Source organism: Hymenobacter amundsenii, assembly GCF_002204745.1.
Lineage (GTDB): Bacteria > Bacteroidota > Bacteroidia > Cytophagales > Hymenobacteraceae > Hymenobacter > Hymenobacter amundsenii.
This window is the reverse complement of record NZ_NIRR01000005.1, coordinates 55,836-113,506: the sequence shown is the minus strand read 5'-3', so window position 1 is coordinate 113,506 and position 57,671 is coordinate 55,836. Positions and strand designations below refer to the sequence as shown.

The following is a 57,671-nucleotide window of genomic DNA, read 5'->3' as shown; positions in this document are numbered from 1 at the left end:
GGCTGTCTCAACCCGCCCGACTACCCCGAAACGCCGTCTATTGAGTTCAAAGGTATTACCAAACAGCGAATGACGGGGCCCAACGGCACCGCCGATTTCGATCGGGTGGTTATATCCGTCAACTACAAAGACGGCGACGGCGACCTGGGCCTGCGCGATACGGAACTTCAGCCGCCCTACAACACCAACAAGCCCGACGGCAGCCTCAACCCCGACGGCTACAACTACCTCTGCCGCCTGCAGGTCAAGGACAACAACAACGAGTTCAAGGATGTGGTGTTTCCACCCAACGAGCCGGGCTATGATGGCCGCTACCCCTTTCTGACTCCCAGCAGCCAGGGCGACCAGGCCGCCCCGCTCAAGGGCACCATTGACTATGAGCAGGACCTGTTCAAAAACTCCATCTTGCGTACCGGCACGACGCTGCGCTTTCGCGTCCGCATCAAGGACCGCGCGCTGAATGTGAGCAACGAGGTATTCACTACGCCCGTCACACTCGAATAGGCTTGCAGTCAACACAACGCAAATCGCGCTCTTCCTTGGGGATGAGCGGCCGGTTTGTGTTAGCTGTAGCGGACAGTTCCTACTACTATACTTTGTGGCTTAATAAATGGCGGGGAAGCGCTTGGGGTCGACTTCCTGCATGATTTCGTAAACGGCGTCGAATACGTCCTCCACGTTAGGCTTGCTGAAGTAGTCGCCGTCGGAGCCGTAGGGCGGGCGGTGGGCCTGGGCGGCGAGGCAGCGGGGCTGCGAGTCGAGGAAGCGGTAGGCCTGCTGCTCATCAATTACCTGCTGGAGCATGTAGGCGGTGCCTCCGCCAGGCACGTCCTCATCAGCAAACAGCACCCGGTTGGTGCGGCGCAGGCTGTCGGCAATCACGTGGTCGAGGTCGAAGGGCAGCAACGTCTGCACGTCAATCACCTCCACATTGATACCCACCTCGGCCAGCTGGGCAGCGGCATCGAGCACGATGCGGCACATCGAGCCGTAGGTAACAATAGTGAGGTCGGAGCCGCGGAGCAGCGTTTCGGGCTGGCCCAACGGCAGCGTAAACTCGCCGGGGTTGCTCGGCATTTTCTCCTTGAGGCGGTAGCCGTTGAGGCACTCAATCACAATAGCTGGCTCATCACTGCGCAGCAGCGTGTTGTAGAAGCCGGCGGCCTGGGTCATGTTGCGGGGCACACAGAGGTGGATGCCGCGGATGGCGCCTAGAATCATCTGGATGGGCGAGCCCGAATGCCAGATGCCTTCGAGGCGGTGGCCACGAGTACGCACGATGAGCGGGGCCTTCTGGCCGCCCTTGGTGCGGTACTGCAGGCAGGCCACGTCGTCGGTGAGCGGTTCGAGGCCGTAGATCAGGTAGTCGAGGTACTGGATTTCGGTGATGGGCTTGAGGCCCCGCATGGCGGCGCCCACGCCCTGCCCAATAATGGTGCATTCGCGGATGCCGGTATCGGTTACGCGCAGTTCCCCGAACTTGTCCTGGAGGCCGGCAAAAGCCTGATTTACATCGCCGATGCGGCCCACGTCTTCGCCGATGGCAAAGATGCGGGGGTCGCGCTCGAAGTTAGCGGTGAAGCAGGCTTGGAGCACCTCGCGGCCATCCACAGAGGCCGCGTCGGCGGCGTAGTCTACCGCGACTTCCGTGATGTTACCCACAGCTTCCTCGCTCTGGCTGAACAGGTAGGAGTTGTAGCGGTCAGCGTTTTCGGCTAGGGCCTGCTCTAGCCAGTTTTGCAGCTCGCGGCGGGCACCGCTGCGCAGGCTACGCACCTGGCGCAGGGCCCGTCGCACGGTACGCACCAAGTCGGCGCGAATGGGCGTAGGGTTGTGCTCCAGGGGCTCCACCAGCTCGTGGAGGTTGTTTTCGGTGCCGGTTTCGGCCACCAGCTTATTGAGCAGAACTACCAGCTCGTCGCGCTCCTGCTTGATGGGGTTGAAGAAGTCGTTCCAAGCGGCCGTGCGGGCCTGCTTCACGGTTTCCTGGGCCTCTTTCACAATGGCGTCTAACTCCTCGTCGGTGGCGTGGCCCTCAGCCAGCAGCCACTCGCGCATCTTGCGCAGGCAGTCGTGCTCCTGCTCCCAGCTCAGGCGGTCGGTGCTCTTGTAGCGCTCGTGCGAACCCGAGGTGCTGTGGCCCTGGGGCTGGGTTACTTCCTGCACGTGAATGAGCACGGGCACGTGTTCGGTGCGGCAGATTTCGGCGGCGCGCTGGTAGGTGTCGACCAAAGTGGCATAATCCCAGCCTTTCACCCGGTAAATCTCGAAGCCTTCCTGGCCCTCGCCTTCTCGCTGGAAACCCTTGAGAATTTCGCTGATGTTCTGCTTGGTCGTCTGGTATTCGGCGGGCACCGAAATGCCGTAATGGTCGTCCCAGACGCTGATGAGCATCGGAATCTGGAGGACACCGGCGGCGTTGATGGCCTCAAAGAACATGCCCTCGGAGGTGCTGGCGTTACCGATGGTGCCAAAGGCCACCTCGTTGCCGTTCACCGAAAACTGCGAAAACTGGTGTAGGTCGGGGTTCTGGCGGAACAGCTTGGAGGCGTAGGCCAAGCCCACGAGGCGGGGCATCTGGCCGCCGGTGGGCGAGATATCGGCCGAGGAGTTCTTACTCTCGGCCAAGTTCTTAAACTGCCCGTCCTCGTCGAGGTGGCGGGTGCCGAAGTGCCCGTTCATGGCCCGGCCGGCGGTGGCAGGCTCGGCCTCTACGTCGGGGTGGGCGTAGAGCTGAGCGAAATATTGCTGGAGGGTCAGCTCGCCGATGGCCAGCATGAACGTTTGGTCACGGTAGTAGCCGGCCCGCCAGTCGCCGGCCTTGAAGGCGCGGGCCATGGCCAGCTGGGGCAGTTCCTTGCCGTCGCCGAAGATGCCAAACTTGGCCTTGCCCATAAACACCTCCTTGCGGCCGGCCAGCGAGGCGTGGCGGCTTTCCCAGCCCAAGCGGTAGTCGTGGAGTAAGTCGGCTTTGGAAAGCGAAGCAACGCGGGTGGGCATAGCGGCAGCGGGGTCGGCAGTAAGCATACGAATTGGCGGCGGGTGGGTAAAAACCGGGCAGGACAAACGGGTGGGAGCCTGCTTCCCGGAAAGCAGGCCCCCAAAAGTACGGATTTGCCGCCGATGCGGCGGCGCGCTGTATTTGTTGGTTATCTTTGGAGACCAGAAGGCCGGGGAACTGGTCAGCCAAAAGCACAACATGCTCCCGACTACTAACTCCTAGCTCTTACCGAAATGAAACAGCTTTTCTTCCTGCTCCTCACGTTGCTCGGGGCCACGGCCGCCCAGGCCCAGGGCGTGCTCACGTTCGACAAGGAACTGCACGATTTCGCCAGCGTGCCCGAAGGCACCCTGGCTACTCACGAATTCCGCTTCAAGAACACCGGCAACCAGCCCATCATCATCGCCAACGTGCAAGCCAGCTGCGGCTGCACCACTCCCGACTGGACCAAAACGCCAGTGTTGCCCGGCAAGAGCGGCATCGTGAAGGCCGTGTACAGCAGCGCTGGCCGGCCCGGCATCTTTAACAAGACTGTAACCGTGATGAGCAATGCCGCCACCTCCAGCACGGTACTTACCATCAAGGGCAATGTGCTCAATAAAGAACAACTGCGCTCCACGCTTACGCCGGCTCAGTTGGCCCAATCGCCCCGCCTCAAGCTCGACCGCACCAGCCACGATTTTGGCAAGATGGAAGCCGGCCAGAGCCTGACGGCCCGCTTTAAAGTGACTAATACCGGCAAGCAAGAACTGGTGCTTGGCGCTGTTACGTCGCCGTGCTACTGCGTGGGCTACAAAAACGTCCCCTCCCCTATCAAGCCCGGCGAAAGTGCCATGGTAGAGCTGGTGTACAGCCAGCGCAAGCTTGGCGCCCAGCACGAGGAAGTCACCATTACCAGCAACGACCTAAGCGGCGACGCGAAGCTCACGCTCGATGCCACGGTTGTCAAGGACCTTAACGCGGGCAGTATGGTGAAGGAAAGCACGGTATCGGTGCCGTTTAAGTAAGGAGATGCAAGCCTAGAAAAAGACCGTCATGCTGCGCGCAGCATGACGGTCTTTTTTTCTCCCCTTACACCAATTTTCCCCCGTATCTTTGCGGCGCTTTTAACGGCACAACCACCCATCCACCCCACCCCTTTTTTGCTGCGTAACATGCTGATTGGCGTTCCGAAAGAAATTAAAAACAACGAAAACCGGGTGGGCCTGACGCCCGCCGGCGTATCCGAATTCGTGAAGTACAAGCACCAGGTGTACGTGCAGGCCACGGCCGGCAACGGCAGTGGCTTCAGCGACGAAGAGTACGAGCAGGCCGGCGCCACCATTCTCGCCACCATCGAGGAGGTGTATGAGAAGGCCGAGATGATTGTGAAAGTGAAGGAGCCGATTGCTTCGGAGTACCCGCTCATCAAGGAAAACCAGCTGCTGTTTACCTACTTCCACTTTGCTTCGGGCGAGGAGCTGACCCACGCCATGATCGAGCGCAAGGCTGTGTGCCTGGCCTACGAAACGGTAGAGTCGCCCAACCGCGCGCTGCCCTTGCTCATTCCGATGAGCGAAGTGGCCGGCCGCATGGCCCCGCAGGAAGGTGCCAAGTACCTCGAAAAGCCCCTGAAGGGCCGCGGCATTCTGCTCGGTGGCGTACCCGGCGTGAAGCCCGCCGAAGTACTGGTGCTCGGCGCTGGTATCGTGGGCACCCAAGCGGCTAAAATTGCCGCTGGCCTCGGCGCCCAGGTGACCGTGATGGACATCAACCTGAACCGTCTGCGCGAGCTCGACGACTTCATGCCCAAGAACGTGACCACCCAGTACTCCAACGAGTACAATATCCGTCAGGCCATCAAAACGGCCGACCTCATCATTGGCGCGGTGCTGATTCCGGGTGCCAAAGCCCCGCACCTCATCACCCGCGACATGCTCAAGACCATGAAGGCCGGCACCGTGCTCGTCGACGTGGCCGTGGACCAGGGCGGCTGCATCGAAACTTGTAAGCCTACCACCCACGAAGACCCGACCTTCATCATCGACGACATCGTGCACTACTGCGTGGCCAACATGCCGGGTGCCGTGCCTTACACGTCTACGTTGGCCCTCACCAACGCCACGCTGCCCTACGCCCTGAAGCTGGCCAGCCTGGGCTGGCGGACGGCCTGCCTGCTCAACGAAGACCTGCGCCTGGGCCTGAACGTGGTGAACGGCAAGGTAGTGTACAAGGGTGTGGCCGATGCCTGGGGCCTCGACCTGACCGACGTGAACCAAGTGCTCAACGAGAACGTGCTCTTCGAGGAAAGCAACTTCCTGAGCGTTTAACTTCCTTCACAATTCCCTCACAAAGCCTTTCCTGCCTCATGCGGGGAAGGCTTTGTTGTAATTTTACGCTCCTATTTCCTAAGGTTGAATCCCTGGGTTGTGCAGCGTTTCCGTTCACTGCCCTCACTGGTTATTGGCTGGTTAGCCCAGGATTTCGGCCCTGGGCAACAGGAGCAGGTTTTGTAATTGACAGCGTATGAAAGGAATTATCTATACCGGCGGCGAGCTGACTGACTTGGTGACACTGGCCCGGCTGCCGGTTTATTTGCAGACGTTTCTGCGGGCTCAGAACGGAATGGTGGCCTACTTCGGCGGGCTGCACCTGCGGGGCTGCGTAGCGGCGCCAGGCTGGCACTCGCTGGCAGCAGTGTGGCAGGGCGAGCGGGCCCTGTGGCGCACCTACGCGGAGCTAAAAAAGTCCGACATCCCGTTTGGCCAAGACTGCGTGGGCAACCAGTTTCTGCTGCGCGGCGACGCCGTGTTGTTCCTCGACACCGAAACCGGCGAGCTGGCCGACCTCGACGTGGATTTCAAGCACTTCCTGTTCGGGGCCGAGAAGTTCCCGCTGGATGCGTTGGGCATGGAGCCGCTGCGCACGTTTCAGCAGGCCGGCGGGGTGCTGCAACCGGGGCAGCTGCTGAGCCTGTATCCGCCGCTGTGCATTGCCACCAACCGCGCCGCCGCGCCCGCCGCCAAGGCCGTGCCCGTGGCCCGGCGGCTGGACTGGCTGGCCGATTTCTACCGCCAGATCAAGGATTTACCCGACGCCAGGCCGTGAAGCTGGCACCGCTTTAGCGCGAAGCGCCCGTTTTGGCCGGATGTAGCGCGAAGCTTCTGTTTCGTATATCGTTGATCCTCATTTTTTGGCAGTCAGCACGACACGCGAAGCGGAAGCTTCGCGCTACTACATCTTGGCAACAACTACCGACGATGTAGTGAGGCGGATTGCCGCTCCCGACCCGGCCAGTTTCTCACCTTTGCTTACCCGGACTGAGGTAGCACTTCGTTGCTCTTCTATTCGTCCCATTGCCTATGCCATCTGAGTTTCTGCGGTTACTGGTTCGTCGGTTTGCCCTGTTGCTGGGGGTTTACCTGCTGCTGCGGGTGGGCTTTTACACGCTGAATCAGCACGTATTCCGAGAGGCGGCGGCGGGGCAAGTGGCGCTGGCCTTCTGGCACGGCTTCCGGTTCGATGTATCGGCGCTGCTGCTACTGAATGTGCCGTGGCTGCTGCTGAGTCTGGTGCCTAGCCGGGGCCGCGGCTGGCAGCGGCTGGTGCGAGGCGTGTACCTGCTGCTCAATGGGTTCGGGCTGGTGCTCAACCTCATCGATTGGGAATACTTCCGCTTTATAGGGCGGCGCACGAGCAACGAGCTGAGCACCATTGGGGCCGACGTGCAGCGGCAGGCGGGGCAACTGCTGCTCAGCTATTGGTGGCTGCTGCTGCCCTTCGGCGCGCTGTTGGCCGCGCTATGGTATTTCTACCCGCTGCCAACTCCAACTAACAAGGCGCAAGCGGTGGGCCACAAGCAGCAAGCCAATAATGAAGCATTGCTAACCACCAAGGGAAAGCTATTAGCTAACCGCTATAAGCCAATAGCTACTGTCGCTGGGCAACTGGTGGTCGTGGCCGCCCTGACGGTCCTTGGCATCCGGGGCGGGCTGCAACTGAAACCTTTGCGCACGGGGGCAGCCTTCGTGCAGCAACCGGCGGTGCTGGGGCATCTGGCGCTCAATAGTACCTTCACCTTTCTCAAAAGCCTGGGCTACGAAGCCCCCGAGCGCAAAAACTATTTTAGCTCGACCCAGCAGTTGCGGGCAGCGCTAGCGGCGCGGCCGTTGCCCACAAGAACAGCGGCGCCGCTACCGGGCCGCAATGTGGTAGTGCTCATTCTGGAGAGTTTCGGCTCGGAGTACAACGGCGTCGAGAACCCCGGCCGGCGCGGCTTCACGCCATTTTTCGATTCGCTGGCCACCCACGGCGGGCTGCTGCTGCCCGACCATTACGCCAACGGCCGCCGCTCCATCGAGGCCCTGCCGGCCGTGTTGGCGGGCCTACCCAGCCTGATGGATGGCTCCTTTATTACCTCCGACTTCCAGACCGACGAGCTGCACGGGCTAGGCGGCATTCTGGCCCGCCATGGCTACCAGACCAGCCTGTTCCACGGGGCCCAGAACGGCACGATGGGCTTCAACACCTTCGGCGGCATGGCCGGGATGCAGCAGTACTTCGGGCTCGATGAATATCCCGGCGCGGCCAGTAGCCCCGATTTCGACGGGCACTGGGGTATTTTCGATGAACCCTACCTGCAGTACTTCAGCCAGCAGCTAGGGCGGCAGCGGACGCCGTTTTTCAGCACGTTGTTCACGCTCAGCTCTCACGAGCCATTTGGGCTGCCGGCCCGCTACCAGGGCAAAATGCCCACGGGCACGCTGGATATTCAGCCCACCATTGCTTACGCTGATTTGGCGCTGCGGCAGTTTTTTACCACGGCTCGGCGTCAGCCCTGGTACGACAACACGCTCTTCATTCTGCTGGCCGACCACACCTCGCAATCGGATGCGGCGGACTACCAGAACGTGCTGGGTGAGTACAAAACGCCCCTGCTCCTCTTCGCCCCCGGCCAGCAGCTGCCGGCCGTTGCGCGGCCCCGCATCACTCAGCAAACCGACGTGCCAGCCACTGTGCTCGACCTGCTGGGCCTACCGGCCGAAAACCAGCTGCTGCCTTTCGGCTATTCGGTGTTTGATGCCGGCACCAGCGGCCGGGCCCTGTTTCTGAGCGGCGGCAGCTATTGGCTGGTTCACACCGATTTCGTGACCGAGCTGACGGCCGACAACCAGGTGCGCCTCTACCCCTACCGCACCCACCAGCTACCCGCCTCCCCGCTCGCCCGCCCCAACCCCGCCAAGCTGCGCCAGTACGGCAACGAATTGAAGGCCTGCGTGCAGTTCTACCTCAATGGCCTGGCAGAAAACCGTCTTTATTTTACCCGCTCGCAGCGGCAGCCCTAGCTAACTAAGGCCGGCTTGGTGCAGCGGGGCCGGAAGACGGCCCGGTGGTAGGCTGCAGCTGCGCCTGAATGGCCCGGATTTCCCCACTGTCGATGGGCTTATGAATCAGGCCGGTGACCAAGTCGTAGTGGCGGGACTTTTCCAGGTCGGCCAGGGCCAGCGAGGAAGTCAGGATGTAGATGGAACAGTGCCCCAGCAGCCGCTCCCGGTAGGGTTGCAGAGCTTCCAGAAACTGCCATCCATCCATGAGGGGCATGTTCAGGTCCAGGAAAATCACCTGCGGCGTGGTATCGGCCTTCTCGCCCAGCAGCTTGTCCAGGGCCTCGCGCGCCGACTCGAAGCTGCTGATAGAATTCGAAAATCCCTCCGCCCGCAGCAGCTGCTCGGTCAGGTAGATGCCGAGCTTATCGTCATCAATCAGGTAGGTTTTCATGCCCATAGGAGCTAAAGTATACAAGGAATTGGGTTCCTACCCCTTCCTGACTTTCCACACTGACCCGCCCACCCATTGACTCGACATGAGCCTTGACCAAAAACAAGCCGATTCCCCGGCCGTCTTGGTCGGGATGGAAGCGCCGGTAAAGCTGGAATACGTTATCGCCGGCGGTAGCCAGATCGAAGCCCCGGCCGTTGTCGCGCACTGTTATAGTGGTGAACTGAGCGGCATCGGTCGTCGCCTCGATATCTACGCGCAGTGGGCGGTCGTCGGCGCGGTACTTGATAGCATTGGAGAGCAGGTTGTGGAAGATGCTGTGGAAATAGGCCCGCCGGCCCGGCAGCCGTAGCTCATCGGCAATTGCCACGTGTACCTGCCCCCCGCAGGATTCCAGCAGTTGCTTAACGCCTTGCAGGGCTTCGGCGCAGACGGTGGCCAGCGGCACCAATTCGGGGCGGTAACCCTCCTGCTGGTCGCGCACCGACAGGATGGTATTGACGTCGGTGAGCACACCATCGAGCTGCCGCAAGCTGGTGTGCAGGTTCTGCAAGGAATTATTGAATATGTCGGAACCCGGTGCAGCCCGCTCCAGCAGCTGCGCGAAGCCCAGGGCATTGGCCAGCGGGGCCCGTAGATTGTGCGAAACGATGTAAGTGAACTGCTGCAGGTCAGCATTCTGGCGCGAGAGCCGCTCGCCTAGCAGGCGCTGACGCTCCTGAGCCGCCCGGCGCTCCGAAATGTCCTGCATGGCCCCAATCATGCGCAACGGCCGGTCTTGCTCATCACGCACGATGTAGCCCCGGTCGTACACCCAGGCCCAACTACCATCGGCGCGTTGGAAACGGTATTCCTCCTGCCAGTGCCATTGGGTGGTTTCGTAGGCCAAGTAGCGCAGGCCACCCACCACGCGCTGCGCGTCGGCGGGCAGCACGTGCTCGGCCCACTGGCTGAACAGCTCCGGGTTTTGTCTGAGCCGGTGGCCGAAGAGCGTTTCGTAGCCCTCGCCCCAGTACAGCATGTCGGTGGCCATGTCCCAGTCGTAGAGCGCGTCAGTGGTGGCCTTGATGGCATACTGAAACCGCTCGTTGCTCACGCGCAGGTCCTCCTCAATCCGCTTCTGCCGAGTCAGGTCGTGCACGATGCCCACCAGCTGGCAGCACTCCCCGGCCTCGTTGAACACCGGCGTGATAGTGATTTCCCCGATCAGGCGGCCGGTGGGGTAGTCGGTCGTTTCCTGCCAGACTACCGGCTGGCGGGTGCGCACCGCCTCGGCGTACTTGCTGCGCACCAGCGTTAGGGAGGGCTCCGGAATAATGTCCTGCACGAAGCTGCCAACTCCCCTTCCCAAAGGCAGGCCCGTGATTTTGTGAAAAGCCAGGTTGGTAAAAACAAAGCGGTACTGCTCCCCAGGCTCCACCTGCAACACAAATGTCACGTCGGAAATGGTGTCGAAGATGACTGACATCTGTTGTTCCCGCGCCAGCACCGCCCGGGTGGGCAGGTCCCGCTCGCTGAGATGGGAAGCCACACCATAAACGCCGGTAATCTGGCTATCGGCCAGCAATGGAAACAAGGTTATCCGGCACTCCGCAACTTTGCCCGGCAGCAGTACCGGCCCTTCGTAGCGTACTACTTCGCCGGCCATGGCCAAGGATACCAACTGCTGCCACCGGCCTAGGTCAGGGGCCGGAAGATATTCGGACAGGTTGCGGCCCAGTAGGCTAGCAGCTTCCCGACTCAGCAAACGCGCAAATAAAGGACTCGCCTGCCGGATTTTCCCATGGGGGCTCAACGCGAAAAAGGCCGCCGTATCATTAAGAAAAAGCTTGCTGGAAGCCGAATCGTCCGAAAGGTTCATAACAATAGTAATACAAGCGGCCGTTTCTATACCTGGCAGCGGTAGACGACGTGCTTCTCTCCAGATAAGCCCAACTCTTGTTTTCCGGTACTACGTGAAACGCTGACGGGCGGTGGAACGCAACGCTCAATTTTGCCCGACCAAGCCTATAGCGGTCCGGACGATGCTAGGAGGTCCGGGCCCGTGGCTAAGCTAATCAGTGCATCCAGTCTGATCACAGGGCATGGTTTGAGCTTATTCTTATTTAAAATAATTAAAGATAAGCTTGCTCAATTGGGAATCGGCCTCTACATTTGTGTCATAATTGAAACGATTCTAAACAAGACACTCCCTTTTTCTATGCGCGTTGCTGCTCGTTTTCTCACCCTGGCCGCCCTGGCCCTCACTTCCGCTACTTTCACCGCCTGCTCCGACGATAAAGAGGTGGTCGCACCTAAGTACGATGTGCCCACCACCTACAACTTCGCCAACGTGAGCTACAGCGGCCAGCAGGCCCGGATGGCCATGCTTGGGGAAATGGATGCCTACATCAAAACTGCCAACACCGGCGCGGTGCTGGATGCCCAGAAGCTCCAGAACATGTACGCCAACACCAATAACCCCTTCGCAGCCAGCGCCCTGAATACCGCCGGCAAGCAACTGCGCGACAAGACGCTGAGCACCGTGCGGGCCGATTACGATGGTTACCTGAGCGCCGTGGCCACGGCCAGCCTGAGCGCCAACCTACCCGCCACCAACGGCACAGCCGGCCGCCTTACCTCGGCCGATGGCACCAAAAAGTACCTGGTAAACGCCAAGGGCGTGGAGCTGGGCCAGGTGATTCAGAAGGGTTTGATGGGGGCTGTCTTCTACTACCAGGCCGTGGATACTTACCTGAAGGATGAGAAGATTGGCAGCGCCGTCGACAACAAGACCGTGACGCCCGGCGAGGGCACGGCCATGGAGCACCATTGGGACGAGGCGTTCGGCTATTTCGGCGCCCCCACCAATTTCCCAACCAACCTCACTGGCCTCACCTACTGGGCCAACTACAGCAACCAGGTTGATCCGGCCCTGAAGTCGAACAAAACAATGATGGATGCCTTCCTGAAGGGCCGGGCCGCCATCTCCAACAATGACATGGCCGGCAAAACGGCCGCCGCCACCGCCCTGCGCACCGAGTGGGAGCGGGTAGTCGCCGCCTCGGCCATCCACGAGCTGAACGCCGCTAAAGGCGTAGTAGCCGACCAGGCCCTCAAGAGCCACTACCTCTCCGAGGCCCGGGGCTTCGTAATGGGCCTGCGCTACAAAGGCGACCGGAAAATCAGCGACGCGGTGCAGGCCCAGGTGTTGGCCAAAATCGGCGACAACCTCTACCTCACCACCGGCACCGATATCACCGACGCCATCAACCTGCTGAGCACGGCCTACGGCTTTGATAGCATCAAGGGCACGATTTAAGTGAACCTGGGGCCCGGTGCTTCTGTTATTCGCAGCCGGCAGCACTTTTCCCTCTGCGGAACGGTGCTGCCCGTTGCTTTTCCATTTTGCTTTATGCTGATGCCTGACCTGAAAACGCTCCGCCTAACGGCCGCCACCCTAAGCCTCGCCCTGCTAACCACGGCCTGCAGCTCCAGCGGCAGCTCCGACGACAACGCCCCCGCCGACTCCTTCGACCGGGCCGCCATGCTCACTAACTACAGCGACCAGCTGATAGTACCTGGTTTGCGGGAGTTGAGCACTGAGGCGGCCCAACTGAGCGCGGCCGTTACGGCCTTCACCGCCAGCCCATCGGCAGCCACGCTGCAAACGGCCCGCACGGAGTTGCGCGAGGCTAATCTGGCCTGGCAGGCGGTGAGCAGCTACGAGTTCGGCCCCGCCGAGCAACAGATGCTGCGCTCCAACCTCAACGTGTACCCGACGTCCACAACCCAGATTGAAAGTAATATCACAGCCGGCACCACTGATCTGAATGCTGCGGCTAACCTGGCGGCCAAAGGCTTTCCGACCTTGGATTATCTGCTGCACGAGGGCGCGACGCCCGAAGCGGTGGCAGCCAAATTTGCGGCTTCGGCCAAACGCGGTACCTATGCCAAGGCCGTGGCCGCCGAAATAAAGCAGCGCACCGAAGCGGCCTACAACGGCTGGCTGGCCGGCGGCTATACTAGCACTTTCCGGCAGGCCACCGGCACGGCCGTGGGCAGCGCGGTGGCCAATCTGGTTAACCAGCTCAACGCCGACATCGACATGACCAAGCGTTACAAGGTGGGCATCCCGGGAGGCCGGTTCACGGCGGGCACCCCCCAGCCCCTGAAGGCGGAGTCGCCCTACGGCAACCTCTCGCTGGAGCTGCTCAAGCGTAATGTGCAGGCCGAAAAGAACCTGTTTCTGGGGCAGGTCGGCACCACCAACGGCCTTGGTCTCGATGACTACCTAACCCACGTGAATGCCCAGTACAACGGCAAGCCACTGGCCGGCGCCATCGAGCAACAGTTCGACGCCGTACTGACGGCAATCAACGCCGTGCCCAGCCCGCTCACCCAGGCCGTAGCCACCCAGCCGGCCACGGTGAGCAAGGTCTACGACGAGTTCCAGAAGCTCATCATCCTCACCAAAACCGACATGCCCTCGGCCTTGGGCGTTTCGATTACCTACACCGACAACGACGGCGACTAACCGTACCCCACCCCCCGTCCCCCTCCCCTCCGGGAGAGGGGGACGGGGGGGTGGGGTGCTCATTAGAACGAAGTCCGCATTTACCCCAATGCCCACCTTTACCTCCCCCACTTCCTGGTTGATGCGGCCGGTTTCGGCGGCCCCGCTGGTGGTGTTTCGGGTGCTGTTTGGGGGCATGATGCTGGCCAGTATTGCGCGGTTTGCGGCCAAGGGCTGGATTACCGAGCTGTACGTAGCGCCCAAGGTGTTCTTTCCCTACTACGGGTTCGAGTGGGTGCAGCCGGCCGGCGCGGTGGGCATGCATGTGGTGTTCGGGCTGATGGCGCTCGGGGCCCTGGGCATCCTGCTGGGGGCCTGGTACCGTTGGTCGGCGGTGCTGTTTTTTTTGACGTTTACCTACGTCGAGCTGCTGGACAAGAGCAATTACCTCAACCACTACTACTTCGTGTCGGTGGTGGCTTTTTTACTGATCTGGGTGCCGGCTAATGCTCAGTTTTCGCTCGATGCGCGCTGGCAGCCGGGGCGCTGGCGGGCTACGGTACCACAGTGGGCCGGGCTGCTGCTGCGCACCCAGCTGGGCATGGTGTACTTTTTCGCCGGCGTGGCCAAGCTCAACCCCGACTGGCTTTTTGAGGCCATGCCCCTGCGCCTGTGGCTGCCTGCCCACACCGATTTGCCACTCATCGGCTGGCTGTTCGACCAGCTCTGGGTGGCTTACGCGTTCAGCTGGTTCGGAGCTTTCTACGACCTCACGATTCCGTTTTTCCTGAGCGCCCGACGCACCCGCAGCTGGGCCTACGCCACGGTGGTGGTGTTTCATGTGCTCACGGCGGTGCTCTTTCAGATTGGCATGTTCCCCTACATCATGCTGGTGAGCACGCTGCTGTTTTTCCCGGCGTCATTCCATGAGCAAGTGCTGGCCGCCGCTCGCCGCCTGCTGGGCCGGCCGGCAGTGCAACGGGTCGTTACGGCGGCCCGGGTTCCGGTGGCCGCCTCGCCCTGGCTGGTGGGCGCGCTGGGGGTATGGTTGCTGGTGCAGGTGCTGGTGCCGTGGCGGTTCGTGCTGTATCCGGGTTCGCTATTCTGGACCGAGCAGGGCTACCGCTTCTCGTGGCGGGTGATGCTGATGGAGAAAAGCGGCACGGCCTTTTTCTACGTGCTCGACCCGCGCACGGGCCACGAAACCGAAATCCGCAACCGCGACTACCTCACCGTAACGCAGGAAAAGCAGGTAGCCACCCAGCCCGATATGCTCCTGCAATTCGCCCACTTGCTGCGCGACGACTACCGCCGCCGCGGCATCCCCAACCCCCAGGTGCGGGCCGAAGCCTACGTCACGCTCAACGGCCGCAGCTCCCGCCTGCTCATCAACCCCAAACTCGACCTGACCCAACAGCAGGAAGGGTTCGGGGCCAAGTCCTGGATTTTGCCAATTGGGGAATGAGGAAGCGGAAGCATCTCTACCGCTCACTCATCTACCCAACTTAACTCGTCTGGCTCCCCCTCTCCTTTTCGGAGAGGGGGCCGGAGGGTGAGGCGCTTCGCCTGAACGAAGCGGTAGAGATGCTTCGACTCCGGCTGCGCCTTTGCTCAGCATGACACCCTATTTCAACCCAACTCACCTCACACCCTCAATGCCCCGCTTACTCACCCTGCTCCTGCTACTCTTGCTCACCTTCCCTGGGTTCAGCCAGAACCTGACGCTGAGCGGGCGGGTAACCAATGCCCGCACGGGGCAGCCGGTGGCCCGGGCGGAGGTGCTGGTGGCCGGTTCGGGCCAGCTTACCCGCACCGATGCCGAGGGGCGCTACCGGCTTCAGGGGCTGACGGCGGGCACGTACGCCCTCACGGCCTTCGCCGAGCAGTTCACTTCCCTCACCAAACCCATGGAAGTAGCGGCCGATGCCACGCTGGATTTTGCCTTGGCGCCTTTGGCTGATGTGAAGCTGAGCGAGGTGAACGTGGAGGGCCAGCGCGAACAGGGCTTCGGGATTCGGCGGCTGAATTCGGTGGAAGGCACGGCTATTTATGAGGCCAAGAAAACGGAGGTAATCGAGCTCAAGAACGTGACGGCCAACCTGGCCACCAACAACGCCCGCCAGGTGTTTGCCAAGGTGGCCGGCCTCAACATCTGGGAAAGCGACGGGGCGGGCATCCAGCTCGGAATTGGCGGGCGCGGGCTGAGCCCCAACCGCACGGCCAACTTCAATACCCGCCAGAACGGCTACGACATTTCGGCCGACGCACTGGGCTACCCCGAAAGCTATTACACGCCCCCCACCGAGGCCCTGGACCGCATTGAGGTGGTGCGCGGGGCGGCCTCGCTGCAATACGGCACCCAGTTCGGCGGCATGCTCAACTTCGTGCTGCGCCGGGGCCCTACGGATAAGAAGGTGCAGTTCACGACCCGGCAGACGGGCGGCTCGTTCGGATTTTTCAACTCCTTCAACAGCGTGGGCGGCCAGCTCGGGCGCACCAACTATTACGCCTACTACCAGTACAAGCGCGGCGACGGGTGGCGGCCCAACTCGGGCTTCGATGTGCACACGGCCTATGCCAGCGTGCAGCACGCGGCCACCGAAAAGCTCACAATCGGCCTCGACTACACCCGCATGTACTACCTGGCCCAGCAGCCCGGCGGCCTCACCGACGCCGAGTTTGCCCAGGACGCCCGTCAGAGCAAACGCACCCGCAACTGGTTTCGGGTGAATTGGAACCTGCTGGCCGCCACCGCCGACTACCGCTTCTCCGACGCTACCCGCCTCAACTGGCGCACCTTCGGGCTGCTGGCCGACCGCACCGCCTTGGGCAACCTGAGTCGCATTGATCGGGCCGACGACCTGAGCACGGCCCGCCTGCTTATCCGCGACGAGTTCCGCAACGTGGGCTCCGAGCTACGCCTGCTCCACCGCTACGCCCTGGCCGGCTCGTTTTCGACGCTGCTGGTGGGCGGGCGCTATTACCACGGCTTCACCGACCAGCGCCAGGGCCCCGGCTCCCGCGCCGCCGACGCCGATTTTACGTTTTATACGTATCCGCCCGAGGAGAACATATCCATCGTCCAGGCCGGCTACAAGTACCCGAGCCGCAACGCTGCCGTATTCGTGGAGAACATCTTCAACCTCACGCCCCGCCTCAGCCTCACGCCCGGCCTGCGCTATGAGTGGATTCAAACCCGCGCCCGCGGCACGTTTATCAAGAAAGAGTACGACCAGGCCAACAATTTCCTTTCGGAAGAGAATTTCGCCGAGCAGCGCCAGACTACCCGCGGCCTGTTGCTAGGCGGCATCGGGGCCAGTTTCAAGCCTACCGAGCAGGTGGAGGTGTACGCCAACTTCTCGCAGAACTACCGGGCCATCAACTTCAACGATATGCGCGTCGTGAACCCTGGCATTCGCGTCGACCAGAACCTACGCGACGAGCGGGGCTACAGCGCCGATTTGGGGTTGCGCGGCGGCCGGCCGGGGGTGTTCACCTACGATGCCAGCCTGTTTTACCTGGCTTACAACAACCGCATCGGCCTGAGCCCTGAAAAGGACACGTTGCGCTCCCAAAACTACCTGCTGCGCACCAACATCGGCCGCTCGCGCAACCTGGGCCTCGAAACGTTCGTGGAAGCCGACATTCTGCGGCTGCTCCAGGGCGAAAACGCCCGCACCGGCCTGAGCGTGTTCTCCAACCTCACACTGGTTGATGCCCGCTACAACATCGATAAAGAAGTGTTCCGGGACAAAAAGGTGGAGTTGGCCCCCGCGCTCATCGCCAAAGCGGGTCTCACCCTGCGCCGCGGCCCGCTCAAGCTGGCCTACCAGTACGCCTACACCAGCCGCCAGTTCACCGATGCCACCAACACCCTGCGCGAATCCACAGCCGTGTTCGGCGAAATTCCGGCCTACTGGATTATGGACCTCTCGGGCAGCTACGAGTACAAGTTCCTCAAGCTCGAAGCCGGCCTCAACAACCTCACCGACAACCGCTACTTCACCCGCCGCGCCACCGCCTACCCCGGCCCCGGCATCATCCCCGCTGATGCACGCGGGTTCTATGTAACGTTGCAGGCGCAGTTTTAGCACCCCTCCCCAACCCCTCCCCAAAAGGGAGGGGCTTTAAATCCTAGTTTTTCAGAAAGTCAAACGCCAGAACTAAAGCCCCTCCCTTTTGGGGAGGGGTTGGGGAGGGGTCCCGTACATCGGCACCTCCCCCAACAGCTCGTTCGTGCGCTTCTCGGCGTCTACGCGCCAGCAGTAGTGTTGCAGGCCGTTGCTGAGCAGCAGCAGCGGCGCCCCGATGGTGAGGTTGTAGGTGGCAATCTGGTGGGCGACGGCGGCCGTGATGGGCACCGTGGGGCGTTTGCACTCCACCAGTAGCAGGGGCTGGCCGGTGGCGTCGAGGGCCAGCAAGTCGGTGCGTTTCTGGCGTTTGTTGTACTGGTGGCTGCGCTCCAGGCTCAGCAGGCCTTTGGGGTAGCCGCGGTGGTTGATGAGGTAGTGCACCACGTGCTGGCGCACCCATTCCTCGGGCGTGAGCACCACGTGGCGGCGGCGCAGCACATCCCAGATTAGCAAATTTTCGCCGCTTTGTGTAACTTTGGCTTCGAAAGGCGGCAGGTTCAACTCTTGCATCACCTCCAAAGGTACGGCCCTGGGGCCTCAAGTCCCGCTTTTCATTCCGTGCCGTCGTTCCCCCGTTCCGGGCCTCGACGGCTTTTTTGTACCTCCCCTTCCCGGCTGACCGAGCCGGCCGCCGCCCTGCCCGGGTAGCTGCCGGTAGCGGTGTAACCGTATCTTTCGCAACCTTAACCCCTCCCATATGAAAACCAAAGCTGACATTGTAAAGAACTGGCTCCCGCGCTATACCGGGGTCGAATTAGAGGAGTTCGGACAGTATATTCTGCTCACCAACTTCGCGAATTATGTAACCATGTTTGCTGAGCAGTTCGGCACCGAAGTGCGCGGTCTCGATAAGCCCATGCAGACGGCGACGGCCGGCGGCATCACCATCATCAACTTTGGCATGGGCTCCCCGATGGCGGCCACCGTCATGGACCTGCTTTCGGCCATTGAGCCCAAGGCGGCCCTGTTCCTGGGCAAGTGCGGCGGCCTGAAAACCAATACCAAGCTCGGCGACCTGATCCTGCCCATCGCCGCCATCCGGGGCGAGGGTACGTCGGACGACTACCTGCCGGCCGAAATTCCGGCCCTGCCCTCCTTCCGTTTGCAGCGCGCCGTGAGTAGCATCATTAAGAAGTTCGAGCTGGACTACTGGACCGGCACGGTGTACACCACCAACCGCCGCGTGTGGGAGCACGACGAAGCATTTAAAGAGTATCTGCGCCAGATCCGGGCCATGGCCGTGGACATGGAAACGGCCACCATCTTCACCGTGGGCTTCGTCAACGGCATCCCTCACGGCGCCCTGCTGCTGGTGAGCGACAACCCAATGACGCCCGAGGGCGTGAAAACATCGGAAAGCGACAAGAAGGTAACGGCCGACTACGTGAAAAACCACCTGAAAATCGGTATCGAGTCGCTGCTGGAACTCAAGAACTCCGGCGAGTCGGTGAAGCACATGCGCTTCGACTAGCCCGGCCTTTTAGAGCCAGAAACTAGCTCCCCTCCTCGGATGAGGAGGGGTTGGGGGTGGTTGATGATGGAAGAACGGTTTTTAGAATTAGTTTCTACTAATCGTTCGAGCGTCGTCAACCACCCCCAACCCCTCCTTTCCAAGGAGGGGAGCTAGTTTTTTAGCTTCCGCGCCACTTCGCGCAACAAATCCGGCTTTTCCCCGACCTTCCCGTTTCCAAACCTACTCCCGCTTCTATGCTCCCACGTTTCCGCTCTTTACTGGCTCTGCCCCTGCTCGCGGCCGGCTTCAGCGCCTGCCAGTCGAACTCCACCGGCAACCGCCAGCCCGCCGACCTGCTCGTGTACAACGCCACCGTTTACACCGTCGATTCGGCCTTTAGCCAGGCCCAGGCGTTTGCCGTGCAGGATGGCAAGTTCGTGGGCGTGGGCACGGCCGAAGAGTTGCGCGGCAAGTTCGCGGCGAAGCAGGAAGTGGATGCCCAGGGTCAGTTCATTTACCCCGGTTTCTACGACGCACACTGCCACTTCTACCGCTATGGCCTGGGCCTGCGCGACGCCGATCTGGTGGGCACCAACTCCTGGGGCGAGGTGGTGCAGCAGCTGCAAAAGCAACGGCAGCAGTACCCACAGGCGGCCTGGCTCACGGGCCGGGGCTGGGACCAGAACGACTGGACCCGCAAGGAATTCCCGACCAAGGACACCCTCGACGCGCTGTTCCCCAACACGCCGGTCTTCATCATCCGGGTCGATGGGCACGCCGCCCTCGTCAACCAAAAGGCCCTGGACCTGGCCGGCGTAACGGCCCGCACGCCCATCAGCGGGGGCACTATTACCCGCGACGCCCAGGGCAAGCTGACGGGTTTGCTGGTCGATAACGCCGTGGATCTGGTGTCGGGCAAGATTCCGGAGCCCACCGCCGCCGAAGCTGAAACCCTGCTACTCCAGGCCCAGCAGCAGTGCCTGGCCGTGGGCCTTACCAGCATGGCCGATGCCGGTCTGGAAAAGGCCCAGGTCGACCGCCTCGACCAACTCCAGACCGCCGGCAAGCTCAAGGTGCGCCTCTACGCCATGCTGGCCCCCACCAAAGAGAACAAGGATTTCTACCTCCAGAACGGCCCGATTTTCAAAGATAGGCTCACCGTCAACTCGTTCAAGGTGTACGCCGACGGTGCCCTGGGTTCCCGGGGTGCCTGTTTGGTGGAGCCCTACCACGACAAGCCCAAGGAAACCGGCTTCCTGCTCTCCACTGAAAAGGAATTCCGGGCCCTGGCGAAGCTGCTGGCGGCCAACAAGTTCCAGATGAACACCCACGCCATCGGCGACTCGGCCAACCGACTCATCCTCAACATCTACGGCGAGGCGCTCAAGGGCCAGTTGGACCGGCGCTGGCGCATCGAGCACGCCCAGGTCATCACGCCGGCCGATATGGGCAAGTTCGGGCAGTTTGGTATCGTGCCCTCTGTGCAGCCCACCCACGCCACCTCCGACATGTACTGGGCCGGTGAGCGGTTGGGCCCCGAGCGCCTGAAAACGGCTTACGCTTACGCCGAGCTGCTGAAGCAGTACGGCCAGTTGGCCCTGGGCTCCGACTTTCCGGTCGAGGACATCAACCCGCTGTTCGGCTTCCACTCGGCCGTGGCCCGGCAGGACGCGAAGAACTATCCGGCTGGCGGCTTCCAGATGGAAAACGCCCTTACCCGCGAGCAGGCCCTGCGCGGCATGACCACCTGGGCCGCCCACGCCGCCTTCGAGGAAAAGCAGAAAGGCAGCATCAAGCCCGGTATGGCTGCCGACTTCGTGGTGCTGAAAACCGATTTGCTTAAAGCGCCCAACGAGCAGCTCCGCACCGCCAAAGTGCAACAAACCTGGATTGCAGGGGAGCGGGTGTTTACAGTAAAGTAAAATCGAAAGCCCGTCATCCTGACGGAGAAAGGATCTTATCACGTGAGAATACTCGCTTCAACGTGATAAGATCCTTCCTCCGTCAGGATGACGGGCTTTCGATTTTACCTCCCTCTACCCCCAGATTTTATCGTCTGCCGAGGGGCCGTACATGGCGGGAATCGGGATGTCGAGCAGGCGCAGGTAGACGCTGAGCTGGCCCCGGTGGTGGATGCTGTGGTTGAGGCCCATGATGCGGATGGCGGTGGCTTTGGGCATTTCCAGCAGCGTCTGCTCGCCGCGGTGGAGGCGGAAGCTGTCCGTAAGCTTCTCGTCGTCGGATTCCTGGAGGGCGGCGCGCAGGCTGGCGCTGTACTCATCGAAACGGGCCAGTAGCTCCGCGTTGCTCGTGGGCGAAGGGCCGGGCTTGGGGCCGTTAGGGTCGAGGAAGTCGCGGTTGGGGTGTTGCACGAAGAGCTGCTTAAATGCCAGCAGGTTCACGATGTGCGACGCCAGCTGGCCCAGCTTCATGCTCTTGGGGTGGGGCTGATACTCGGCTTGCTCGTAGGGCACGAGGGCCAGCAGCTTGCGGGTGGTGGCCAGCTCGTGGTCGAGTTCGGCAAGGATGTTCTGTTGAAGGGAGGACGTGTGCATTTGGCTGGGTTGAAAGTTAAGGCTGTTTTTAATTCTCCTCAAAGAGGCGTAGCAGCCGCAACCGAAGCGGGCGGGGGACCGGGGAAGGATTCGGCCATCGAAACCGGCTCGTCGCGGAGCTTCTTACCGCGCAACGTGAGCAGGAAAATCAGGCCCAGCACGAAGAACACGATGAGCGACAGAATGCTGTTGCGCATGGAGCCCGTGACTTGGGCAATGACGCCGAACACGGCTGTGCCAATCACGATGCTAAGCTTTTCCGTCACGTCGAAGAAGCTGAAGAAGGCGGCCGTGTTGGGCGTGTTCTCGGGCATAATTTTGGAGTACGTGCTGCGCGAGAGGCTCTGGATGGCGCCCATCGTGAGGCCGATAACGGCGGCCAGGGCGTAGAAGCTCCAGCCGGCCTGCACGAAGTAGCCCGCCACGCAGATGCACATCCAGATAAACACCGACCAGCTCAGGGCCCGGGTGTTGCCGATGCGCTCCGAGAGCTTGGCGAACAGGTAAGCCCCCAGAATACCCACCACTTGGAGCAGCAGAATCGTGACGATGAGGGCGGTGCTTTCGAGGTGGAGCTCTTTGTCGCCGAAAATGGTGGCCACGTACATCACCGTTTGCACGCCCATGTTGTAGGTGAAGTAGGCCAGCAGAAAGCGTTTGAGATTGGGCAGGTGCTTGAGCTGAGCAAATACTTTACCCAGCTCCCGGAAGCCGTCGAGCAGCCAGCCCGAGTCGGAAACGGCGGCGTTGGCGGCCCGGCCGGGGTCGGCGGGCAGGGTAAAGAAGGGAATCTGGGCGAAGCCGGCCCACCAGATGCCGGTGAGCAGGAAGGAAATCCGGGTGGCAAAGCCCTTGGTCAGGCCCAGCTCCTCGTTGAACGTAATCAGCACCAGGCAGATAATGAGCAGCACCACCGAGCCGATATAACCCATCGAGAACCCCCGGGCCGAGAGCGAATCAAACTTCTCCTCACTCGAAATCAGCGGCAGGTAGCTATTGTAGAACACAATGGAACCCGAGAAGCCAACGGTGGCCGCAATGAACACGAAAGTGCTGAGCGTGAGCGTATCGGGCGTGAAGAAGAACAGCGCGGCGCAGGAGAAAGCCCCGATGTAGCAGAAGATCTGCATGAACAGCTTCTTGCGCCCCGAGTAGTCGGCCAGTGAAGTCAGAAACGGACTGACCAGGGCAATGAGCAGGAAGGCCGCCGAAATAGAATAGGTCAACAGCGAAGAGCCGGGCACCTCGAAGCCGAGGAAGCTCACCACGTCGGTTTGCGGACTTAGCTCGGCCGTGACGCTGCCCCAATAGATGGGAAAGATGGAGCTGGTAATAACGAGGGGATAAACCGAGTTGGCCCAATCGTAGAACGTCCAGCCGCGGGTGATGCGCTTATCGTCTTTGGGGATATTGTCGAAACCGGTTTCAGCTGGGGAAATGGCGGCGGTAGCGTCGCTCATACAGGCAGGGGATTTAGCAGTGTTGCGAGCAAGATAACGGGATTTCACGGTTGCGGTTGTGGCGGCCCATTCGCCCAACGACGAGACGCATCTTTGCGGCTCATCGTCCGCCCCGTTCGGGCGGTACTGCTCATCTGATTCCGTTCAACGACGAGCCGCAAAGATGCGTCTCTACATCCAAACCGGGCGTAACTCGTTGTAAAGCGCCTGCACTTGCAGCCGCTCATAGTCGGTGCTGAGGTGGAGATGGGCGCAGGCGAGTAGCAGCTCGGCCTGCTGGTGCAACACTGGCAAGCGCGTGGGGTCGCGCACTTGGCTGGCGGCCAGGGCCAAGGCCCGCAGCAGCCGGCGCAGCACGGCCGGGTTGTTGGCCCCGCTAACCCGCACCAAATCGAAGGCCAGTTGTACGTAGTCGGCAAACGAATAAACCTGCACCAGTACCCGCAGGTGGTGGCCGTCGGAGCGAAGCACACCGGGGAAGTCGCGCCGGGCCAGCTGGCCCAATAGCTCACCCAAGTAGTCGATGGCCATGTTGGCGGTAGTAGTGTCGTTTACGGCCGGCGAGAGGGCCTTAAGGGCAATATCGACCAACTGTTGCACGCCGAAGGCCACGTCTTGGGTAGGGTTGCGGTGGCGGCCCAAGCCCATAAACTGCAGCAGGTCGGTGGGCCAGTCGGCTTCGATCGGGTCGGCGCGCTCCATGCCGGCGCGCACGCTCAGCAGCGGCTGACCGGTGCCCACAAAGTCGCCGATGTGGCACTCTAGGCGCAGCACGGTGCGGTGGCGGGTGGCCCAGGCCAGCAAGCCGGCCGCGTCGAGGTACTGCAGGTAGCCGGCCGCAGGAGCTGGCACGGCAACCCAACCGGTGGCCGTAGTGGCAAAAGCCTCGGCGGCGTCCAGGCATTCGGGCTCCAGTTCCTGCCCGAAATCAAACGGGAACAGCCGCCCGATTTCTTCCTCAGTTTCGGCCATTATCTGGTGCACCAGCGTGCCAGTCTGCAATGATTCGGCGACGTGGTGAATGAAAAAAATGAGTGTACCTACCCCACCCAGCGCCAGCAGCAAACCCACCAGTACAGCCGTAGTGGGCACAAAATACCCGGTACCCGCCCCCCGAATAGTACCCTGCACCACTAGGCAGTACGTGAATACGCTCACGAAGTAACCCATCACGATTTGGTTGAGCTGGTCGCGCATGAAGTTGCGCAGCGCCCGCGGCGAGTACTGGTTGCTAACCTGGACAATGGCGGCCAGCAGCAGCGAGAACGTGAGGGCCGCTACTGTCAGCATCGAGCCGGCAATGGCCGTGAGCATACCGCCGGCCCCGGTCGCATCGAGGCCGAAGAGCAGCGGCAGCTCCCGCGCTCCGGTGGCGCTGCTGGTCTGGTCGAACTGTACCAGCGCGTAGGCACTGCCCAGCGCGGCTATCACCATCAGTAACGGCACAAACCAGAGCGATTCGCGCAAATGCTGCCAGAGTTGGCGCAAGCGGTTAAGCATGGGTAGGCATGGAGTTAGGAGGCAGAAAAGTAACGGTTTTTCCGCTTGTTGTTGCCAAGCCCGCCGGTCAGGATGAGCTTGCCCCAAACGCCAATTAATTACTTGCTCGGGCTCGCCCCGCCACCAGGGCCGCGTACTGGGCCTCCGTATCCACATCCACCACGCCGGCCGCAAACGGCACCGTAGCGACCAGCTCTGGGTGGTGCTTGAGCAGCGCGGCAGCCCCGGCAGAATCGGGTAGCTGGCGGAGCAACGGCAGCACTTGCACCCCGAACAGAACGGGCACGCCCGACACCCCGGCGTAGGCACTGGCCACGATGGGCTGGCCGGTGGCGGCGTGTGTTGTGGCCAGTTGCCCCAGCAGCGCGGGCGTTACGTGGGGCTGGTCGCAGAGGAGCACGATAACGGCGGCCGGCGCGGCAGCGGATTCCAATGCCGCCAGCCCGGTTTTGAGCGACGCGCCCATGCCCCGCTCCCACCCGGCACACCGCACCACCCGCACCGGCAGGCCCGTCAGCTCCGGCAGCAATTCCTCGTGCCGCGCCCCGGTTACTACTATTACCGCGGCCCCAGCTGCCGCCGTCACGGCCGTTTCGGCAGCCCGGCGCAGTAGGGTTTGGCCCTGGAAAACCAGCAGTTGCTTGGGGCGGCCGAGGCGGGACGAGGAGCCGGCGGCCAGAAGGATAACAGCGGGCATAAGGCAGACAACGGGTGGTAACAGGTCCTGATAACTACCTCCCGGCCGGAGTTTTCCTGCCGGGGCCAGCAGCTGCTAAATTGAGAATTTCCTAGCTGGGATACCGTGCGGTATCCCAGCTAGGAAATTCAGCGCCCAGCCGGGCATTGGCAATACGGCGGGAGTACCTATTGTATCACCACCTTCTGCACCGACTTACCGGCCGTCGTCGTCACCTGCACCAGGTATGTTCCGGCGCTCAGCCGCAGGTCGGCAGCTACGCTAACGCGGGCCTGGGTGGTAGTAGTCCGCCATACTTCGCGGCCACTCAGGTCCAGCAGCTGCACGGTGGCTGGCGCCAGGGAGCCGAGATCAGCCAGTTCAATGGTGAGCGGACTTCCTTCGGGGCGGGGGTTCGGATAAACCCGGAACTGCCCGGCCAACGCGCTACCGGTAGCCGTTATGGTTGCCGGGCGGTTGCTGCCGACTTGGGTGATGCGGACCCAGTTGAGGTTCCAGCCGCCGGATTGGGCATAGATGCCGAAGTTGTACGTCCCGGCGTTGATAGTCACGGTCTTACTCACCGTCGTCCAATTCTGCCAGCCGCCGGTACCGCCCACAGTGGTGCTGCCCAGTTGGATGCTACCACCATTCAGATCGGCTGAGATAGTGCCGCCGCCCGCGCCGCTAGCCATGCGGTACTCAATATTGTAGGTGCCCGAGGTAGGGAAGTTGATGTTGTTCCAGACCAAGTAGTCGCCAGCGTCCACGTAGCCCATGTCCTGGCCGCCTTCCGAGCAGTTTTCCACCACCATGCCGTTGTTTACGTTAGCCGCCTCTGCCTCAAGCTGCCGGCTGAAGGCCGGAGTGACACCTTGCTGGTACACGCGCACGTAGTCGACGGACATAGTGGCCGGAAACCGGCTGTTGTCAATGGTCTGGCCAGGCCAGTCGCCACCCACGGCCAGGTTCAGGAGCAGGAAAAATGGCCGCTGGAATTCCTCGGTACCGCCAGCGTTGTTGGCGATGGTGATTTCGTGGTATTTGATACCGTCTACGAACCAACGGATATAGCTGGGCTCCCACTCGATGGTGTACACGTGGTAGTTCTGGGGCGAGGTAGCGGTATTGCCGCTGTATTGAGCGTGGCCGTTATTGTCCCAATGCACGGTGCCGTATACCTTGTTTTCGGCGTTGATGTGCTCCATAACGTCGATTTCGCCGCAGGCCGGCCAGCCCACCTGCCCGATGTTGCCGCCCAGCATCCAGAAGGCCGGCCACAACCCTTGCCCCTGCGGCATCTTGATGCGGGCCTCCACCTTGCCGTACTTGAATTCCCGTACGCCCTGGGTTTTCATGCGGGCCGAGGTGTAGGCGAAACCGCCCACGTTTTCGCGGCGGGCCGTAATCTGCAACTCGCCGTTTACGGCCCGGGCATTGGCGGCCTGGTAATACTGCCGCTCGTTGTTACCCCAGCCGTTGTTGTTACCGGTTTCAAAGCGCCAATCGGGTCCGATGCCGTTGTTGAATTCGTCGGCCCACACCAGTTGATAAGATTGGGCCCGGACCAGTGGCAGGCTCAGTAAGCTCAGCAGCAAAGTGCTCAGCAAACAGGTAAGAAATGTTTTCATAGGATGGGTAGGAAAGTGGTGGAAAATAGAACGAGGCCGGCTGGAACAGATGGCTGTTTCAGTGTCGACTAATAGTCAAACTATCTTCTTTTTATCCACAAAAGCAACCCAGCCATTCCGCTCGCAATCTGCGCGTTACCGTATTCTATACGCTTACCACACACTCCTAACGGAGTCGTTCTACCAACTCGTTCACTTTTCCTTGGCGGTCTTTTCCTACCGTAACCCGGATAAAAAACAACGATATTTTTTCCCGTGGGTCGAAATATTTTCCTGGGGTGAGTCCGGTCGGGACCTACAGTTCACAGGTGGCATCCACCCGCCCCTCAGGTATCAGAGGACCATCGGAGCGCAGAGGCGGGTGGATGGGGTGGGGCGAGTCGCGGAGGAAGCCGGCGGGGCGGCCGGTGAGGACTGCCTGGATTTCGGCCACGACCGACAGGGCTATTTCCTCGGGGGTTTCGGCTCCCAGGTTCAGGCCGATAGGGCTGTGGATGCGGCCCTGCAAGCGTGGGGCGGCGTCGGAGAAGTCCTGGGTGAGCTCTTCAAGCAGGCGTTCATACTTCTTGCGCGGCCCCAGCAACCCGATATACGTGGTGCTAGAGTCGGGCAGCAGGTGGCGCAACACGGCCAGATCGTAGTAGTAGTTGTGGGTCATCAGCAACGCGAAGCTGCCATCATGTGGTTGCCCTTCTATCTGGGCCAATGGCAGCACCCGCACTTCGTCGGCCTCCGGGAAGCGGTTTGCGGCGGCCTGAACCGGGCGGCCATCCACCACCCGCACCCGCCAGCCAAGGCCGGCAGCCAGGCGGACCAACGGCTGCACATCATTACCGGCTCCGTATACGGTCAGGCGCACGGGCGGGCGCAGGATTTCCAGGCTCACCCGCACCACGCTGCTACCCACCGGGTAGTGACGAGTGGCGGGCTGACCGGCCGCCAGCGCGGTGCGGGCATCGGCAAGCAGCTGGCCGTACAGAGCGGCGTGGGCGGGCACGGTGCTTTCCACGGTGCCGTCGGCCAGCAGCAACAGCCGCTCCCCTACCCGCACCCCGGAATCCGGCCCAGCCGTGCTGAATAGGGTTACGATGACGGCGGGCGCTTCCACGCCCCCGGCCCAGCGGCGCAACAGTTCCACGGGATTATCGGAATTCTGGAAGTCGAGGGGTTCGAGCAGAATCTGCACAACACCCTGGCAGCCCAGCGCGGCCCCGAATTGCAGGTCGTCGTCGGGGTCAGTAGAATCGTAGGTGACCACCGTGGGGCGGCCCTGCCGGATTACGCGGCGCGCACGCTGGCGGGCGTCGCCTTCGAGGCAGCCCCCGCTGATGGCCCCGGTCAGGCGGCCTTCGTCGGTGACCAGCATCCGGGCGCCGGGGCGGCGGTAGGCCGAGCCAGCCACATCTACCACCGAAGCCAGGGCGCAGGCCCGGCCGGCGGCGCGGTGTTCGTCGTAGGCTTGCAGCAGGCGTTGAAGTTCGGTCATAAGTTGAGTGAGATTAGCATAAGGCAGTACGCCTGGCAATGGGGCGGGGTTCCATAAACCACCAGCTCATCGCCGTGGTTTCCTTGGCGACGACAACGTGCCAAGTAGAAAAGCGGCAGCCCCCAGCCGCTTCTATTCTGTTTCCAGCTTTCCTACTTACCTTTTAGCCTCCTCTTTCTTTCTTTGCGTCCTTCTGCGCCATGTCAATCCGTGTTCCCACCTACCAGTTGGCGGCTCTGCAAGAACCAGCGGAAAAACCGGCGGCTTTTTTCTTTCTGGGGCCAGATTCCGCAGTGCCCCACCTGCCCATCGACCGGCCGTATCGGAGCAACTATTACAAAATCGGCCTTTGCCGGGAGGGTCGCGCCCGCCTCAACGTCAACCTGGAGTCGTACGTCGTCGAGCCCGGTTCGCTGATGGTTTTATCGCCCCACGTCATCAAGCAGTGGCCCGCTATGGCGGCGGATATGGACGCGCTGAGCATCTTTTTCACCAAGGAATTCATTTCGGGCAGCGGCAGCTTCAACCCCGATAACTTCGCTTTTTTTGAGCGCGACGCCACGCATGTTTTGCAGTTGCCACCCGCTGCCGCCAAGCGCCTGAGCGGCCTGCTGCTGGCCATCGAGCAGAAATGCCACGAGCCCCACGCCTACCAGGAGGAAATTTTGCGCAGCCTGCTTCATATTCTGCTCCACGAACTGGCCCCTATTTACAGCGCGCAGCACACTCCGTCGAACATCATTCGCACGCGCAGCCAGCTAATTACGGCCGAATTCAAGCAGCTGGTTAACAGCCACTACGCCACCGAGCGTAGCCTCGCTTTCTATGCCGATAAGCTCTGCATCACGACCAAGCACCTGGCCGAAACCGTGAAGGAAGTTACCGGCAAGCGCGCCGCGGAGTGGCTGGCGGAAGCCGTGGTGCTGGAGGCGCACGTGCTGCTCCAGAACCCGGCCCTGACCGTTGCCCAGATTGCGGAAACGCTGCACTTCGCCGACCAATCGACGTTTGGCCGGTTTTTTCGGCGCAGTGCCGGCGTGTCGCCGGCGGGTTACCGGCAACGCTGGGCCTAGCACTTGCCGCACTTGAGCCCACTATTCCCGCCGTTTGGCCCTTCTGCGGCCAGCGCCCATGCAGGACCTTTGGGCTATGAAAATTATCCTCACTGGTTCCCTCGGGAACATCAGCCAGCCCCTGGCTACTTCGCTGGTCCGGCAGGGCCATGCCGTTACTATCATCAGCCGCCAAACCGAGCGGCGACCCGCCATTGAGGCCCTGGGAGCCACCGCCGCCATCGGCTCAGTCGATGACCCCGAATTTCTGGCCCGCACGTTTGAAGGAGCCGATGCAGTGTACCTGATGGTGCCGCCCAGCTTCCAGGAGCCCGATTCGCGGGCGTACCACCAGCGCATCGGGCGTCACTATGCCCGGGCTATTAAGCAGTCGGGGGTGCGGCGGGTGGTGCAGCTCAGCAGCTGGGGCGCCCATCTGGCAGAGGGCACCGGCGGCATTCTAGGCACCCACGATGTGGAAATGATTCTGAAGACCGTGCCCGGCCTGGACCTCACGCACCTGCGGCCGACCTCCTTCTACACCAACATGAACAGCTTCGCAGGCCTGATTAAAGCGCAAGGTATAATCGGCGTTAACTACCCCGGCACTACTCGGGTGGCCTTCGTCCATCCCCTGGACATTGCCACTGCCGCCGCCGAAGAGTTGGCCCAACCTTACTTAACAACCAACCAAACAGTCCGCTACGTGGCCAGCGACGAACGTACGGCCGACGAGGTAGCGCAGGTTTTGGGAGCCGCTGTTGGGCAGCCCGACCTGCGGTGGGTAGCATTTACGAATGAGCAGATGCGGGAAAACCTGGTAGTAAACGGCGTACCGCCCGACCGCGCATCCGAAATTGCGGACATCTACGCCAGCATCGGCAGTGGGAAGCTGGGCGAGGATTACGAACAGCACAAGCCCGCCATGGGTCAGGTGAAGCTGGAGGATTTCGCCCAGGAATTCGCAGCGGCTTTTTAGGGTGTAATATGCCTGCGGGCCGCAACGCAGCAAGCCCTCAACTCCTCGTTGCGCAAGCCTGCTAACAAACGGAAAGACCGCTGCCAGTTTGGCAACGGTCTTTCCGTTTGTTAGCAAAGGCGGCCTCCAACTGCTCATGGAAACCCTGTTTAGCTGCTCTTGTTACGCCGGCTGGCGCAACGCCTCCAGCACCTTATCGGGCGTGATGGGGAGGCTGCGCATACGGCGGCCGGTGGCGTTGAAGATGGCGTTGCCCACGGCCGCGGCCACGCCCACCATACCCAGCTCGCCGATGCCTTTTACGCCCAGATAGTTGATGTAGGGGTCGGTTTCGGGCACGAATTCTACCTGGATGTTGGGGATATCGGCGTTGACGGGCACGTGGTAGCCGGCCAGGTCGGCGTTGGTGTAGCGGGCGTAGTTGGGGTCGCGGAAGGTGTCCTCCATCAGGGCCGCGCCGATACCGTAAATGGCCCCGCCCATCATCTGGCTGGTGGCAGTTTTCAGGTTGAGCACCGTGCCCACGCCGTGCACGCCCACCCAGCGGGTGATGCGCACCGTGCCTAGGTCGGGATCCACTTCCACCTCGCAGAAGTGCGCCCCGAACGAGTGCATGGAGTGGCCACCGGTTTTCTTCTCCTTGTTATCGTTGTTGGGGTCGGCCCCGTTCTGGCCGAAGTTCTTTTCCTCATAGCCCGCGCCGTATTTACCGGTGCCGCTGCCCTCAATATCGGGCTGGCCGTTGCGGCCGAGGGCGGCCAGCAGCGTTTCGCCCTTCTTGGGGTCTTTGGCGAGGAACATGCGGCCCAGCTCCACTTTCACGTCGGTGGGTTTGGCCTTGTAGAGGGGCGACTTCTTATCGGCCACCGCCATCTTCACCACTTTATCCCACACGTCTTCGGCGGCGGCCATGATGGACGAGGCCACGGTGCCGGCCGCCACCGAGCCGCCCGAGCCGGGGGCCGTGGGCAGGCGGGTGTCGCCTAATTCAAAGCGGATTTTCTCGGGCGGCAACCCGAGCGCATCAGCCGAAACCTGGGTCATAACGGTGTAGGTGCCGGTGCCCAGGTCGGTGGCGCCGGCCTCTACTACGGCGTGGCCATCCGCAAACAGGCGGACCCGAGCCGTGCCCTGGGAGCTGTGCACGGGGTAGGTGGCCGAAGCCATGCCGTGGCCCACCAGCATGCGGCCCTTACGGTTCTGGCCGGGCTTGGCGTTGCGCTTGTCCCAGCCGAACAGCTCGGCGCCGCGGGTATAGCACTGCTTCAGGCTCTTGCTGCTCCAAGGCTTGTCGTTGCTGTAATCGTGGTCGGCGTAATTGCGGAGGCGGATTTCGAGCGGGTCGATGTTGAGCTGGTTGGCCAGATCGTCCATCGACGACTCCAGCGCAAACGAGCCGGGGGCCTCACCGGGTGCGCGCATCCACACCGAGGTCATCACGTTGGCCCGGGCCAACTCGTAGGTAGTCGAATAGTTGGGGCAGGCATAGAGCATGTCCATGATCTTGCCGTTCGACTCGGTGTAGTTGTCCCAGGGCGAGGTAGTGGCCTTCTTCGAGTGTACTATCGACACCAGTTTACCATCGGTCGTAGCACCTAGCTGAAGGGTCTGCTCCTGGTCTTCGCGGTGGCCGACGCCGGTAAACATCTGCTGGCGGGTGAGAGCCAGCTTCACCGGCCGGTTCACGGCCTTGGCGGCCAGCACCGTGAGAATGGTGTGGGGCCAGAACGAGCCCTTGCAGCCGAAACCACCCCCGATGTACTTGGTCACTACCCGGATCTGCTCCCGGGGCATGCCCAGCAGGTCGGCCAGCGCACCCTGGTGCATGGTCACGTTCTGGCTCGACTCGTACACCGTCAGCTTATCGGTGCCCTCCCACACGGCCAGCGTGGCGGCGGGCTCCATGGGGCTGTGGTGGTTGATGGCGTGCACGTAGGTGGCCTCGTGCTTGATGGCGGCCCCGTCGTAGGCCTGCTTAGGGTTGCCGCGCACCACGTGGCTGTCCTTCTTGCCCTGCTGAATTTTCTGGGGGTCGAATAGCTCCGCCTTGGGGTCGTGGTAGGAGTCGATGGGCGCGTCGGCCTGGTAAGTGACCTTAATAAGCGCCGCCGCCTGGGTAGCCGCCTCCAGCGTGGCCGCTACCACCAGGGCAACTGGCTGACCGGCGTACTGCACCTGGTCGTCCTGCATGGGCAGGTAGCTTTGGGCCGCCCGCCACTTCTCTACCTGCTTGGGCGTTTTAGCCGGCTTGGGCAGGTTTTGGTGGGTGAAGATGTTGAGGATGCCCGGCTCCTTGGCCGCCCGCGAGGTGTCGATGTTGGTGATGCGGCCCTTGGCGATGGTGCTGGTTTTGAGCACGCCGTACACCGTGCCGGGCACGCTTATTTCGGCCGAGTAGCGGGCTGCGCCGGTTACCTTGGCTGGGCCGTCCACGCGGTCCATTGGTTTGCCGACTACGTTGGTGGGCGCGTTTTCTTTCTGGTTGGAAGTATTGCTGGTCATATCCATGATGTTGTATGGTTGTCCGTCATGCTGAGCGCAGCCGGAGGCGAAGTCGAAGCATCTCTACCGCAATGGTAACGCTGCCGATTAGTCAGCGGCCCAACGAAGCAGTAGAGATGCTTCGACTTCGCTCCGTCGCTGGCTCTATGCGCCACATGCTCAGCATGACGCTCTGTTATCCTACTCAGGCAGCTACCTCACTTAAGGCCCGTACCAGCGTGTTCTGCGCCATTTCTACTTTGAAAGCGTTGTGCTCCCGGGGCTTGGCTCCGCGCAGTGCCGCTTCGGCAGCAGCCCGGAACACGGCCTCCGACGGCGCCTTGCCCACCAGCAACTTCTCGGCTTCGGGCGCGCGCCAGGGCTGAGTTCCTACACCACCCAGTGCTACTTTGGCCGAGCGGATAACCCCCCCCTGCACTTCCAGCCCCACCGCCGCCGACACCAGCGCATAGGCGTACGATGCCCGGTCGCGCACCTTCAGGTACATCGACTTACGGGCCGCCTCAGTTTGCGGAATGGTTACGGCTACCAGCAGCTCATCGGCTTCGAGCACGGTTTCGCGCTGGGGCGTGGTGCCAGGGAGCAGGTAGAATTTAGTGATGGGCACCTCGCGTTGCTTGCCCTTGGCGTTTTCCAGCGTCAGCACGGCGTCGAGGGCGGTGAGGGCCACGGCTAGGTCGCCGGGGTAGCTGGTGGCAATGCAGGTTTCACTGGTACCGAGGATGGCCAGATTGCGGTGGTCGCCCTCCAGGGCGGGGCAGCCGGTGCCGGGCTCGCGCTTGTTGCAGGGGAAAGCGGTGTCGCGGAAGTAGCCGCAGCGGGTGCGTTGCAGCACATTGCCTCCAATGCTGGCCATGTTGCGCAACTGGGCCGAAGCCGCCAGCAGCAGCGACTGCGACACAGCCGGAAAGTTCTGCACCACCAGCGGGTGCTCACCCACGTCGCTCATGCGCTCCAGGGCTCCGATGCGCAACCCGTTTTTGTTCATTTCAATACCCCGAAAGGGCAGCATGTTCACATCAATGAGCTGGTCGTGGTTTTCCACGTTCAGCTTCATCAGATCAAGCAGCGTGGTACCGCCGGCAATGAAGGCCGCCGATTTGTCGTCGCGCTTGGCCGCGGTAGCTTCCTTTGCTTTTTCGGCCTGGAGGTAGGAGAAGTTATTCATGGGGTCTGATAGTCTTAAGCTTGGGAACTTGGATGCCGGCCGTGCGCAGCACAACCAGTTACTGCTGGGGGCACTACCCCATTTTCCCTTTCGCTTCCAAAATGGCGGCCGTGATGTTAGGGTAGGCGCTGCACCGGCAGATGTTGCCGCTCATCCATTCGCGCACTTCGTCGGCCGAACCGGCGTGCCCCTCTTTCACGCAGGCCACCCCCGACATAATCTGGCCGGGGGTGCAATAGCCGCACTGGAAGCCGTCGTGCTTCAGGAAAGCCGCCTGCATCGGGTGCAGCTCCTCGCCTTTAGCCAAGCCCTCAATCGTGGTAATTTCCTTGCCCTGGGTCATCACGGCCAGGGTCAGGCAGCTGTTCACGCGGCGGCCATCCACGAGCACGGTGCAAGCGCCGCACTGGCCATGGTCGCAGCCCTTTTTCGAGCCCGTCAGGTCGAGGTACTCGCGCAGGGCGTCGAGCAGCGTTACACGGGGCTCGGCCTGAATGGTGCGAGCGGTGCCATTTACCCTTAGGCTGATGGAAGAAACGCCCTCCACCTTCTTCGAGAGGGCCGTCAGGCGCTCGGCCTGGCTGATAAAGGGGGGAGCCAGAGCCAGGCCCAGGATGCCGCCGGCCTGCTTCATAAACGTACGGCGCGACCCTTCACTGGCGGGTTGGCCCTGGCCACCGGCCGGGCCAGCGGGGGTAGATTGATCGGACATAAACGAAATCGTAGGGGTGAAAGGAACCGCCGCTGGAAGGCAGCAAACCGAAATGTGGCTGATGGGTAAACACGCATTTGCCCGCCGGGTTCGGCGTGGCCGACACATAATTGGAAGCGGGGCCGAAGGCAACGGCAGCAGGAGGCGCTATTTTCTTACGCGAAAACTCCACTGTACGTTCTACTGCGCCTTTACTCTACTGCTTGTTCTACGCATCACCCGAATGGACATCCTCTCTGACTATCAGCTCCTTGCTGCCATAACAAGCCTCCAGTGATTGTAGCTGCTCACCTGAGAAAGTCAGTTTCCCGGCTTGCCCAGTCCAAAGTAGTCGCGGCCAAAAAGCAGGCATGATCATTTCTATTCGTTATAATTATACATATAAAATATTTAATTATTAGATAAAAATCCCTATATTCCTTACCATCATGCTGTTATCCTTCACCCTCATCACCCCTAGCTATGAGTGAGCCCAACAATTTCCCCGACCCTGCTCAGGAAGCCACCGACGACTGCACTCAGCAGGTGCTCGTTTCGTCGGATAACTGGCAGGAAACCGTTGACTTGTATGAGCTAGCACTAGGGAAATCACCTAGTCCGGACAAACCACCCAAGGCGGTATTCGATCTGGGTGGGGGCAATAAGCTCTGCGTCATCCAAACCGACGAAGAGAAGGCATTGCTTGATCAAACAGCCAAACCCGCTTTTTTCCTGGAGCTACGGACCTCCCAACTGGTAAAAGATGTCCTGACGAAAGCGCACAGTTTGGGGGCGAAACTCGTCATTCCTTACACGCCTATCGAGGTACGTTCAGTGCCTCAGCAACCAGGCGGTGTAGCGTATCTGTTTTTAGGTAGTGCCCGGTTGCCCCAGCGCCTTAAGGCCACCGCCCCAGAAGCGGAGTTGGGGTTCATCCATAACCCCAACTGGTAACTCCACCCGAGCGGCCCGCCACAGTGCGGCCGCCTTTTTTGCCGGTAGTATGCGTGCCAATCAGCGTCGTTGCCCCGTTCTGTTCTTCTGCCTTACCTACACACCTATGAAACGCTCCCTGGTTGTGCTGTTTCTGAGCTTGCTGGTGATGGAACCACCCGCAGTTGCCCTTCCGACCCCCGATGATAGCTTGCGACAGTTGCTGCGCACCAAACGCCGGCCCGATACCGTGCGGGTACGGCGGCTCCAGGCCCTGGCTCACCTGCTTAAGAATACTGATGCCGTTCAGGCTACCCAGCTGAGCCTCCAGGCCCTGCAACTGGCCCGCGCCCTAACCGATTCGGTGGGCCAGGGCGAGGCGCTGCTGGCGCTCGGCAACCTGTATCGCCGCCAAGACCAGCCGGCCCGGGCCTACCGCTATGCCCAGCAGGCCCGCCGCCTCTACGCCCACCGCCACAACAGCCAGGGCGAAGGCCGCGCCTGGCTGGAGCTCGGGACTCTGGGCATGGTGCAGGACAACCCCGTGGAAGCCCTGGCGGCCGCGCTGCGGGGCTTGCCCAAGGCCGAGCGCGCCCAGGATCTGAAAACCCAGTCCCGGCTCAGGTTCGTGATGGGCACGGCCTATTACCAGACCGGTAACTATGCCGAAGCCCTGCCGGTGCTCCAAGCCACGCTCCGAAATGGCCGGCAACTCGCAGACCATCAACTGGTAATGTCGTCGCTGAGCACACTCGGCGATACGTACCAGATGTTGGAGGACTGGCCCCGGGCCCGGCGCTGCTACCAGCAGGCCCTGCGCCTGAGCCGACAGCAGGGCGACCAGCAGGGCGAGGCAGGCTTCGAAGTCAGCCTGTCGGACGTGTACAGCCAGCTGGGCGACCCGGTAGCGGCCCTGGCCCACGGCAAACGGGCCCGCCAACTGGTGCGCCTCAGCGACGATGCCTTCAACCGGTCGGCGGTGGCGCTGGCGCTGGCCCGCGCCTACCAGCTGGGCCGCCAGCCCGACAGCGCGCTGGTACTAGCCAACGCGGCGCTGGAACTGGGCCAGCAGAGCGGACGTAAAAGCATTGTGCGCGGCGCGGCCCGCCTGCTGGCCGAAACCTACGCCGACCAAACCGATTTTGGGCCGGCCTACCGTTTTCGGACGTTGCAGATGGCCTACGACGAAACACTTTCGGGGGAGGACACCCAGCGCCGCACCGGCGCTTTGCGCTACAGCTACGAGCTGGACAAGAAGCGCAGTCAGATTGCCCTGCTCACCAAAACCCGCCAGCTCCAGACCCAGAAGGCGGGCCGCCAGCGCCAGCAATTCTATGCCCTGCTCGCGGGCCTGGGCGGCGTGCTGCTGCTGGCCGGTTTGCTGCTGCGCAACGTGTATCTTAAGCAGGCCAGCAACCGCCGCCTGAAGGAAAAAAACCAGCAGATTGCCGCCCAGCGCGACCACCTCGACCAAACCCTAAACGAGTTGCAGGCCGCCCAGGCCCAGCTGGTGCAGCACGAGAAGCTGGCCTCGTTGGGCGAGCTGACGGCTGGCGTGGCCCACGAAATGCAGAACCCGCTCAACTTTATCAACAACTTTTCCGATGTCAGCCTGGAGCTGATTGACGAGCTTACCGAGGAACTGAATAAGGAGCACCTCTCGGCGGCCGGCCGGGCCCTGAGCACGGAGCTGCTGACGGAGTTGCGCGAAGACCAGGCCTGCATCAACCAGCACGGGCACCGCGCCGCCCGCATCGTGAAAAGCATGCTGGAGCACTCCCGCGCCAGCAGCGGCCAGCCCCAGGAAACCGACCTCAACGCCCTGGCCGACGACTGCCTGCACCGCGCCTACCAGCACTGGCTGGCCGCACACCCGGGGTTCAGCGCCCACTTTACCCTGCACCTGTCCCCTCACCTGCCGCAGTTGCGGGTGGTACCCCAGGACCTGTGCCGGGTACTGCTCAACCTGTTTACCAATATGTTCTATGCCCTGCACGAAAAGCAGCAGCAGCAGGGCCCCGCTTTCCAGCCCGAAGTAAGCCTGGGCACCCAGCAGACCGCCACGGAGGTAGGCATATGCGTCCGCGACAATGGCACCGGCATGAGCCCGGCCGTGCGCAGCCGCGTGTTCGAGCCCTTCTTCACCACCAAACCCACCGGCGAAGGCACCGGCCTAGGCCTCTCCCTGAGCTACGATATCGTGACCAAGGGCCACCGCGGCACCTTCAGGGTGGAAAGCCAGGAAGGCGAGTACACCGAGTTCATTATAGGCCTGCCCCTCTCGCTGGCTGTTGGAGCTGCCCCAGGGCCATCGGTCCGGGCCACCATTGCGGCCTGACGGGCCAGGTTAGCCGGCCCGGCAAACACGCCGGTAAAAGCAAAAGCCCCGCTTGCTGGTAGCAAACGGGGCTTTACGTAGAGGGGATGGGATTCGAACCCACGATGAGCTTGCACCCATACACACTTTCCAGGCGTGCTCCTTCAACCACTCGGACACCCCTCTGGGTGCGCATCCAGGATGCGGTTAGGTGGCGCAAAATAACACCCGATTTTTGGGATACGCAAGCTCCGGCAGCCCTAAACCTCAGATTGGCGTGATTTCGCCGCGCAAGTCTTGGGCCAGCAGGCGGCGGGCCTGGGCGGGGTTATCGCTGAGGCCGAGCACGAACATGAGCTTGGTGATGGCCGCTTCCACCGTAATATCGTCGCCGCCCACAATCCCGATATCGGAGAGGTAGGCGCTGGTTTCGTAGCGGCCCTGCAACACCCGGCCCTCCTCGCACTGGCTCACGTTGAGCAGCAGCACACCCCGGTTGGTAGCCTCGCGCAGGCACCCCAGGAACCAGGGCGCGGTGGGCGCGTTGCCCGAGCCGTAGGTTTCGAGCACGCAGCCGCGCAAGTCAGCCACCTCCAGCTGGGCGCGCACCATGCGTTCGGTCAGGCCCGGGAACAGGCGCAAGATGGTTACCCGCTCCTCCAGCCGCTCGTGCACCCGCAAAGGGCCGGCGGGTAGCAGCCGAATCTGCTCGTCGTTGAAGGCCAGTTCGATACCGGCCCGGGCCAGGGGCGGGTAGTTTTCGCTGCGGAAGGCGTCGTACTGCTGGCTTTCCACCTTTTTGGCCCGGTTGCCCCGGATGAGCAGGTCGTTGAAGAACAGGCACACCTCGGGCACGCGCACGGTTTTGGCCATCGGGTGGCGGGCGGCGGCCATTTCGAGGGCCGTAACCAGGTTGCGGCGGGCATCGGTGCGGATACGGCCCACGGGTACCTGGGCCCCGGTAAAGACCACCGTTTTGCCCAGGTTTTCGAGCAGAAAGCTCAGTGCCGCCGCCGAGTAAGCCATGGTATCGGTGCCGTGGAGCACCACGAAGCCGTCGTAGCGGTCGTAGTTTTCGGCAATGAGGGCGGCCATGCGCAGCCAGTCGGCGGTGGTCACGTTGCTCGAATCGATGGGCTCGCCCAGGTTGGTCACGTCCACCTGCATGTTGAGTTGGCGCAGCTCCGGCATCTTGCGCCGGATCTGGTCGAACTTCATCGGCACCAGCTCGCCCCGCTTGTTGTAGGCCATACCGGCCGTGCCGCCGGTGTAAATAACGAGAATGGAGGTTTCGGGGGCGGAGGACAGCGTTACGGGCACGGGTAGGAACGGGTTCGGGTGGAGCCGCTAAGGTAGTCGTTGGTTTTTGGTGGTGAGGCGGTGATGGCAGTGATGAGGGCAAAAAGCCCGTCATGCTGAGCGAAGGCGCAGCCGCAGTCGAAGCATCTCTACCGCAATGGCAACCCTGTCGATTGCAACGAAGCGGTAGAGATGCTTCGACTGCGCTCAGCATGACAGTTCTCTTCTCCCCTACTTCCCCACCTCCCCAAACAGTGCCAGCGTGTTGCGGGTCGTGGCGGCGGCTACTTCTTCCACTGGGCACCCCAGCAGCTCGGCTACCCGGTGGGCCACCAGGGGCACGTAGGCGGGCTCGTTGCGCTTGCCGCGGTGGGGTATGGGGGCCAGGTAAGGGCAGTCGGTTTCCAGCAGCAGGTGCTCCAGACCAAGGCCGGGCAGCACCTTATCGAGGCCGCCGTTCTTGAACGTGGCCACGCCCCCGATGCCTAGCCGGAAGCCCAACCGGACCACCTCCTCGGCTTCGGCCGGGGTGCCCGAGAAGCAGTGAAATACCCCCCGCAGGCTGCCGTCCTGGGCCTGGGCAATGATGTCGGCGGTTTCGCGGAAGGCTTCGCGGGTGTGCAGCACCAGGGGTAGGTCATGCTTTTTGGCGAGGGCCACCTGCACCCGCAGGGCCTCCTGCTGCTCGGCGAGCAGGGTTTTATCCCAGTACAGATCAATGCCGCACTCCCCCACCGCCGCGAACGGCCGGCGGCCCAGCCACTCCTCCACCTCGTAAAGCTCCCGCTCCAGGTTGCGCGTGACGTGGCAGGGGTGCAGGCCCATCATGGCGTAGCACTGCGTGGGGTAGCGCGCTTCCACGTCCAGCATGGCCTCAATGCTTTCGTGGTCGATGTTGGGCATGAAGATCGTTTCGATGCCGTTTTCATAGGCCCGGAGCAGCATCTCGTCCTGATCGGGCTGGAAATGGGGCGAGTACACGTGGGCGTGGGAATCGGAAAAGGTCATGTTGGAAGACTGGGGAACTGGGGTGTAGGGATAGGCCACAAAGATACTGTCATCCTGAGCGGAGCGAAGGACCTTGTACCACAGCACGGTGGGTGGTACAAGGTCCTTCGCTCCGCTCAGGATGACAGTATCTCAACTCAGCCCCAAACCGCTACAGCTCCACCGTGCCCTGCTGGCGGATGTCGCGGCTGGAGGAGCCGGCGAGCAGGGTAAAGCGGCCGGGCTCCAGGGTCCACTGCTTCTGGGCTTCGTTGTAGAAGCGGAAGGCGTCGGGGCTGAGGGTGAGGGTGACGGTTTTGCTTTCGCCGGGCTTCAGAAACACCTTCTGGAAGGCTTTAAGCTCCTTTTCGGGCCGTTTCACGCTGGCCTGGTCGTCGTGCACGTAGAGCTGGACCACCTCGGCCCCGGCCACTTTGCCGGTGTTGCGCACCGACAGCGTGACGGTGGCGCTGCGCGAGCCGGGCTTCACCTCCATTTTGCCGTACTCGAAGCTGGTGTAGCTCAGGCCGTGGCCGAAGGCGAACTGGGGCGCCACTTTATAGGTGTCGAAGTAGCGGTAGCCCACGTAGATATCGTCCTTGTAGGTCTGCTTGAGCGGGTTGCCGGGGGTGCTGGGGTACTCGCCGAGCTTGTGGGCGGGCGAGTCTTCGAGTTTCACGGGGAAGGTGAAGGGCAGCTTGCCCGAGGGGTTCACGTCGCCGAACAGCACGTGGGCCAACGCGTTGCCGCCTTCCATGCCCGGATACCAGGCCTCCACAATGCCGCGGGCCTTGCCGGCCCAGGCCGATACATCAATAGCCCCTCCGCCCATGAGCACCACCACGGTGTTAGGCTGGGCGGCCAGCACGGCATTCACCAGCTCATCCTGGCCGAATGGCATCTTCATATCGGGCTTGTCGTAGCCCTCGGCGTCGTACGCGTTGTCGCTCCACACCTTGTAGTCGTAGCCGTGGGTCGAGCCGCCCACGAAGATGGTCACGTCGGCGGCCTTGGCGGCGGCTACGGCCTGGGCAATCAGCTTCGGGTCGGCTTTCTGACCGCGGGCAATGGTGTAGCCGGGTACGTAGTTGATCTGGGCATTGGGGCCGAGGGCCTTTTGCAGGCCCTGGAGGGGCGTAATTTCGTACTTGGCCTTCACCTGGGAGCTGCCGCCGCCCATGGAGTTGGGCCGGGTGGCGTTGGCCCCGATAACGGCGAAGGTCTTGGTGGTTTTGCTCAGGGGCAGCAGGTTACCTTCGTTTTTGAGCAGCACGATGCCTTCCTCGGCCACCTTGAGGGCCGTGGCCTGGTGCTCGGCCGAGTTATAAATGCCGGCCTTGCGCTTGGCACCCTCCAGCATGTTGGTGGCGTACATCACGCGCAGAATCCGGCGCACTTTGTCGTCGAGCATGGGCACCAGTGCCGGGTCCTTCTTCACGGCCTCCAGCCCCGCCGTCCCGAAGTAGAACCGGTCGTAGAGGTTGACCTTCATGGCGGGCGTGAGGACGCTGGCCGTCTGGTCCACCGACTGGTACATGAGGGTCAGGTCGGTGCCCATTTCCAGGTCGGTGCCGTTGCGCATGGCTTCCTGGGTGTCGTGCACCGAGCCCCAGTCGCTTATCACCAGTCCCTTGAAGCCCCATTCGCCCTTCAGAATATCGTTCATCAGGTAGGCATTCTCGGTGGCGTAGGTGCCCCGGAACTTATTGTAGGAACCCATCAGCGTGTACACGCCGCCTTCCTGCACGGCGGCCTTGAAGCCCGGCAGGTAGATTTCGCGCAGGGCCCGCTCGCTCATGTCCACGTCGATGTCGTTGCGGTGCAGCTCCTGATTGTTGGCGGCGTAGTGCTTCACGCAGGCCGAAACGCCCTGGTCCTGCACCCCCCGGATGTAGCCAACCACCATTTTCGAGACCAGGTAGGGGTCCTCGCTCAGGTACTCGAAGTTGCGGCCGTTGAGGGGCGTGCGGATGATGTTGATGCCGGGCCCCAGAATCACATCCTTGCCCCGGAACGCAGCCTCACTGCCCAGTACCTCCCCGAAGGCGTAGCCTAACTCGGGGTTCCAGGTGGCGGCCAGAGTGTTACCGGTGGGCAGGTAAGTGCCGGCGTCGTTCACATCCTTATCTACTTCCCAGTCGCGGCCGTGCTCCACGCGCACGCCGTGGGGGCCGTCGGAGGTTACCAGCTCCGGAATATTGAGCCGGGGCACGCCGCCCGAGGTGAAGGAGGAGCTGGCGTGAATCATGGCAATTTTCTCCTCCAGCGTCAGCTTTTGCAGCAGCGCGTCAATCTTGGCCTCGTTGGCCAGCAGCTGCTGCTGGCGGTTGACTTCCACGGCCGCGGGAGAGTCGGTGGCGGCAGTTTCGGAAGTGGAGGTAGTGGTCTGGCACGACGCGCAGAACAGCGCGGCCGCCAGGATTGCGGCCCGGGAGTGAAATAGGAACATAGAGAAGCGCAGAACGTGGTGGGAAATTAGTGGTGAGAACAACCCCACTACACCTGGTTGGCCGAAGCCGACGGGGCATAGTATCCAAATGTAAGTCGCTCGGCCAGCAAAAACCACCCACACGCCATGCAAACAGGGTTTCGCGCTAAGCGCCCCGCTTTCACCCATACGCTTAGGGCACACGCACTCCGGCCTTTTGCAGACTCCTCCGGCCTCCCAAAGCGGAACCCGAAACGGTTAAAAAACAACCGGTTATTTATCGGTACCGGCGCCCTTTCCACTCGAAATGCAGGGGCAGCAGCCGGAACAGCACCAAACTGCCGGAAAGGGCCAGGGTGTATAGTTCGAACAGCGGCAGTAGCTCCAGCGGCGGCCGGCGGCCCACCCGCCGGAAGCAGACCCACGCCAGCGCGCCCTGCACCACCACTTTCGCGGCCCATACCGCCAGCGCCGCCCCGGGCCCCACCACGGCCAGCCCCAGCAGCACCAGATAGAACGAACCATAGAGCGCCAGGCACGCTTGCAGCCAGCCGGGCAGCTGCTCTACCCCGCGCAGCCACCGCCGCCGCTGGTGCAGCAGCCCCCGCCAGCTATACTGGGGCAGCGACTCGGCCAGCACTTCGGGCCGGTACAGATTGCGGCTCCCGAAACCCCGCGCCCCCAGGGCCTTGAATAGCTCAAAATCCTCGGTCACGGAAAACGGCAGGGCCTCGTAGCCCCCGGTGGCCTCGTAGGCAGTGCGGGTCACGAGCATGTTGTTGCCCATGGCCGTTACTGGTTGGCCCAGGTCCGTGACCACCTGCACCAGGCCCAGGGAAAGCAGCCAGTCGAGGCCCTGGAGGCGGTGGAAAAGCGCCGGACCCGTAACCAGCGTGATACCCGTAACGCTGCCTACGCCCGGGCCAAGGTGGGCCAGTAGGCCGGGGAGCCAGGTGACGGGCACGGCAATATCGGCGTCAGTGATAAAAAAGAAGTCGGTGGTAGCGGCCCGCGTGAGGTGGGCCAGCACGTTGGCCTTACCCCGGGCCGAGCCGAGGTTTTCCCGGATATCGAGCACTCGAAACGAGCCCGCGTAGCCCTGCATGGCCGCCGCCGCTACGGTCGTGGTTTGGTCAGTCGAGCCATCGTTGCCGAGCAACACTTCCACCAGCTCCGGTGGGTAGTCCAGTGCACGAATGGCCTGCAGGCAGCGGCCGATGGTGGCGGCTTCATCGCGGGCGGCAATCAGGATGCTCACCCGGGGCAACAGCTCCGGTACTGGCCCCAGCAGGCTCCCTCCTCCCCGGGCCAGCACCAGCGAGGCCGCGACCAGCAAGGTGAACCAACCCGTGAAGTAAAGCGCGAACAGGAGCATTTTTTAATTTTTGGTGGATTGTTTTGGTTGGAAAGAACGTCATTCAGAATGAAGGCCTTTCTACCCCTGCATCAATCATCAATCTTACAACGCCGCGAACCGGTAGCCTAAACCGGCGAAGTGACCGAGGTAGCGGGGCAGCACGTAGCGCAGGTTGGGGCTGGCCTTGACGCTGTCGTGGAACACAACGATGCTTCCGGGGCGGGTGAGGCGGATGGCGGTGGCCAGGCACTGGGCGGGGGCGTAATCCCGGTCGTAGTCGCAGGTGAGCAGGTCCCACATCACTACCTGGTGGGTGGCGTGCAGCTCCCGGGCCAGCCCGCGCGTGATACGGCCGTAGGGCGGGCGCAGCAGGGGCCGCGCCTCGGGCTGCAATGCCTGCAACACCGCCTGGCAGCGAGCCACGTCGGCCAGGTAGGCGGGGCGGGCATGGCGCCAGCCGCTGAGGTGGTGGTAGGTGTGGTTGGCCAGCCGGTGCCCCTCGGCCAGTACCTGCCGGGCCACCTCGGGGTGGCGCTCCAGATTCTCGCCCACGCAGAAAAATGTACCCCGCGCCTCGTAGCGGGCCAGTTGCTCCAGCACGAAGGGCGTCTCCTCCGGAATTGGCCCGTCGTCGAAGGTGAGGTAGAGCGTGGGCGGATCGGTGGCGGGCATGGTCCAGAGGCAGTCCGGAAACAGCCCCCGCACCAGCTCCGGCATGCGGTGTAAGTGCAAGGTGAGAGGTGAGAGGTGAGAGGTGAGAGGTGAGTAAAGGAACGTCATTCTGAGCGAAGGCGTGAGCCGTAGTCGAAGAATCTCTACCGCTCCGCTGGCATATTTTCGAGTATCAGCAAGCGAAGTTCTTTGGCTGCGCTCAGCATGAGTGTTCCTATCTCTTCACTCATTGGCAAAAGCCGCTAGCTCAATTTCCCGCCACAACCGCCGGGCGCTTTCGGCCCAGCTGAAACGCGTTACGTTGCGGTAGCCCCGCGTTACCAGCTCCTCCCGGTAGTCGGCTGACTGGTAGACCCGGGTGAGGCCGGCGGTTATGGATTCGACGGAAAATGGGTCGACGAGGCAGGCGGCATCGCCGGCTACTTCGGGTAGGGAGCTGCAATTGGAGGTGATGACGGGCGAGCCGCAGGCCTGGGCCTCGATGACGGGAATGCCGAAGCCCTCGAAGTAGGGCACGTAACAGGTACCAAGGGCGGCGGCGTAGAGTTCCACCAGTTCAGTGTCGGTTACGCGGCCGGTCAGGTGCACATCATGGCGGTGCGCCAGCTGCTGGTACACGTCGAAGATGGGGCCGGCTTTCCAGGCAGTGCGGCCCACAACTAGCAGCTTTACCGGGGCGTTGGTGGCGGCTTTGAACGCGTCGAAGGCCCGCAACAGGTTCACTAGGTTCTTGCGCGGCTGCAAGGCCCCCACGAACAGGAAGTAGGATTTGCCGGCCGCGTACCGTTCCCGGGTAGCCCGCTGTTGCTCCGGCGGCTGGGGCTGGAAGTGCGCATCCACGGCGTTATACACCACACTAATCTTGGCCGGATCGGTACCGTAGCGGGCCGTAATGTCCTGCTTGGTGGCTTCTGACACGGCCACCAGCCGCGCCGAGGCCCGGGCGAAACGGGGCGTGAAGAAGCGGTAATAGGCCAGCACCAGCCGGTTCACATCTTGCGGAAAGTGCTCGAAGGCCAGGTCGTGGAGGACCGTCACGCGGGGCACTTGGGTGCGCAGCGTGGTGAAGCCATCCGGGCTCAGGAATACGGCCGGGCGGTGCCGGGCCAGCCAGCGGGCCAACGCCCCCTCGAACCAGGCCACCCACAGCAACGGGTGCCGGGCCGGCGGACTCAGCACATGGGCCACCACGTTCGGTCCCAGCAGATACCGTTCATCAAATGCCCGGTCGAAGAGGAAGTGAAACGTGTGCTCCGGCTGCTGCCGCACCAACTCGCGCAACACTTCGAGCGTGAACCGCCCAATACCCTCCAGCTTATCGCCGGGCAGCAAAAAACGGACGTTGACGGCGATGTGCATGGCAGTGAGTTGGAGTTGTAGAAACGCATCTTTGCGTCTCGTCGTTGCCGCTCTTAATCGTCCTGGGCTACCGTTCAACGTCAGCAACGATGAGACGCAAAAATGCGTCTCTACCCGTTTTCGGCCTTTTTTTTACGTTGTAGTACGGCTTTTATTTCCGCGACCCGCACCACGCCCAGCGCGAATACCAGCGCCAGCAGCCAGCAGGCGGCCAGGGCGGTTTCCAGCCACCAAGGCAAGCCGGCGTAGGTGCGCAACGCGTACCAGCCGCCGCAGAGGCCAGCGAAGGCCAGCGCCAGCCGGCCCAACATGCGGAGCGGCAGAGACACGCCGGTGCGGCGCGGCACCAGCCACACGTAGCCCACCGACACGAACACGGCGCACAACAGCGTGTTGGCGGCCCCGGCCAGCGCTCCGTAACGGGGCATGAGCAGAAAGTTGAGACCCACGTTGAGCGCGATGCTGCCCGTTACGAGCCAGGAAACCGGCTTCTCGTGGTCGGTGCTGGTGAGCAACGTGCTGTAAATAGCGAAGAACGCATGCACCAGCACGTTGAGAAACAGAATTTGCAGGCACTGGGTCATGCGCGCTATTTCGGCCGGGGTGCTGTGCTCGAACTGGAAGAACAGCACCTCGCCCCGAAACAGCCCGAAGGCTACCACCAGCAGCAACGGCACCGTGACGACGCGCTGGCCGAACCAGAGCAGCTCCTGCTGCTCGCCGGGCCGGCCGGTGGCCCGGGCGAAACGGGCAAAAAACAGCGGCAGCACCGTCCAAAGGTACATCATCACGGCATCGACCCAGCGGTAGGCGGCGGCGTAATAGCTGGCCTCACGGGCCGATACGAGCCGTTCGAGCATGAGCATGTCAATTCGTTCGTTCAGGCCATATACCAGCGTAATAAAGGCCAGCGGCAGGCTTTCGAGCAGTACTTGCCGGGCCTGCCGCCAGCGGGGGCGCAGGCGCACCCGCCCATAAAAGCGGCGGATAAGCCCAAAAAGCAGCAGCAGCGTGAACAGCCCCGCCGCCACCCGCGCCCCCACGAATCCTTCGAGCGTGAGGCCCAGCGGCAGCAGCGCCAACACCAGCCCCAGCAGCAGCACCCGCTCCAGCACCGAAAGCACGGCATCGGTATTAAAGCGCTGGTCGGCCTGGAGCACGCCCCGCAAAAACTGGGTGTATTGGGTGAACAGCAGTCCGGCCGCCGTTAGGGCCAGCACCAGCAGCCAGTAGCCCTGGTAGCCCAGCAGCCAGCCCAGCCCCACCGTGAGGCCCAGGAAGCCCACGCCCAGCCCGGCCCGCAGGGGCAGCAGCGTGGGAAAGAAATCGGTGAAGTAGCTGGCCGAAGCCGCCAGGCGCTTGGTGCTGAGCTGAGTAGTACCCAGATCGGAAACGGCCGCCACGATGGTGGCCAGCGTGAGCACGGCCGTGAAGGTGCCGAACAGCTCGTGGCCCAGGCGGTCCTGCACCACGTTTTCGAGCACCACCCAGCCGGGCTTCACCAGCAGGTTGAGCAGCACCACGAAGCCGATATTTCCGAAAAAGCGTTTGATGCGCGAGAAAAAGCTAGCCTGAGAAGAAGGAATTCGGGCCGCTGGCCGGGCCACAGTGGGCCCCTGCGAAGCAGCGGGGCGTAAAACTACACAAAAGCCGGTGGGCTTTGGGCGGGCCCACAGCGCTGCCAGCGGGCTTTTTTTCCGCTATCTTTGCCTGCCTTTGCCAGCGCATCTTCCCTTTCCACTTTCTGCTGGCGTGGCCTGTTTTGTCTATGTCGGAGCCTGTTTATTCGCTATTGGGCCTATGGCCGATTGTTAATCGTTGGAAGAAGCTGGTGCTAGCCGCCGTGGTGCTGGCCGCCGTGGTGAGCATCGTAGTGGCGCTGCTGCTGCCCAACATCTATAAATCGACGGCAGTCTTCATCCCCACCAACCCCCAGACTACCGACCCCGACCGCATTGCCACAGAAGGCAGCCGCCTCGAACTCAATGGCCGTACCGAAGACCTGGACCGCGTCATTACCATCGGCGAGTCGCAGCCGGTGGCCGATCTGGTGATCAAGCGCTTCGACCTCTACAAGCACTACAAAACTGGCCAGCCCGGCGACGATGCCGCCGACGATGCCACGTTGCGCGAGTTCGGCTCTAACCTGAGCATCGTGCATAACGAGCGCGACGCCATCGAGCTAACCTTCCTCGACCGCGACAAGAAGCTGGCCGCCGATATTGCCAACGCCATGGTGGAGGCCATCGACTCGGTGAACCAGCAGCTCACGCTCGAAAACCGACGCAACGTGCTCGGCATTTACGAACAGCGGTTCCAGTTTCTGAACACCGAGTTCGAGCGTTCACGCCAACTCTTGATTCAGGCCCGCAAGCGCTACGGCATTTACGGCCTGGAGCAGCAGTCGCGCTACCTGGGCCGCGAAATTGTGGAAGTGGAAAGCAAGCTGCACCAGGCCGAGGGCGAGGGCAACTCCGGCAAGGCCGCCGGCCTGCGCCGGGCCCTGCGCGGCCTGCTCCGCGCCGACGGCGGCAACGTCATGAACCTGGAAGCCTACACGATGGGCGTCGATTCGCTTAACCTGCTGGCCTCGCGCACGACCGACTTGCAGAATCGACTCGTAAAAGCCCGCGGCGATTACGAAACGGCCGACGTGTCGTTGAAAGGTAAAATCTCGTCGCTCTACATCGTGCAGAAAGCCTATCCGGCCACCAAGAAAAGCAAGCCCATCCGCTGGCTGATCGTGGTAGGATCTGTATTCCTCACCTTGGCCCTTTCCATCGTCGTGATTACGCTGCTCGAACTATGGCGGCGCACGACCCGGCCCCGCGTAGCAAGGGCTTAGGGGGTACTATCGGCGCGGCCGCTTTGTTCGGTAGCGGGCTGATTTTACTTGTAGCCAAGCGGACCGTTGCTGCCCTAATCGCGGCGTTGCCCTCCGCTTACAGAATCCGTGAAATCCGTTAAAATCCGCGCTAATCCGTGATCCGGCGACTAACCTCCCTGCTGCCCTCCGACCCGGCCCAACGGATTTTCGTAGGCTTCGTGCTGCTGCTGGTAACGGGCGGCGCGGCGGCGCTGCTGGGCAGTTCGCCCCAAGCCTTGTTGCCGGTGGCCGGTGCCCTGGGCCTGCTGGTGCTCTTCACCGAGTGGCGCATTCTGTATTACCTGCTATTCCTGACGCTAGCCTTCTCACGCGAAGTAGGACTCCCCGGCGGCCTGAGCCTCGACGTGCCCTCCGAGCCGCTGATGCTGCTGGTGACGGGCTGCGTGCTGGCTACCCTGCTTATGGGGCGGGCGTCCATTGCGAGCCGCGAACTGGCCCACCCCATCGTCATCATCTTGGCCCTGATGCTGTTCTGGTCGGTGGTATCGGCCGCGTTTTCGGTTGAGACCACCAAGTCTGTTAAGTACCTGCTGGCCAAGGTGTGGTACATCGTGCCGTTTGGGCTGGGTACGCTGCTGCTGCTGCGCCGGCCCGCCGACGTATGGCGGGTGGCCGGCATTTACATTGTGGGGGCAGCCCTCACGGTGCTCCTCACGGCGGGCAAGCACGCGGCCCATGGCTTCAGCTTCGACTCCATCAACGAGGCAGTGCGGCCGTTCTACCGCAACCACGTGATTTATGCCACCGTGCTGGCCCTGGCCCTGCCGTTTGCCCTCTACCGCATCCGTACCACTACGGGGCGCACTCGGCTGGTATGGGCGTTGGGGGGCCTGGTGCTCCTGTTCGGGCTGATTACCTCCTACACCAGGGCCTCGGTGCTGTCGGTGCCGGTGGCGGGGCTGTTTTATGGGGTGATGCGCCTGCGCCAGACGCGCCTGCTGCTGCTTGGCGCGCTAGCGGCAGCGGTAGCTGGGGGTGCGTACTTCGCCAGCCAGAACACCTATATGCTCTACGCGCCCGACTACGAAACCACGGTTTTCAACGGCGACAACTTCGAGAAGCACCTGGAGGCTACCTACAAACTCGAAGACGTATCGGGCATGGAACGGGTGTACCGCTGGGTAGCGGCCGGCCGCATGGCCGCCGACAAGCCCCTGGTGGGCAGTGGCCCCAGCACGTTCTACCCCGAGTACAAGCGCTACACGGTGCGCAGCTTCCGCACCTACGTGAGCGACAACCCCGAAAAATCGACCACCCACAACTACTTCCTGCTGCTGCTGGCCGAGCAGGGCTTCCCGGGCCTGATCCTGTTCATCGCGCTGGTGGCCGTGGCCCTGCTCACCGTCGAAAACCTCTACCACCGCACCGCGCCCGGCTCGCAACCCCGCTACGTGCTGCTAGCCGCTGGCCTAAGCTTGGTCATCATCATCTTTCACCTGCTGCTAAACGAGTTGGTCGAAGTCGACAAGATCGGCTCCTTCTTCTTCATCGACCTGTTTCTGCTGATTCGGGTAGGCAGTTGGGTGCGGGAGGAAGTGAGAAGTGAGAAGTGAGAAGTGAGAAAAGGAACGCCATACTGAGCGGAGTCGCAGCATGACAGTTCCCATTACTTTATCACCCCATCACCCAAAATCACTTAAACCGGCAGCTTAGAATCGTTACGTCGTCGGCGAAGCCGGTGCCGGACTGGTCGAAGGCCGTGATTTCGCGCAGCAGCTCGCTGTGGATGGTGCGTAGCGGGGCATAGCGGGTCTGGCGCAACACGCGCAGCACACCCTCCTCACCGAACTCGTTTTGGGCGGCGTCGAATACCTCCGTCAGGCCATCGGTGTAAGTGAGCAGCAGGCTGTGAGGGGGCACGATAACGCGGCCCACGTTGAGCATGGGCACCTCGTCCATCACGCCGAGCATGATGGTGCCGTCGCGCAGGGCCTGCACGGGGCCGGAATCGGGCACCAGCAGCGGGTCGTTGTGGCCGGCATTTACGTACTGCAACTCGCGGGTGGCGCGGTTGTAGAGGCCAAAGAACACGGTGATGAACTTGTCGCCCCCCGCGTTGCGGAAAATGAGGTGGTTGAGTTCGTGAACCACCGTGGCCAGATCGGCCTTTTGGCGGAGCAGCGTGCGCAGCCCGGCCTGGAAGTTGGACATCAGCAGCGAGGCCGCCACGCCCTTGCCCGACACGTCGGCCACGGCAAACAGCACCCGGCCTTCATCCAGCTCCACTACATCGTAGTAATCGCCACCCACGGCCGTGTGGGGCACGTAACTAGCGTGCACGGCCACGGCCGCGTCGTTGGGCAGGGTGCGCGGAAAGAGCATGGTCTGCACTTCGCGGGCAATTTCGATTTCCTTGCGCATGGCCGCCGAAGCCACCCGCTGCCGGGCCAGCCGGCGGTTCTCAATGGCCCCGACCAGGATGTTGCTCAGCGTTTGGAGAAACTTGGTAGCCTCCTCGCCGGCGTAGTCCTCGTACACGTTGCCGATGAACACGTAAGCCAGCACGTAGCCGTTTTGCACCACCGGAATCGCAATTTCCAGATTTTCCCACACGGGCCCCAACCCCAGCATATCACGCAGGTGGCAGGGTACGGTGTTGCAGGTATCGGTGATGGCCGAGGGTAGCTCCACCTTGCGGAAATCGGCCAGCCCGGCCCCGAAACAGGCCATGCAGGCCCACTCGCGCTCCTCCTTCACGTAGAGCACCAGCCGCCGGATATTGAGCTGGCCGAGCAGCGTGAACTGGAATATGCGGTAGAGCGCAGCCTCGGAATGGTCTTGGTTGATGGCCTGGGTGATTTCCAGCAACGCCCCTAACTCCCGCTCTTTCAAAAACAACTTCTTCTCGGGGGTAGTGGTCGGCATAGCGGAGGTGAATCGGTGAATGAGGGACTCGGTGAGTTGGTGAAGGGGTAGACGGGCGAATGATTTTTTGTTCACTCGTTCACCGAGTCACTTATTGATTAAAGTGGTGTTTTGGGGTCGTAGGCGTCGCGCAGGCCGTTGCCGAGCAGGTTGAAGCTGAGCACGAGCAGGCTGATGGCCAGGCCGGGCAGCAACGTGAGCCAGAGGCCGGCCTGGGTGCCGAGCAGCTGGAAGCCTTCGTTCACCATCAGGCCCCAAGACGGAGCCGGCGGCTGCACCCCCAAACCTAAGAAACTCAGGCCGGCTTCCAATAAAATGGCGGCCGCGAAATTGCTCGTGGCCAGCACAATCAGCGGGCCGGTCATGTTGGGCAGCAAGTGGCGGGCAATCAGGCGGCTCTGGGGCAGGCCCAACACCCGGCCGGCCTCCACGAAGGTAGCCGAGCGCAAACTCAACATCTGCCCCCGCACCACCCGGGCCACGTCCACCCACATGGTCAGGCCCACGGCCACGAACGACGTCCAGACCCCCTTACTGTCGAGGGCCAGCGAAATGGCAATCACGAGCATAATGCCCGGAATGCTCCACACCACCGTCATCAGCCCGAGCAGCAAACTATCGACCCAGCCGCCCACGTAGCCCGCCACGGCCCCCACCAGCATGCCCAGCAGCACCGAAATAATTACTGCCACCAGCCCAATGCCCAGGCTGATGCGGGTGCCCAGCAACAGCCGGCTCAACTCGTCGCGCCCCGCCTTGTCAGTACCTAGCCAGTACGTTCTTTGGATGATGTTTTGGCGGGCCAGCGGAGCTAGTTCGGCGGCCGAACCCATTTGGCCAGCCACTTCGCGCAGGGCATAGGCCTGGCGCCGGTCGGCGAGGGCCGAGTGGTTTTGGTAGGGCGTCGTGATGAGCGAGTCGCCGACGATGCGGTAGCTACCGATGGGCATTTCGCGGAAGCGGGGTGTGCGGCCCTGCCACCAGGTCAGGAAGATGTTGTCGGCCCCGCGCACGGCGGCGGGGCGGGGCAGGCGCAGAATGGTGGCCCGAAAGCCGGGCGCTTCCTTTTGCAGCTGCACCAGGCCGTTGTTGGCCGAAGGCGAGTTGTCGGGCAGCACCCAGTAGCCCAGCACCGCCACCAGCGTGCAGAGCACGATAAAGCCCAGGCCCAGCATGGCGGGCGTGTTGCGCAGCAGGCGCTGGCGCACGTAATAGCCCGGCGGCCGGGCCGGCGGCAGTAGGGCGGCTACGGGCACGGTAGGGGCAGCAGGCGCGGCAACGGCCATTTAGCGGGTGTTGTGCTGGAGCAGCCCTTCTTTGGAAGCCAGAAACTGGCAGTCGCCCACCAGGGCCCCGAAGGAGCTTTCCTCGTAGGCCAGCTCGGTATCGGGGTCGGGCCAGAAGCTGCGCACGTAGCCTACGTCCATGAGGCGGCGCAGGGTTTCGACGAGCTCGGGGCGCGGCAGGCCGGTTTTTTTCAGCAGCTCGGCGAAGGGGGTGACGAAGTAGAGTTCGTCGAGGACATCAAATTCGGCGTCGGTCACGGAGTGGGTAGCGGGTTCGGGGCAAAGGTAACCGGCTGGCGGGTTTTCTCGCAGCGGGATGCGCAGGGATGCGCGGAGGTTAAAAAGGAGGCTGTTCACTCAACCAGCCTTACTAGTCCTACTGCCCGCGCCTCGTTGGATTCCACATAGTCCAGGATCTGGCTGATTTCCTTATCCGAGAGCTGAAAGCTCGGCATTTGTTGCTTTTGGTACTGATTGAAGATTTTCACCGCGTACTCGTCGCCGCTAGCTACCAGCTTACCGGAGTTTCTGACCCACGCCCGCAGCCAGGTTTCGGGCCTGCGCTTCCGCGCCCCGCCTAACGCGGGTCCTACTACCACATCGTTCACGGCGTGGCATTGGGCGCAGTTGCCTTTAAATAGCGCGTCGCCGGCCATTATTGAGGCGTATTGCTCTGGCGATAAAGGCACCGTACTGATTGAAGTTGAATCAGCGGCCGGAGCGCTTGCTACTGCCTCGTTGGTAAGCGACAACGACTCCGCTCTTTCATAATCTTGAACTCCGGTCAGCTCGCCGCCCAGTAGCAGCAGGCACGCTCCGATGGCCCCAGCCACCACCGCCAGGCTAGCGGGCATCACGATTTCTAGCATGTTCTTATTCATAGGACAAATGAGCTATAGCAATTACCCTATGAAGTACGCCCCCAACTGCCGTAAAAGCAAGCTTTTTCGGGTTTCAATGGGTACCGTATACTGTTGGCCCCACTGTGGCAAGAACTGAAGTCTGGGCCACAGTCGGGCTTACTTCCCTCCTACCTGCCGGCCCTTCCATTCGTAGCCGCCGCGCAGGCCGGCCAGGCCCGTCAGCAGGGCGTAGGGGGCGTAGGCCAGCTGGAGCACCGGCACCCAGAGCAGCCAGCCGGGGCGGCCCAGAAACCGCAGCACCGGCCGCAGCAGCAGGCCGTCGCCGAGCAACTTGGCGGCCCAGGCCAGCCCCACTACCGGGGCCGGGACCAAACCGGCGGCCCACAACCCGGCCCCGGCTGGGAATGTGAGGTTGGCGGCCAGTACCAGCACGGCCAGCTGCTGGGGCGCGCGGGTTTGGTAGTGCTGCCACTTGCTGGCCCAGCGCACTCGTTGCCGCAGCAGCTGCCGCAGCGTGGGCTGGGCAGCCGTCCGCACAATGGCCGCCTCCTCAGCCAGAAACCGGATGCTGCCCGGAAAGGCCGCGTGCAGCTTGTGGAGCAGAAACTCGTCGTCGCCGCTGGCCACGGTTTCGTTGCCGGCAAAACCGCCCACGGCGAAGAAGTCGGCGCGGCGGTAGGCTAGATTGGCGCCGTTGCACATGGTGGGCTGCCCGAGCCCGATACCGGCCGCCCCCACCCCCACCAGCCCCGCCAGTTCCAGGCCCTGCAAGGTGGCCAAAGCGCCCGCGCCCGTGAGCAGCACCGGCCCGCTGATGAAGCGAGCGGCCGTGTCGCGGTCTACAGCTCCAGCGTAGGCCCGTACCCAGCCGGTAGGCAGCCGGCAATCGGCATCGGTAAACAGCAGCCAGGGCGTGCGGGCGGCTTCCACGGCGGCCCGGATGGCGGCTTTCTTGCCGGTGGGGCTGCCGGGTTGGTCGGCCAGCGTGAGCAGGCGCACCAGCAGCGTGGCGGCGGCCTCCCGCACTAGTCGGGCCGTGTCGTCGGTCGAGTGGTCATCTACAATCAGCACCTCAAACCCACCCGGCACCGGCTCCTGAGCCACCAAATCGCGCAGCAAATGCGGCAGGTTTTCGGCCTCATTACGAGCGGCGATAAGAACGGAGAAGGCAGGGCTTTTCACCCCACCCCCTTCCCCTCCCCTGCGAGAGAGGGGTGCCAAACGCGAGTTCAAAGATTCGTGAACGCACCCCTCTCCCGGAGGGGAGGGGAAGGGGGTGGGGTAAGCGCCTGCCACGCCCGTCGGAAGCGCCCCATCTGGCCCAGATACAGCGCGGCGGGCACCAGCAACGCCGCAGTGCTGAGCCAGGCGGCGGCCCTCATGCGGCGGGGGCCGCTGCCGGCTTTTTGCGGCGCAGCACTTTCAAGCGCAGCACGAATATGAGGCCCAGGGCGCTGGGCACGGCGATATTAAGTACCCACAAACTCAGGCTGGCGCTGAGTACCGGCAGCACCGGCTGGCCCAGCAGCCCGAACAGATGGGTGGCCGACAGCTCCCGCACGCCCACATCGGCCAGGGCATTGAGCGAGGGCACCAGCGACTTGAGCAGGAACGTGCCCGCCACGGCCGCCGCCGCCGGCCCCAGCGGCGCGCGCACCCCGTAGGCCAGCAGCAGCAACCCGAACTGCGCCCCGAACACCAGGTAGCGCAGGCCCGAAATCAGCAGCACATGCGTGAGCAGCCGGGCTGGGTAGGTGGGCATTACGGCCAGGTAGCGCGCAAACCGGCGCAACGGTTTCACGGCCTGCACGGCCGCCACCAGCAGTTCGGAGTAGTAGAGCGGCAGCAACACTAACAGGTTGATGACCAGCGTGAGCACCACCAGCCCGAGCTGGGCGGCCGGGTAGCCGGGCAGGTAAAAGCGCACCAGAAAGTAGAGCAGCCCCAGCGTACCGGCCGCCACTGTGGCCACTAGCTGGCAGTAGCGCCCCAGAAAAACGGCTCCCAGCGCATCGAGCCGGCGACTTTTGAGCTCCATGATGCGGCCGGCGTAGTCGCCTACCCGGTTGGGCGTTACGAACCCCAGGGTGAGACCCACCAGCACCGCCCGAAAGCTGCGCCGGAATGAAACAGGCTCCAGGTGCCGGGCCAGCCGCCACCACTTCCAGGCCTCCAGGCCCCAGTTGACGGGCATCAGCAGCAGGGCCAGCAGCACTGGCCCGCGCCCCTGGCCGCCGAGGCTGCGGGCTAGCAGCCCCCGCCACGCGGCCGCCGTAGCTTCATTATCGACCACCGAGTGCCAGAGCAGGCCCAGCGTGAGCAGCGTGATGCCCAACTTGCCCGCTATTACCCAGCCGCGCCGCCGCGCCGGGGCCGGGCGCGGTTCGGGGGTTTGGACGTAGCTTTGGGGTGATAACATAGTGGAGCTGTTGGCTGAAAGCTAGTAGCTGTTAGCCTTTTTTCAGGCGAAGCTACTGCGTAAAATGCTAGCTTTGATAAGCCCCTGGTTCCAAATACAGGCTTTCATCACTTATCAAATTAGCTAACTGGCCCAACAGCCAACGAAAAAGCTAACAGCTACTAGCTTTCAGCTGACAGCTGACAGCTCAAAAATATGATTCTTCCCCTCGCCTCTTCCTCCGAACTGCTGCCCAAAGTAATTATGGGCGTCGACCCCGGCACGTCCGTTATGGGCTACGCCGTGATTGAGGTGCGGGGCCAGAAGGTGACGGTGCTCTGCTACGACGTTATCGACATGCAGAAGCTGGGCACCAACCACGCCCTTAAGCTCAAGCGCATTTTCGAGCGGATGCTGGAGCTGATTGACGAGTACCTGCCCGACGAGCTAGCCATTGAAGCGCCGTTTTTCGGCGTGAACGTGCAGAGCATGCTCAAGCTGGGCCGGGCCCAGGGCATGGCCATTGCCGCCTGCCTCTCCCGCCAGATTCCGTACGTGGAGTACGCGCCCACCAAGGTAAAACAGGCCGTCACGGGCTCGGGCAGCGCCACCAAGGAGCAAGTGGCCCACATGCTGCGCCAGACCCTCACGCTGCCCCCCATTGCGGAAGCCAGCAAGTTCCTCGACGCCACCGATGCGCTGGGTGTAGCCCTCTGCCACCACTACCAGAAGGGCAACAACGTGAAGGCCGGCGGCAAAAGCTGGGGCAAATTCCTGGCCGACAACCCCGGCAAACTCGCTTCCCCGGTAGCCGGCAAGAAGGTGGCCGCCAAAAAGAAGCCAGCGGTGTAAAGGTGTATTTTAAGGTACTTGATAACTAAACAGCAACTTTACTTGAGTTTTAGATGCCGCCGCTGTAGCGTCAGTAGATAATTATGCAAATTATAGCTAGCGCCACTCTCTTCCTCATAGCTCGTACACTGATAAGCAGGACCACGATACGCGTTGGGACGTAGTCTAACAACGAGATAAGGATCTGTGTCGTGTAGCTGGGCATAGACCGGCGGATGTATACTATCACGTAACGCCGCCTGTTGTGGAAGCATGAATATCCGTTGGGTTAAGGTGTAAATGGTATCAGTTTGAGGACGGGTTAAAACGATAGTCAGCGTGTCTTGAGGTACGCGGCGTATGCGCCGAAAGGAGTCCGCTTTTTGTGGTTCTACCGGATAAATTCTCGAATAGATAAAAAGGTAAGCTGATGCTCTATAATTATAGAATGCCGAGATAGACCTGCCGGTTTGAACGCTTAGTATTCTCTGCGGCATCGACATGGCCGTTTCCTCCACATCAATCCGATAATCGTAAACCAACCGCTGCTCTTTTTGTGGCAACGTATCATCATTTCGGCAACCAGCAAATAGCATAAGTAAGCCGAAGCCTCCCGATAGTATGTCCCTATACATAGATAGACGGGGGAA

General features: G+C 62.2%; 45 protein-coding genes and 1 tRNA gene (1 of these 46 only partly in view). 18 read left to right on the top strand and 28 right to left on the bottom strand.

Annotated elements, in window-relative coordinates; genetic code table 11:
* Positions 1–504, top strand: the 3' portion of a protein-coding gene (locus CDA63_RS05425) for a hypothetical protein (RefSeq protein WP_126546747.1). 63 nt of this gene lie to the left of the window's left edge; the window shows 504 of its 567 coding nt (coding positions 64–567); its start codon lies off the left edge, out of view; the stop codon is at positions 502–504.
* A 99-nt stretch (positions 505–603) separates the two neighbouring features.
* Here CDA63_RS05425 and CDA63_RS05420 read toward each other — a convergent pair whose 3' ends face one another.
* Positions 604–3,027 (bottom strand): alpha-ketoacid dehydrogenase subunit alpha/beta, encoded by a 2,424-nt coding sequence (locus CDA63_RS05420; RefSeq protein WP_088463433.1) that lies wholly within the window; start codon positions 3,025–3,027, stop codon positions 604–606.
* 207 nt (positions 3,028–3,234) lie between these two features.
* On the opposite strand from CDA63_RS05420, the gene CDA63_RS05415 reads away from it, so the two are divergent.
* From CDA63_RS05415 to CDA63_RS05400, 4 genes are all read left to right on the top strand, one after another.
* A complete protein-coding gene (locus CDA63_RS05415) occupies positions 3,235–4,008 on the top strand; it encodes a DUF1573 domain-containing protein (protein WP_088463432.1) in 774 nt (257 codons plus the stop codon).
* Positions 4,009–4,155: 147 nt separating this feature from the next.
* Positions 4,156–5,310 (top strand): alanine dehydrogenase, encoded by a 1,155-nt coding sequence (ald, locus tag CDA63_RS05410; protein WP_088463431.1) that lies wholly within the window; start codon positions 4,156–4,158, stop codon positions 5,308–5,310.
* Between the two features lie 196 nt (positions 5,311–5,506).
* Entirely contained in the window at positions 5,507–6,088 is a 582-nt protein-coding gene (locus tag CDA63_RS05405) for an SMI1/KNR4 family protein (protein ID WP_088463430.1), read from the top strand.
* 254 nt (positions 6,089–6,342) lie between these two features.
* Positions 6,343–8,325: an LTA synthase family protein gene (locus CDA63_RS05400; RefSeq protein ID WP_088463429.1), complete on the top strand. Its 1,983-nt coding sequence runs from the start codon at positions 6,343–6,345 to the stop codon at positions 8,323–8,325.
* Positions 8,326–8,329: 4 nt separating this feature from the next.
* On the opposite strand, the gene CDA63_RS05395 is transcribed toward CDA63_RS05400, so the two are convergent.
* Together CDA63_RS05395 and CDA63_RS05390 are read right to left on the bottom strand one after the other, a co-directional pair.
* The gene (locus CDA63_RS05395; RefSeq protein ID WP_165768201.1) at positions 8,330–8,758 is read right to left on the bottom strand and encodes a response regulator; all 429 of its coding nucleotides are present in this window, start codon (positions 8,756–8,758) and stop codon (positions 8,330–8,332) included.
* Positions 8,739–10,619 carry a PAS domain-containing sensor histidine kinase gene (locus CDA63_RS05390; protein WP_088463427.1) on the bottom strand — a complete coding sequence of 627 codons (1,881 nt, stop codon included), beginning with the start codon at positions 10,617–10,619 and terminating at the stop codon, positions 8,739–8,741. Before CDA63_RS05390 ends, CDA63_RS05395 begins: the two co-directional genes overlap by 20 nt.
* Positions 10,620–10,958: 339 nt before the next feature.
* On the opposite strand from CDA63_RS05390, the gene CDA63_RS05385 reads away from it, so the two are divergent.
* The 4 genes from CDA63_RS05385 (at position 10,959) to CDA63_RS05370 (ending at position 17,344) form a co-directional block, all read left to right on the top strand.
* Positions 10,959–12,059: a DUF4856 domain-containing protein gene (locus CDA63_RS05385; RefSeq protein WP_088463426.1), complete on the top strand. Its 1,101-nt coding sequence runs from the start codon at positions 10,959–10,961 to the stop codon at positions 12,057–12,059.
* A 99-nt stretch (positions 12,060–12,158) separates the two neighbouring features.
* Positions 12,159–13,274 (top strand): imelysin family protein, encoded by a 1,116-nt coding sequence (locus CDA63_RS05380; RefSeq protein ID WP_165768200.1) that lies wholly within the window; start codon positions 12,159–12,161, stop codon positions 13,272–13,274.
* An 88-nt stretch (positions 13,275–13,362) separates the two neighbouring features.
* Positions 13,363–14,718 (top strand): HTTM domain-containing protein, encoded by a 1,356-nt coding sequence (locus CDA63_RS05375; protein ID WP_088463424.1) that lies wholly within the window; start codon positions 13,363–13,365, stop codon positions 14,716–14,718.
* A gap of 190 nt (positions 14,719–14,908) precedes the next feature.
* Positions 14,909–17,344, top strand: a complete 2,436-nt coding sequence (locus CDA63_RS05370) for a TonB-dependent receptor (RefSeq protein ID WP_088463423.1) — start codon at positions 14,909–14,911, stop codon at positions 17,342–17,344.
* A gap of 72 nt (positions 17,345–17,416) precedes the next feature.
* On the opposite strand, the gene CDA63_RS05365 is transcribed toward CDA63_RS05370, so the two are convergent.
* A complete protein-coding gene (locus CDA63_RS05365; RefSeq protein WP_088463422.1) occupies positions 17,417–17,896 on the bottom strand; it encodes a type I restriction enzyme HsdR N-terminal domain-containing protein in 480 nt (159 codons plus the stop codon).
* A 187-nt stretch (positions 17,897–18,083) separates the two neighbouring features.
* Here CDA63_RS05365 and CDA63_RS05360 point away from each other — a divergent pair, with 187 nt between their 5' ends.
* A complete protein-coding gene (locus tag CDA63_RS05360) occupies positions 18,084–18,857 on the top strand; it encodes an AMP nucleosidase (RefSeq protein WP_088463421.1) in 774 nt (257 codons plus the stop codon).
* A gap of 236 nt (positions 18,858–19,093) precedes the next feature.
* The gene (locus CDA63_RS05355) at positions 19,094–20,761 is read left to right on the top strand and encodes an amidohydrolase (RefSeq protein WP_088463420.1); all 1,668 of its coding nucleotides are present in this window, start codon (positions 19,094–19,096) and stop codon (positions 20,759–20,761) included.
* A gap of 114 nt (positions 20,762–20,875) precedes the next feature.
* Here the strand turns inward: CDA63_RS05355 and CDA63_RS05350 are convergent, their stop codons facing one another.
* The 6 genes from CDA63_RS05350 to CDA63_RS05325 all read right to left on the bottom strand — a co-directional run bounded on the left by CDA63_RS05350 (position 20,876) and on the right by CDA63_RS05325 (position 28,147).
* Positions 20,876–21,394, bottom strand: coding sequence for a DinB family protein (locus CDA63_RS05350; protein ID WP_088463419.1), 519 nt, complete (start codon positions 21,392–21,394; stop codon positions 20,876–20,878).
* Positions 21,395–21,432: 38 nt separating this feature from the next.
* Positions 21,433–22,854 carry an MFS transporter gene (locus CDA63_RS05345; protein WP_088463418.1) on the bottom strand — a complete coding sequence of 474 codons (1,422 nt, stop codon included), beginning with the start codon at positions 22,852–22,854 and terminating at the stop codon, positions 21,433–21,435.
* A gap of 171 nt (positions 22,855–23,025) precedes the next feature.
* Complete coding sequence (locus tag CDA63_RS05340) at positions 23,026–24,354, bottom strand: DUF2254 domain-containing protein (protein WP_088463417.1); 1,329 nt, start codon at positions 24,352–24,354, stop codon at positions 23,026–23,028.
* A gap of 94 nt (positions 24,355–24,448) precedes the next feature.
* Positions 24,449–25,051, bottom strand: coding sequence for a nucleotidyltransferase family protein (locus CDA63_RS05335; protein WP_088463416.1), 603 nt, complete (start codon positions 25,049–25,051; stop codon positions 24,449–24,451).
* Between the two features lie 167 nt (positions 25,052–25,218).
* Positions 25,219–26,661: a family 16 glycosylhydrolase gene (locus CDA63_RS05330; RefSeq protein WP_088463415.1), complete on the bottom strand. Its 1,443-nt coding sequence runs from the start codon at positions 26,659–26,661 to the stop codon at positions 25,219–25,221.
* Positions 26,662–26,956: 295 nt separating this feature from the next.
* Complete coding sequence (locus CDA63_RS05325) at positions 26,957–28,147, bottom strand: XdhC family protein (RefSeq protein ID WP_088463414.1); 1,191 nt, start codon at positions 28,145–28,147, stop codon at positions 26,957–26,959.
* Positions 28,148–28,347: 200 nt separating this feature from the next.
* Here CDA63_RS05325 and CDA63_RS05320 point away from each other — a divergent pair, with 200 nt between their 5' ends.
* Both CDA63_RS05320 and CDA63_RS05315 read left to right on the top strand, forming a co-directional pair.
* Positions 28,348–29,220 (top strand): AraC family transcriptional regulator, encoded by an 873-nt coding sequence (locus CDA63_RS05320; RefSeq protein WP_088463413.1) that lies wholly within the window; start codon positions 28,348–28,350, stop codon positions 29,218–29,220.
* Positions 29,221–29,296: 76 nt separating this feature from the next.
* Positions 29,297–30,178 carry an NAD(P)H-binding protein gene (locus tag CDA63_RS05315; RefSeq protein WP_088463412.1) on the top strand — a complete coding sequence of 294 codons (882 nt, stop codon included), beginning with the start codon at positions 29,297–29,299 and terminating at the stop codon, positions 30,176–30,178.
* A 162-nt stretch (positions 30,179–30,340) separates the two neighbouring features.
* Here CDA63_RS05315 and CDA63_RS05310 read toward each other — a convergent pair whose 3' ends face one another.
* The 3 genes from CDA63_RS05310 to CDA63_RS05300 all read right to left on the bottom strand — a co-directional run bounded on the left by CDA63_RS05310 (position 30,341) and on the right by CDA63_RS05300 (position 34,560).
* Positions 30,341–32,680, bottom strand: a complete 2,340-nt coding sequence (locus CDA63_RS05310) for a xanthine dehydrogenase family protein molybdopterin-binding subunit (RefSeq protein ID WP_242434554.1) — start codon at positions 32,678–32,680, stop codon at positions 30,341–30,343.
* Between the two features lie 184 nt (positions 32,681–32,864).
* Complete coding sequence (locus CDA63_RS05305) at positions 32,865–33,848, bottom strand: FAD binding domain-containing protein (RefSeq protein WP_088463410.1); 984 nt, start codon at positions 33,846–33,848, stop codon at positions 32,865–32,867.
* Positions 33,849–33,921: 73 nt separating this feature from the next.
* Complete coding sequence (locus CDA63_RS05300; protein WP_088463409.1) at positions 33,922–34,560, bottom strand: (2Fe-2S)-binding protein; 639 nt, start codon at positions 34,558–34,560, stop codon at positions 33,922–33,924.
* A 462-nt stretch (positions 34,561–35,022) separates the two neighbouring features.
* On the opposite strand from CDA63_RS05300, the gene CDA63_RS05295 reads away from it, so the two are divergent.
* Positions 35,023–35,493 carry a hypothetical protein gene (locus tag CDA63_RS05295; RefSeq protein WP_088463408.1) on the top strand — a complete coding sequence of 157 codons (471 nt, stop codon included), beginning with the start codon at positions 35,023–35,025 and terminating at the stop codon, positions 35,491–35,493.
* A 106-nt stretch (positions 35,494–35,599) separates the two neighbouring features.
* A complete protein-coding gene (locus CDA63_RS05290; protein WP_165768199.1) occupies positions 35,600–37,810 on the top strand; it encodes a tetratricopeptide repeat protein in 2,211 nt (736 codons plus the stop codon).
* 78 nt (positions 37,811–37,888) lie between these two features.
* Here CDA63_RS05290 and CDA63_RS05285 read toward each other — a convergent pair.
* The 8 genes from CDA63_RS05285 to CDA63_RS05250 form a co-directional block, all read right to left on the bottom strand.
* Positions 37,889–37,975 (bottom strand) — tRNA-Ser (locus tag CDA63_RS05285).
* A gap of 81 nt (positions 37,976–38,056) precedes the next feature.
* Entirely contained in the window at positions 38,057–39,109 is a 1,053-nt protein-coding gene (locus tag CDA63_RS05280) for an asparaginase (protein ID WP_242434553.1), read from the bottom strand.
* 210 nt (positions 39,110–39,319) lie between these two features.
* Positions 39,320–40,096 carry a TatD family hydrolase gene (locus CDA63_RS05275; RefSeq protein ID WP_088463406.1) on the bottom strand — a complete coding sequence of 259 codons (777 nt, stop codon included), beginning with the start codon at positions 40,094–40,096 and terminating at the stop codon, positions 39,320–39,322.
* Positions 40,097–40,247: 151 nt separating this feature from the next.
* Positions 40,248–42,524 (bottom strand): glycoside hydrolase family 3 C-terminal domain-containing protein, encoded by a 2,277-nt coding sequence (locus tag CDA63_RS05270; RefSeq protein ID WP_088463405.1) that lies wholly within the window; start codon positions 42,522–42,524, stop codon positions 40,248–40,250.
* Positions 42,525–42,780: 256 nt separating this feature from the next.
* Complete coding sequence (locus CDA63_RS05265; RefSeq protein ID WP_088463404.1) at positions 42,781–43,878, bottom strand: glycosyltransferase; 1,098 nt, start codon at positions 43,876–43,878, stop codon at positions 42,781–42,783.
* Positions 43,879–43,962: 84 nt separating this feature from the next.
* A complete protein-coding gene (locus CDA63_RS05260; protein ID WP_317044037.1) occupies positions 43,963–44,592 on the bottom strand; it encodes a polysaccharide deacetylase family protein in 630 nt (209 codons plus the stop codon).
* A gap of 162 nt (positions 44,593–44,754) precedes the next feature.
* The gene (locus tag CDA63_RS05255) at positions 44,755–45,891 is read right to left on the bottom strand and encodes a glycosyltransferase family 4 protein (protein ID WP_088463403.1); all 1,137 of its coding nucleotides are present in this window, start codon (positions 45,889–45,891) and stop codon (positions 44,755–44,757) included.
* A 110-nt stretch (positions 45,892–46,001) separates the two neighbouring features.
* Positions 46,002–47,498, bottom strand: coding sequence for an oligosaccharide flippase family protein (locus CDA63_RS05250; RefSeq protein ID WP_088463402.1), 1,497 nt, complete (start codon positions 47,496–47,498; stop codon positions 46,002–46,004).
* Between the two features lie 161 nt (positions 47,499–47,659).
* Here CDA63_RS05250 and CDA63_RS05245 point away from each other — a divergent pair, with 161 nt between their 5' ends.
* Together CDA63_RS05245 and CDA63_RS05240 are read left to right on the top strand one after the other, a co-directional pair.
* On the top strand, positions 47,660–48,736 hold the full coding sequence (locus CDA63_RS05245) for a GumC domain-containing protein (protein ID WP_088463401.1): 1,077 nt from the start codon (positions 47,660–47,662) through the stop codon (positions 48,734–48,736).
* 137 nt (positions 48,737–48,873) lie between these two features.
* Entirely contained in the window at positions 48,874–50,331 is a 1,458-nt protein-coding gene (locus tag CDA63_RS05240) for an O-antigen ligase family protein (protein ID WP_088463400.1), read from the top strand.
* A gap of 79 nt (positions 50,332–50,410) precedes the next feature.
* Here CDA63_RS05240 and CDA63_RS05235 read toward each other — a convergent pair whose 3' ends face one another.
* The 6 genes from CDA63_RS05235 to CDA63_RS05210 form a co-directional block, all read right to left on the bottom strand.
* Complete coding sequence (locus CDA63_RS05235) at positions 50,411–51,643, bottom strand: PP2C family protein-serine/threonine phosphatase (RefSeq protein ID WP_088463399.1); 1,233 nt, start codon at positions 51,641–51,643, stop codon at positions 50,411–50,413.
* 98 nt (positions 51,644–51,741) lie between these two features.
* Positions 51,742–52,929, bottom strand: a complete 1,188-nt coding sequence (locus CDA63_RS05230; protein WP_088463398.1) for an ABC transporter permease — start codon at positions 52,927–52,929, stop codon at positions 51,742–51,744.
* Complete coding sequence (locus tag CDA63_RS05225) at positions 52,930–53,187, bottom strand: MarR family transcriptional regulator (RefSeq protein WP_088463397.1); 258 nt, start codon at positions 53,185–53,187, stop codon at positions 52,930–52,932.
* A 95-nt stretch (positions 53,188–53,282) separates the two neighbouring features.
* Entirely contained in the window at positions 53,283–53,810 is a 528-nt protein-coding gene (locus tag CDA63_RS21255) for a c-type cytochrome (RefSeq protein WP_242434552.1), read from the bottom strand.
* A 138-nt stretch (positions 53,811–53,948) separates the two neighbouring features.
* A complete protein-coding gene (locus CDA63_RS05215; RefSeq protein ID WP_165768198.1) occupies positions 53,949–54,974 on the bottom strand; it encodes a glycosyltransferase in 1,026 nt (341 codons plus the stop codon).
* A gap of 196 nt (positions 54,975–55,170) precedes the next feature.
* Positions 55,171–56,211, bottom strand: a complete 1,041-nt coding sequence (locus CDA63_RS05210) for a lysylphosphatidylglycerol synthase transmembrane domain-containing protein (RefSeq protein WP_088463395.1) — start codon at positions 56,209–56,211, stop codon at positions 55,171–55,173.
* Positions 56,212–56,406: 195 nt separating this feature from the next.
* Between CDA63_RS05210 and ruvC the strand changes: the two genes are divergently transcribed.
* Complete coding sequence (gene ruvC / locus CDA63_RS05205) at positions 56,407–57,042, top strand: crossover junction endodeoxyribonuclease RuvC (protein ID WP_088463394.1); 636 nt, start codon at positions 56,407–56,409, stop codon at positions 57,040–57,042.
* A gap of 38 nt (positions 57,043–57,080) precedes the next feature.
* Here the strand turns inward: ruvC and CDA63_RS20345 are convergent, their stop codons facing one another.
* A complete protein-coding gene (locus CDA63_RS20345) occupies positions 57,081–57,617 on the bottom strand; it encodes a hypothetical protein (RefSeq protein WP_126546746.1) in 537 nt (178 codons plus the stop codon).
* Positions 57,618–57,671: the final 54 nt, after the last annotated feature.

Bases quoted from the DNA above. Each gene is read 5' to 3' on its own strand.
- CDA63_RS05420 (WP_088463433.1), bottom strand. From the start codon at position 3,027: ATGCTTACTGCCGACCCCGCTGCCGCTATGCCCACCCGCGTTGCTTCG.
- CDA63_RS05415 (WP_088463432.1), top strand. From the start codon at position 3,235: ATGAAACAGCTTTTCTTCCTGCTCCTCACGTTGCTCGGGGCCACGGCC.
- ald (WP_088463431.1), top strand. From the start codon at position 4,156: ATGCTGATTGGCGTTCCGAAAGAAATTAAAAACAACGAAAACCGGGTG.
- CDA63_RS05405 (WP_088463430.1), top strand. From the start codon at position 5,507: ATGAAAGGAATTATCTATACCGGCGGCGAGCTGACTGACTTGGTGACA.
- CDA63_RS05400 (WP_088463429.1), top strand. From the start codon at position 6,343: ATGCCATCTGAGTTTCTGCGGTTACTGGTTCGTCGGTTTGCCCTGTTG.
- CDA63_RS05395 (WP_165768201.1), bottom strand. From the start codon at position 8,758: ATGAAAACCTACCTGATTGATGACGATAAGCTCGGCATCTACCTGACC.
- CDA63_RS05390 (WP_088463427.1), bottom strand. From the start codon at position 10,619: ATGAACCTTTCGGACGATTCGGCTTCCAGCAAGCTTTTTCTTAATGAT.
- CDA63_RS05385 (WP_088463426.1), top strand. From the start codon at position 10,959: ATGCGCGTTGCTGCTCGTTTTCTCACCCTGGCCGCCCTGGCCCTCACT.
- CDA63_RS05380 (WP_165768200.1), top strand. From the start codon at position 12,159: ATGCCTGACCTGAAAACGCTCCGCCTAACGGCCGCCACCCTAAGCCTC.
- CDA63_RS05375 (WP_088463424.1), top strand. From the start codon at position 13,363: ATGCCCACCTTTACCTCCCCCACTTCCTGGTTGATGCGGCCGGTTTCG.
- CDA63_RS05370 (WP_088463423.1), top strand. From the start codon at position 14,909: ATGCCCCGCTTACTCACCCTGCTCCTGCTACTCTTGCTCACCTTCCCT.
- CDA63_RS05365 (WP_088463422.1), bottom strand. From the start codon at position 17,896: ATGCAAGAGTTGAACCTGCCGCCTTTCGAAGCCAAAGTTACACAAAGC.
- CDA63_RS05360 (WP_088463421.1), top strand. From the start codon at position 18,084: ATGAAAACCAAAGCTGACATTGTAAAGAACTGGCTCCCGCGCTATACC.
- CDA63_RS05355 (WP_088463420.1), top strand. From the start codon at position 19,094: ATGCTCCCACGTTTCCGCTCTTTACTGGCTCTGCCCCTGCTCGCGGCC.
- CDA63_RS05350 (WP_088463419.1), bottom strand. From the start codon at position 21,394: ATGCACACGTCCTCCCTTCAACAGAACATCCTTGCCGAACTCGACCAC.
- CDA63_RS05345 (WP_088463418.1), bottom strand. From the start codon at position 22,854: ATGAGCGACGCTACCGCCGCCATTTCCCCAGCTGAAACCGGTTTCGAC.
- CDA63_RS05340 (WP_088463417.1), bottom strand. From the start codon at position 24,354: ATGCTTAACCGCTTGCGCCAACTCTGGCAGCATTTGCGCGAATCGCTC.
- CDA63_RS05335 (WP_088463416.1), bottom strand. From the start codon at position 25,051: ATGCCCGCTGTTATCCTTCTGGCCGCCGGCTCCTCGTCCCGCCTCGGC.
- CDA63_RS05330 (WP_088463415.1), bottom strand. From the start codon at position 26,661: ATGAAAACATTTCTTACCTGTTTGCTGAGCACTTTGCTGCTGAGCTTA.
- CDA63_RS05325 (WP_088463414.1), bottom strand. From the start codon at position 28,147: ATGACCGAACTTCAACGCCTGCTGCAAGCCTACGACGAACACCGCGCC.
- CDA63_RS05320 (WP_088463413.1), top strand. From the start codon at position 28,348: ATGTCAATCCGTGTTCCCACCTACCAGTTGGCGGCTCTGCAAGAACCA.
- CDA63_RS05315 (WP_088463412.1), top strand. From the start codon at position 29,297: ATGAAAATTATCCTCACTGGTTCCCTCGGGAACATCAGCCAGCCCCTG.
- CDA63_RS05310 (WP_242434554.1), bottom strand. From the start codon at position 32,680: ATGACCAGCAATACTTCCAACCAGAAAGAAAACGCGCCCACCAACGTA.
- CDA63_RS05305 (WP_088463410.1), bottom strand. From the start codon at position 33,848: ATGAATAACTTCTCCTACCTCCAGGCCGAAAAAGCAAAGGAAGCTACC.
- CDA63_RS05300 (WP_088463409.1), bottom strand. From the start codon at position 34,560: ATGTCCGATCAATCTACCCCCGCTGGCCCGGCCGGTGGCCAGGGCCAA.
- CDA63_RS05295 (WP_088463408.1), top strand. From the start codon at position 35,023: ATGAGTGAGCCCAACAATTTCCCCGACCCTGCTCAGGAAGCCACCGAC.
- CDA63_RS05290 (WP_165768199.1), top strand. From the start codon at position 35,600: ATGAAACGCTCCCTGGTTGTGCTGTTTCTGAGCTTGCTGGTGATGGAA.
- CDA63_RS05275 (WP_088463406.1), bottom strand. From the start codon at position 40,096: ATGACCTTTTCCGATTCCCACGCCCACGTGTACTCGCCCCATTTCCAG.
- CDA63_RS05270 (WP_088463405.1), bottom strand. From the start codon at position 42,524: ATGTTCCTATTTCACTCCCGGGCCGCAATCCTGGCGGCCGCGCTGTTC.
- CDA63_RS05265 (WP_088463404.1), bottom strand. From the start codon at position 43,878: ATGCTCCTGTTCGCGCTTTACTTCACGGGTTGGTTCACCTTGCTGGTC.
- CDA63_RS05255 (WP_088463403.1), bottom strand. From the start codon at position 45,891: ATGCACATCGCCGTCAACGTCCGTTTTTTGCTGCCCGGCGATAAGCTG.
- CDA63_RS05245 (WP_088463401.1), top strand. From the start codon at position 47,660: ATGTCGGAGCCTGTTTATTCGCTATTGGGCCTATGGCCGATTGTTAAT.
- CDA63_RS05235 (WP_088463399.1), bottom strand. From the start codon at position 51,643: ATGCCGACCACTACCCCCGAGAAGAAGTTGTTTTTGAAAGAGCGGGAG.
- CDA63_RS05230 (WP_088463398.1), bottom strand. From the start codon at position 52,929: ATGGCCGTTGCCGCGCCTGCTGCCCCTACCGTGCCCGTAGCCGCCCTA.
- CDA63_RS21255 (WP_242434552.1), bottom strand. From the start codon at position 53,810: ATGAATAAGAACATGCTAGAAATCGTGATGCCCGCTAGCCTGGCGGTG.
- CDA63_RS05210 (WP_088463395.1), bottom strand. From the start codon at position 56,211: ATGTTATCACCCCAAAGCTACGTCCAAACCCCCGAACCGCGCCCGGCC.
- ruvC (WP_088463394.1), top strand. From the start codon at position 56,407: ATGATTCTTCCCCTCGCCTCTTCCTCCGAACTGCTGCCCAAAGTAATT.
- CDA63_RS20345 (WP_126546746.1), bottom strand. From the start codon at position 57,617: ATGCTATTTGCTGGTTGCCGAAATGATGATACGTTGCCACAAAAAGAG.